Consider the following 54963-nt stretch of genomic DNA (forward strand, 5'->3'; position numbering starts at 1 on the left):
GAGACCTCGCGGTCCCCGATGCCGAGCACGATGTCCCCGACGTCCCGCGCGGGCTGACGCGAGGCGGCATACTCCCAGGTCTCGTCGACCGCAGGGCAGGAACGGAGCCAGCGACTCGCCAGGGGGCGCAGCTCGGGGTCGCCCTCGGCGGTCACCACGAGCACGTGCTGGGCGAGGTCGCCCGCCCCCACCTCCCAGGCGAGGTCCGGGTGGATCGTGCCGACCGCCTCGTTGAGCTGGTCCGCGACCCGGTCCGGCTCGCGCTCCTCGATGGCGGACGTCACCGCGTCGCGACCCGTCGACGCCCACCAGTCCCAGAATGCGGCGATGGCGGCAGCGGGCTCACCGGGGCGCGCGTCGCGTCGGAAGAGCCGCATGCGAGCCATCGTTGCCGAGGCAGAGACGCAGGAGGGCGGCTTTCCCGTAATCCGCTCCCGGGAAGCCGCCCTCGGCGGTGTGGGGCTGCTGCCAGCCCCGGCGTCAGCTGAGGCGCTCGTAGATGATCGCCATGCCCTGGCCGCCGCCGACGCACATGGTCTCGAGGCCGAACTGGCCGTCGCGGGCCTGCAGGCCGTTGAGCAGTGTCGTCGTGATGCGGGCTCCGGTGGAGCCGAAGGGGTGGCCGAGGGCGATGGCGCCGCCGTGCACGTTGAGCTTGTCGAAGTCCATCCCGAGGTCGTCGGCGCTGGGCAGCACCTGGGCCGCGAACGCCTCGTTGATCTCGTAGAGGTCCATGTCGCCGATCGACATCCCGGCGCGGGCCAGCGCCTGGCGCGAGGCTTCCACCGGGCCGAGGCCCATGATCTCGGGGGAGAGGGCGGAGACGCCGGTGGCCACGACGCGCGCGAGCGGGGTGATGCCGAGCTCCCTGGCCCTCGTGTCGCTCATGACCACCACGGCGGCACCGCCGTCGTTGAGGGGGCAGCAGTTGCCGGCCGTGATGGTGCCGTTCTCGCGGAACACCGGCTGCAGCTGCGAGACCGCCTCGAGGGTGACGCCAGCCCGGGGGCCGTCGTCCTTGGTCACCACAGTGCCGTCGCTGAGCGTCACCGGAGCGATCTCGCGCTCGAAGAAGCCGTCTGCGATGGCCTTCTCGGCGCGGTTCTGGCTGCTCACGCCCCACTCGTCCTGGCGCTCGCGGGAGACACCGCGCAGGGTGGCGACGTTCTCGGCGGTCTGGCCCATGGACAGGTAGACGTCGGGGACCAGGCCCTCCTCGCGGGGGTCGGTCCAGGTGGTGTTGTCCTTGGCGATCTGCTCGCTGCGCGCCTTGGCGTCGGCGAACTTCGGGTTCTGGTTCTCGCCCGTCGAGCCACCCGCACCGGCCCAGTTGCTGTACTGCGAGACGCACTCGACGCCGCCGGAGATGAAGATGTCGCCCTCGCCGGCCTTGATGGCGTGGTAGGCCATCCGGGTCGTCTGCACCGAGGAGGCGCAGAACCGGTTGACGGTCGCGCCGGGCAGGTGGTCGAAGCCGGCGAGCACCGAGATGACCCGGGCCATGTTGGAGCCGTGCTTGCCCGAGGGCTCGGCGCAGCCCCAGTAGAGGTCCTCGACCAGCGAGGGGTCGAGCTGCGGCACCTTGGCCAGCGCGGCCTCGATGACGGCGACCGAGAGGTCGTCGGGGCGCACGTCCTTGAGTGAACCCTTGAAGGCGCGCCCGATGGGCGTGCGGGCGGTCGAGACGATCACTGCTTCGGTCACTTGGTGTTCCTCTCGTCAAGCGGTGGGGGTGAGGGCCGCGGTAAGCGGCCGCTCAGTCACCGACGATCGTATGCCGTTCCGGCTCGCCCCCCGGTGTGGCCTTGGTCTCGCCCTCCGGCGCCTCGTCGCCGCCCCGCCGGGCGATCGGGATGCGCGGACGGCGCAGCAGCTTCGCCCAGCGGCCGCGCGGCCCGCGCGCCTGCCCGGCGATCTCCGTGGCGCTGACCTCGGTGCCGGCGTCGCGCACCGCCTGCTCTGCCGCGAGGGCCACGGGGCCGATGCCCTCGCCGCGCCTGCGGTCGGGCAGCCGCTCCTCCTCGGGCGCGCCCTCCCACACGCCGAGCGCGGCATACACGCTGGGCAGGAGCGCGGCGGCGCAGCGGGCGTAGCCGGCAGGGGAGGGGTGGAAGCGGTCCTGGCTGAACAGCTCGTGCGGTCTCTCCGCGAACTCCGGCCCGAGCAGGTCGCCCAGCGAGACGGTGCGCCCGCCGGCCTCGACGACGGCGACCGTCTGGGCTGCCGCGAGGTCGCGGCTCCAGCGGCGGCCGAGCATCCTCAGCGGCTGGGGGATCGGCCCGATGGTGCCTAGGTCGGGGCAGGTGGCGACCACGACCTCGGCGCCGACGTCGCGCAGCCGCTTCACCGCCGACTCGAGGTGGCGGACGGCGACGACGCGGTTGACGCGGTGGGTCACGTCGTTGGCGCCGACCATGATCACGGCGACGTGCGGCTCAGGCACCTGGTCGAGCGCGTTGGCGACCTGGAGCTCGAGGCCCGCGGACTCCGCACCGATCACGGCCGCGTTGGTCAGGTGGACCGGCCGGCCGGTGAGGGCGGAGACGCCGGTGGCGATGATCGCGCCCACGGTCTGGTAGCGGTTGTCGGCGCCCATGCCCGCGGCCGAGGAGTCGCCGAGCATGAGCAGCTTGACCGGCTCGCCCGCGCCGGCGCCGTAGACGCCGTCGTCGTCGGGTGCGCCCTCGAAGTGGATGCCCACGACGCGGCGGGCGATCCGGGCCTCCGCCTTGAGCAGGCCGTAGCCGAGGGCCCCGAGCGCGCCGATGCCGGCCGCGACCCCGCCACCGCCGTAGGCCGCGGTCGCCGCGATCCTGCGCGCGCGTCGTGCCCGCCCCATCCCTGCTCCTCTCAGCCCTCGGGTCACCACCGTAACGACCCTCGCAGACAGGTCGTGCCCCGAGGCCGGCCCACCGAGGTGGGGCGCGCGCGGACCCGCCGCACGGCATACGGAATGTCCAGTATCTGAGAGGATGGCCGGCGTGAAGTACGCAGAGCACATCGCCGACCTGGTCGGGAACACGCCCCTCGTCAAGCTGAACACCGTTACCAGGGACGCGGGCGTGGCCTGCACGGTCCTGGCCAAGGTGGAGTACATGAACCCGGGCGGGTCCGTGAAGGACCGCATCGCCCTGCGCATGGTCGAGGCCGCCGAGGCCTCCGGCGAGCTCAAGCCCGGCGGCACCGTCGTCGAGCCGACCTCCGGCAACACCGGTGTCGGGCTGGCGCTCGTGGCGCAGCGCAAGGGCTACAAGTGCGTGTTCGTCTGCCCCGACAAGGTCAGCCAGGACAAGCGCGACGTGCTCAAGGCCTACGGCGCCGAGGTCGTCGTCTGCCCGACCGCCGTCGCGCCCGACCACCCCGACTCCTACTACTCGGTCTCCGACCGGCTCGTGAAGGAGATCGAGGGCGCCTGGAAGCCCAACCAGTACGCCAACCCCGAGGGCCCCAACTCGCACTACGCCACGACCGGCCCCGAGATCTGGGAGGACACCGACGGCAAGGTCACGCACTTCGTGGCCGGCGTGGGCACCGGCGGCACCATCACCGGCACCGGCCGCTACCTGCGCGAGGTGTCCGCCGACCGCGAGGGCGGGCGCGTGCAGATCATCGGCGCCGACCCCGAGGGCTCGGTCTACTCCGGTGGCTCCGGTCGTCCCTACCTCGTCGAGGGCGTCGGTGAGGACTTCTGGCCGAGCGCCTACGACCCGAAGGTCGTCGACCAGGTGATCGCCGTCAGCGACGCCGACTCGTTCGCGATGACCCGCCGGCTCGCCCGCGAGGAGGGTCTGCTCGTCGGCGGCTCCTGCGGCATGGCCGTCGTGGCCGCCCTGCGCGCGGCCAAGGACCTGCCCGCCGACGCGGTCGTCGTCGTCCTGCTGCCCGACTCGGGTCGCGGCTACATGTCGAAGATCTTCAACGACGAGTGGATGAGCTCCTACGGCTTCATGAAGGCCGCAGGCGAGGCCACCGTCGGCGAGGTGCTGCACAAGAAGGCCGGCGACCTCCCGGCGCTGGTGCACACGCACCCCACCGAGACCGTGCGCGACGCCATCGAGATCCTCCACGAGTACGGCGTCTCGCAGATGCCGGTCGTCAAGGCCGAGCCGCCCGTCATGGCCGGCGAGGTGGCCGGTGCGGTCAGCGAGCGCTCGCTGCTGGAGAAGCTCTTCGCCGGCAAGGCGCACCTGACCGACTCGGTCGAGCAGCACATGGAGCCGTCGCTGCCGCTGGTCGGAGCCGGCCAGCCGATCGCCGACGCCCGCCACGAGCTCGAGACCGCCGACGCGATCATGGTGGTCGAGGACGGCAAGCCTGTGGGTGTGCTCACCCGGGCCGACCTGCTGGCGTCGCTCGTCGACTGATCGCGCTGCGCGACAACGCGTCTCAGTTTCAGCGGAGGCGCCGGGCCATCTCCGGGCTCGGCGCCTCCGCCGTTCCCGGGTGGAAGATCCCGGCGAGGGCCTCGACGCCGTCGACCAGCCGGGGCCCGGGGCGCGCGAACGACGCGTTCGCGTCCACGGCCCAGACCGGTATGCCGTGAGGCAGGTGTCCGTCGTCGATCGCCTTCTGCGCCAACGCTGTTGCGCCTTCGAGGTGGTAGCCGCAGGGGGCTGCGACGATGACGTCGGGGGCGCTCTGGTGCACAGCCGCCCAGGTGGTGCGCGCGGACTTCTCACCCGGCACACCCAAGGCGTTGACGCCGCCGGCAGCGGTCACCATCTCGGGCACCCAGTGGCCGGGGGCGAACGGCGGGTCGGTCCACTCGAGCACGAGCGCACGCGGCATACGTTGCCCGGCAACGTTTTTCGCGACACGACTGAGCCGCTGCCGCAGGTCGGCGACGATCTCGTCAGCCCGGTCGCGGGTGCCGGTGGCGTCGCCGAGCGTGGTGATCGAGGCCAGCACCTCCTCGAGGGTGTGCGGGTCGATCGTGAGCACCTCGGCGCGGCAGCCGAGGTAGTCGAGGGCGTCGTCGACCTTGCTCACGTCGACGGCGCAGACTGCGCAGAGGTCCTGGGTGACGACGAGGTCGGCGTCGAGCTCGGCGAGTGCCCCGGCGTCGAGGTGGTAGAGGTCCTCACCCGCGTGCAGGGCCTGGGTGACGAAGGCGTCGATCTCGTGCGGGCTCAGGCCCTGTGGGATGGCGGTCGTCGAGACGATGCGGCGGGTGCGCGCCTCGGCCGGGTGGTCGCACTCGAACGTCACCCCGACGACCTGGTCCCCGGCGCCGAGCGCGAACAGGATTTCCGTGGTCGAGGGCAGGAGGGACACTGTGCGCATGGAGCTGACCCTACGGGAGCTCGACGAGGGCGACGAGGGCGTGCTGCAGGCGCTGCTCGAGTCTGATCCCGGCTACAGCGAGCGGGTCACCGGCTACCCGCCAGGACCCTCGGACGCCCTCAGCCTGCTGATGATGCGCCCGGAGTCGGTGCCAGAGTCGCACAAGGTCGTGCTCGGCCTGTTCGAGCGCGACGAGCTGGTGGCGGTGGTCGACCTGCTGCGCGGGTACCCGACCCCCGAGTACGTGTTCGTCGGCCTGCTCCTGGTGGCGGGCACCCGGCAGGGGCAGGGTGTCGGTGCGGCGGCCATGGCCGCCGCCGAGAGGTATGCCGGGCAGTGGCCGGAGGTGCGCCGGTTCCGGCTCGCCGTGGTCGACACCAACGCCCCGGTGCTGGGGTTCTGGCTGCGGCTGGGGTTCGAGGCGACGGGGGAGACGAGGCCGTACCGGTACGACCACCTCGAGTCGACCACCCGGCTCTACGAGAGGGACCTGCGGGCCTGACCCGGCATCCGTCGGCGGCTTACGCTCGATCGCATGGACCCGTACGAGTCCCTGGTCGAGAGGCAGATCCGGGAGGCGCAGGAGCGCGGCGAGTTCGACAACCTGCCCGGAGCCGGGAAGCCGTTGAGGGGCCTGGACTCGGACGACCCGGACTGGTGGGTCAAGCAGCTGGTGCAGCGCGAGGGCCTCGACATGACAGACGCGATGCCGCCGGCCCTCGCGCTCCGTAAGGAAGCCGCAGGGTTCCCGCACTCGTTGCTCGACCTGAGCGCCGAGGAGTCGGTGCGGGCGGTGCTCGAGGACTTCAACCGCCGGGTCAGGCTCGACCGCCTGCGGCCGGTTGTCGGCCCGTTCCCGCCCGTGCTTGTCAAGACCGTCGACGTGGACGAGCTCGTGGCGCAGTGGCAGGTCCTGCGGGCGCAGCACAGACACCAGCAGGATGCGGAGGAGCAGTCCCCACGGTTGGCGCCGGGGACGAGGGCCCTTCCTGCCCATCCGTCCTTGGCCCGGTACGACTCCGAGCCGTGGTGGCGGCGGCTCATCGACCTGGTGCGTGGACGCTGACTCCTCGATCCACATTGGGCTGCCAGACCCCTCCTCTAGTGTTGGACACATGTTCGAACCGGTGTCTGGTGAGGGGTCGCTGACCACAGCGCCCCTGCCGAAGGCGCCGTCCCTCACCACCGCGGACCTGGCTGCGTTCCTCGAGAGGTTGCCCACGCTCGACACCGCCGTGTCGGACGCCGAGCGGGTCGACCAGCTCGGCCTGTTGGAGGCGGTCAAGCACGCCTGCGCCGGCGCCCAGGCCACCGTGGCGGTGGCCTTCGACGCCTCACAGCGCGAGGTGCAGGCCGCGGCCGGGGTCCCGGCCCGGGAACGCGGTCGAGGGGTGGCCGCCCAGGTGGCCCTGGCCCGGCGCGAGTCCCCGGCACGAGGCTCGCGACACCTCGGGCTCGCCAGGGCGCTGGCGGCCGAGCTGCCCCACACCGGGGAGCACCTGCGCCACGGGCGGGTCAGCGAGTGGCGGGCCACCATCGTGGCCCGCGAGACCGCCTGCCTGTCCGCCGGGGACCGCACCGCGGTGGATGCCGCGCTCGCGCCGGAGCTGCCCACCCTGTCCGACCGGCAGGTCGAGTCCCGGGCCAAGGCCCTGGCCGTGCGCTTCGACGCCGCCGCGGTGGTCCAGCGGGCCGCCAAGGCCCGCGCCGACCGGCGCGTGTCGCTGCGCCCGGCCCCGGACACCATGACCTACCTGACCGCGCTGCTGCCGGTCGAGCAGGGCGTGGCCGCCTACGCCGCCCTGCACGCCGCGGTCGGCGCCGCCCGCGCCACCGGTGACGGCGCCGCACCGGACCCGCGCGGAGCCGGGCAGGTCATGGCCGACACCCTCGTCGAACGCCTCACCGGCCAGGCCACCGCCGCCGCGGTGCCCCTCGAGGTCCAGCTCGTCCTGCCGGCCGAGACCCTGCTCGGCGGAGACGAACCGGCCACCCTGCCCGGCGAGCACCCGGTGCCGGCCGCGTTCGCCCGCCGCCTCCTGACCGACACCGCCGACTGCGCGGACTCCTGCAGCGACGCGGGGGCCGCGCTGACCCTGCGACGCCTGTTCACCACCCCCACCGGCGACCAGCTCGTCGCGATGGACTCCCGGCGCCGCGTCTTCGACGGCCAGCTGCGCCGGTTCCTCACCCTGCGCGACCAGAGCTGCCGCACCCCGTGGTGCGACGCCCCGATCCGGCACGCCGACCACGTGGTCCCCGACCGGGCCGGCGGCCCCACCAGCGCCCCCAACGGTCAGGGCCTGTGCGCGGCGTGCAACCACGCCAAGGAGGCCCCGGGCTGGTCCGCGGTCGCCACCGCCCCCGGTCCGACCGCCGCCGACCCGCACGCACCACCACACCGGGTCCGCACCACCACCCCCACCGGACACACCTACGACTCCACCGCCCCGCCCCTCCTGCCCGCACGGGGCGACCCCCGCCGGGCGCACCTCTGGCGAGACAACGTCATCACGATCACCTGGGCGGAGCGTCACCGGCTGCCCGACCTGCTCGACAGCGCCTGACCGCGAACCGCCCGCTCTAGCGAAGGGGCAGGAACATCAGGTGCAGGCCGACCTTGCCGTGCCGGCGCGACTCGAACGCTCCCGGCACGGTGGCCAGCACCTCGAACCCCAGGCTCTTCCAGAGCGCGACCGCCGCCGTGTTGGTCTCGACGACGGCGTTGAACTGGATGCCGTCGTAGCCCTGCTCGCGGTGCCAGGCGACGACGTGCTCGCCGAGGGCACGTCCGACGCCGCGCCCCTGGGTGTCGGGCGAGACCATGAAGCTGGCCGTGCCGATGTGGGCACCCTGACTCGGCCGGTTGGGGCCCATCTTGGCGGTGCCCAACACGCCGCCGTCGTCGTCGACTGCCACGACGGTCCGCCCCGGCGGGCGCTCGAACCACCATGCCCTGACGCCCTGGTCGTCGAGGTCCTCGGGGAAGGCATAGCTCTCCCCGTCCGCGACGATGTCGCGGAAGAACGGGGCGATGGAAGGCAGGTCAGCGTCAGTGGCCTCGCGGATCAGCACGCCGCGACGCTAGACAGTCCCAGCCGCAGCCGGCAACCGAGAAACCGGCCGGGGAGCCGGCCTCAGGCGACCACGTGGCGCAACGAGAAGCCGCGCGAGACCACCTGGTCCAGCCGTCGACCGAGCACCGTGCCGACAGAGAAGTGCTCCGCGATGCGGGTGACCACGCCCACGACCTCGTCGAGGAACTCGTCGACCTCTGCCTCGCTCATCCGCGAGTTGATCCAGCCCTGGCCGGTCAGGCCGGACCGGTACGCCTCCCGAACCTCGGTCTCAGAGAGGCCCACGTCTGCGACCACGGCAGTGGTCGTTGCTCGAGCGGAGTTGAGTCCGCTGAACCCGCGCCCACAACCGCAGCCGCCGTCGGGGTCGTTCCGGTCGGTCGCGCACACCAATCCCAGGTAGACCAGCTCACCCGGCACACCCGCCGTGTAGTCACCTGCGACGTCGCCGTTGGTGGCCGTCGTGGCCCGTAGAACTCTCATGACTTACCTCCTTCTCGGTCACGTTAGGAAGGAGGTCTGACAGGTCGGATTCACGACGAGCCGGAGCCGGCGCGGTCGTTCAGCCCCTGCGCACCTCGGCGATGATCTCGCCGTCGTCGACCTCGCCGGTCGGCACGAACCCGAGCGAGGCGTACAGCGCTGCGGCCGCAGCGTTGTCGGGGTGGTAGGTCAGCCGGGTCACCCAGTGGTCCGGCTGGTCGCGGAACCAGTCGACCAGGGTCTGCGTCACGGCCCGGCCGAGTCCGTGCCCCTGGTGGGAACGGTCGATGACCAGCCCGCCGATCCAGTGCGAACCGTCGTCGTCGAGGCCCCACATCACGTGGCCGACCACGTCCTCGTCGGCGTAGATGCCGAGCGAGGTCCACGGCCCGCCCCGCTCGGTCATGAGCATGTACCGCCCCGCCAGGGCGTAGACGAAGCCCCGTTGGTCGTCGGTTGGCGCCACGTCGGCCACCGCGCGCCAGTCGTCACCGATCGGGCGCAGGGTGACGACGCGTCCGAGCTTGTCGCTGAGTCCGGAGCTGATCACACCCGGACCCTACGGTGCGGGCCGCCGGGACTCAGGCGTGGGCGACTCAGGCGCTGGGCGGCAGGATGTCCTGCTGCGACGGCACCTCGTCCTGCTTGAGCAGGCCCACGGGGCAGGTCATCCCGTTGGGTCCGTGGTTGCAGTAGCCGCCGGGGTTCTTGTGCAGGTACTGCTGGTGGTAGTCCTCGGCCCAGTAGAACGTCCCGGCGTCCTTCGCCGACCTCAGCTCGGTGGTGATGGTGCCGAACCCGTTGTCGGTCAACACCTTTTGGAACGCGTCACGCGTGGCACGGGCGGCCCGCTCCTGCTCGTCCGTCGTCCAGTAGATCGCCGAGCGGTAGGCGGTGCCGATGTCGTTGCCCTGCCGGTTGCCCTGGGTGGGGTCGTGGTTCTCCCAGAACTCCTTGAGCAGCAGCTCGGGCGTCGTCTGCGTGGGGTCGTAGGCCACGAGCACCGTCTCGGCGTGCCCGGTCATGCCCGTGCAGGTCTCCTCGTAGGTCGGGTTCGGCGTGAACCCGCCCATGTAGCCGGCCGCCGTCGTCACGACGCCGGGCTGCCGCCAGAAGATCCGCTCGGCGCCCCAGAAGCACCCCATCGCGACGTACAGCACCTCGGTGCCCTCCGGCCACGGCCCCTCGAGCGGGGTGCCGAGCACCTCGTGCCGGGCGGGCACGGCATACGGCCTGCTGGAGCGGCCCTTCAGGGCCGTCTCGGCGGTGGGCATGGTGGTCTTCGCTCGCGATCCGAACAGCACCCATCCATTGGAACACGCGAGGCTACGGTGCGCCCATGCCCCTTGCCGCCCGTCGCCTCCCGCGGCGCGTGATCCAGCTGTATGCCGGCCTGCTCGTCTTCGCGTTCGGCGAGGCCCTCATCGTGCGCGCCTCCCTGGGGGTCATCCCCTGGGACGTGCTGCACCAGGGCCTGGTGCAGCAGTTCGGCCTCACCATCGGCCAGTGGTCGATCATCATCGGCGCCGTCGTGCTGCTGCTGTGGATTCCGCTGCGCGAGCGACCGGGGCTCGGCACCGTCAGCAACGTCATCGTCATCGGTGCCGCCCTCGACGTGTTCCTCGGACTGCTGGCGGCGCCGGGCTCGCTCTGGGTGCGCGCGCTGTTCCTCGTCACCGGCATCCTCATCAACGGCGTGGCCACCGCGGCCTACATCGGCGCCCGCCTCGGTCCCGGCCCGCGCGACGGCCTGATGACCGGTCTGGTGCGCACCCGCGGCTGGTCGGTGCGGGTGGTGCGCACCGGCATCGAGGTCGCGGTCGTCGTCATCGGCTGGCTGCTCGGGGGCAACCTCGGCGTCGGCACCGTGCTCTTCGCGCTCGCGATCGGGCCGGTGGTGCACGTGGCCCTCCCGCTGTTGACCGTGCCCGAGGCGCCGGTGCCCCCGGACGAGCCCTTGCCGGACTCGCCCCTGTAGTCAGGCAGGATTCGGCGCATGGTCACCCTCGTGCCGGTCAGCGGCCTCGACGACTCCCAGTGCGACCTCTTCACGAGGTGGGCCGAGGTGTATGCCGCGTCCGGTCGCGCCGTGCTCGGGGACGAGCACACCGCCTGGGGCGCTGACGAGCTCCGCGAGCTGGAGCGCAGCCCGCACCGCCGCATGACCGCCGCCGCCGCGGTGCAGCCGGACGGCGAGGTCGTCGGCGCGGTGCTCGTGGTGCTGCGCACCCGGGAGAACCCTCGCGTCGCCTTCCTGTCGCTGGCGGTGCACCCCGACCACCGCCGCCGCGGAGTGGGCAGCGAGCTGCTCGGCTGGGCTGAGGCTCGTGCCGTCGAGCAGGGGCGCAGCGTCTTCATCGCCGAGACCGAGTGGCCGGCTGGGGGCACGGACGCCTTCGGTGAGACCTTCGCGCCCGGGCGGGGCTACGCGCCGGCCCAGCACGTCCTGCGCAGCACCCTGCGGCTGCCCGTGGACGAGGTGACCCTCTCGGCCGTCGCGGCAGACGACGGCGACGCAAACACTCCTGACCACGCGCTCGAGACCAGCGTGGACGGCATACCGGACTCGTGGCTGGAGGACCGGGCGGAACTGCAGCGCCGGATGAGCACCGACGCGCCGCTCGGTGACCTGCAGCTCGAGGAGGAGGACTGGGACGCCGAGCGGATGCGGGGCGAGTACGACGTGCTCGCCTCCATGGGCCGTCGCGTCGTGGAGACCGTGGCCCGGCACCTCCCGTCCGGCCGGCTCGTCGGCTACACCCAGGTGCAGGTCTCGCCGGAGACGCCGACGCTGGGCTACCAGCAGGACACCCTCGTGGTGCGCGAGCACCGCGGCCACGTGCTGGGCCTGCGGCTCAAGGCGGCCAACACCCTCGCGGTGATGGAGCACCTGCCGGAGCTGACCGCCATCCGCACGTGGAACGCCGAGGACAACGCCCACATGCTCGCGGTCAACCAGCGGCTCGGCTACGCGGTCGACGCCCACAGACGCGAGTGGCAGAAGGTGCTGGGCTGAAGGGCGAGAGGCTGCCGTTAGCCTTGCCCGCATGAGCGAGCAGCAGAGCGGGCAGGGCGGTTTCTCGACCAGGGCGATCCACGCCGGGCAGGAGCCGGATGCCAGCACCGGCGCCGTGATCACGCCGATCTACCAGGTGTCGACCTACAAGCAGGACGGCATCGGCGGCTTCCGCGGCGGCTACGAGTACAGCCGCTCGGCCAACCCGACCCGCACCGCGCTCGAGGAGTGCTTCGCCGCGCTCGAGGGCGGCGCCCGCGGCTTCGCGTTCGCCTCCGGGCTCGCCGGGCAGGACACCCTGCTCCGCGCCCTGCTCCAGCCGGGGGAGCACGTCGTCGTGCCCTCCGACGCCTACGGCGGCACCTACCGCCTCTTCAACAAGGTGCTCGTGCCGTGGGGCGTCGAGCACACGATCGCTCCCATGGGTGACGTCGACGCCGTGCGCGCCGCGATCCGCCCGGGCCAGACCAAGATGCTGTGGGTCGAGACGCCGACCAACCCGCTGCTCGGCATCGCCGACATCGAGGCGCTCGCCGCCATCGCCCACGAGGCCGGCGCCCTGCTCGTCGTCGACAACACCTTCGCCTCCGCCTACCTCCAGCAGCCGCTCGCGCTCGGCGCCGACATCGTCTGCCACTCGACGACGAAGTACTCCGGCGGCCACAGCGACGTCGTCGGCGGCGCGGTCGTGGTCGGCCACGACATCTCCGTACCCGGCTTCGAGGACGCGGCGGATCGCGTTGCCTTCCACCAGAACTCGATGGGCGCCGTCGCCGGACCGTTCGACGCCTGGCTCGTGCTGCGCGGTCTGAAGACGCTGGCCGTGCGCATGGAGCGGCACTGCGACAACGCCGAGAAGGTCGTCGAGTTCCTGCAGGGCCACCCGGCCGTCAGTGCAGTGCACTACCCGGGCCTGCCGAGCCACCCCGGCCACGAGGTCGCCAAGAAGCAGATGAAGCGCTTCGGCGGCATGATCTCGTTCCAGCTCAAGGCAGGCGAGGACGTCGCGGTCAAGGTCTGCGCCGAGACCCAGGTGTGGACCCTGGGCGAGTCGCTCGGCGGCGTCGAGTCGCTCATCGAGCACCCCGCGCGCATGACCCACGCGTCGGTCCGCGGCACCGAGCTCGAGGTGCCCGCCGACCTCATCCGCCTCTCGGTCGGCATCGAGGACGTCGACGACCTCATCGCCGACCTCTCCCAGGCCCTCGACCGGCTGGCCTGAACCACGATGGCGCGCCTCCTCTGCGTCGACTTCGGCTCGACCTTCACCAAGGCCGCGCTCGTCGACGCCGCGCAGGGGCAGCTGCTCGCCACCCGCGAGGTGCCGACCACGATCGGCACGGACGTCCTCGATGGCTACCGGGCCATCCGGGAGTCCCTGGCGGCCGAGGCGCTGCCGGAGCCTGACGACGTGCTGGCCTGTTCCAGCGCCGGCGGCGGGCTGCGGCTGGCCGTGGTCGGCTACGAGCGGGAGGTCACGGCGCAGGCCGGCTACCGCGTGGGCCTGAGCGCCGGCGCCAAGGTCGTCCACGTCGCGTCCGGACGGCTGTCGGGACCCGACGTGCACGACCTGCGCGCGGCCCGGCCCGACATCGTGCTGCTCGTCGGCGGCACCGACGGCGGCAACGCCGACGTGCTGCTGCACAACGCCGAGCGCCTCGCCCACATGCGCGTCGCGGCCCCCATCGTGGTGGCCGGCAACGCCGACGCCGCCGACCAGGTGGCCGCCGTGCTGGCCTCCACCGGGCGGCGCTTCGAGGTGACCGACAACGTGCTGCCGCAGATCGGGGTCATCGCCCCGAAGGGCGCCCGTGCCGCGATCCGCGCCGCCTTCCTCCACCACGTCATCGGCGGCAAGCACCTGTCGAGGGGCACCGAGTTCGTCGACATGGTGCGGGCCGCCACGCCCGACGCCGTGCTCGCCGGGGTGCAGGTGCTCGCGGACTCGGTCGAGGGCGACGTGCTGGTCATCGACGTCGGCGGAGCCACCAGCGACGTCTACTCCGCGCTGCAGCCGCAGGGCGAGGACGCCGGCCTCGCCAAGGACGTCGTCGCCCCCCTGTGGCAGTCGCGCACCGTCGAGGCCGACCTCGGGATGCGGTGGAGCGCCGAGGGTGTGCTCGAGGCAGCCCAGCGCGAGGCGCTGCCGGTCTCCGACGGGCTGTTCGGGTATGCCGCGCGCGTGGCCCGCGAGACGGCCCACCTCCCAGCCGATGCGGCCGAGCGGGCCCTCGACCTCGAGCTCGCCCGGCTCGCCGCGGTGGTCGCCGTCCGGCGCCACGCCCGGCCGGCCTCCCCGGGGGCCAGCCCCCGCCCCCTGGCCGACGTCGCCCACGTCATCGGCTCGGGCGGTGTGCTGCGGCACGCCGAGGACGACGAGCAGCGCGCGGTGCTGCGCGCCGTGACCGGCGACCATGCGGGCGGGTGGCGGGTGCCCCGGGAGGCGCGGGTGGCGACCGACACGGCATACCTGCTCTTCGCCGTCGGGCTGCTGGCCGAGGAGCACCCGGACGCGGCTCGCTCGCTGGCCGAGCGCGTTGTCGGCGCGGAGTCCTAGGTTGGGCCCATGAGTGACTCTCACATTGCGCTGGGCATGCCTCGTCTCGACCTCATCGTCCTCGACTGCCCCGACCCCCGGGCGCTGGGCGAGTTCTACGCCAAGATCCTCGGCTGGGGGATCGAGTCGGCGGAGGACGACTGGGTGACGCTCGAGCCGCCGGGGGGCGGCATCAGCGCCGAGCACCCCCGCGGGCACGTCAGCCTGGCCTTCCAGAAGGTGGAGAGCTACCAGGCCCCGACCTGGCCGGAGGGCCCGCGGCCGCAGCAGTTCCACCTCGACTTCGACGTCGCCGACATCGAGGCGGCCGAGCCGCGGGTGCTGGCCGCCGGCGCCACGGTGGCCGAGCACCAGCCGTCGGAGAGTGGCAGCTTCAAGGTCTACCTCGACCCCGCCGGGCACCCCTTCTGCCTGTGCAGGAGCTGAACGACTCCGCAGATCCGCCGAATTAATCGGTTGGGGTTGTCAGACCCCCCGCCTAGGCTCGAAGGCATGTCAAACGGCATGGCCATCGAGGCCGACAACCTGGTCAAGCACTTCGGCGAGACCGTCGCCGTCGAAGGCGTCAGCTTCTCCGTCCCGAGGGGGTCGGTCCTCGGCCTCCTCGGGCCCAACGGGGCGGGCAAGACGACCACCGTGCGGATGATGACGACCCTGACGACGCCGACGAGCGGCACGGCCCGGGTCAACGGCCACGACGTGCTGCGCGAGCCCGACGCGGTACGCCGCAGCATGGGGCTCACCGGCCAGGCGGCGACCGTCGACGAGCTGCTCACCGGCAGGGAGAACATCCGCCTCATCGGGGCGCTCTACGGCCTGAGCTCGTCCTACGTCCGCACCGCCGCCGACGACCTGCTCGAGCGCTTCTCGCTGACCGACGCCGGCGACCGCATCGTCAAGACGTACTCCGGCGGCATGCGCCGCAGGCTCGACCTCGCGGTCAGCCTCGTCGCGACCCCGCCGGTGCTCTTCCTCGACGAGCCGACAACCGGGCTCGACCCCCGCAGCAGGGTCGAGCTGTGGGAGGTGCTGCGGGGGCTCGTCCGCGACGGCACCACGCTGCTGCTGACGACCCAGTACCTCGAGGAGGCCGACCACCTCGCCGACCGCATCATCGTCATCGACCACGGCAAGGTCATCGCCGAGGGCACGGCACTCGAGCTGAAGGACCAGAGCGGGCAGGCCGCCATCGTCCTGACCGTCTCCAGGGCCGCCGACCTGCCCCTCGCCGAGCAGATGCTCCGCCAGCACGTGCCCACGGTGCACGTCGACGAGGCGGCGCGTCAGCTCACCGCCCCGGCCGACGGCCTGCGCGACATGACCCGCATCGCGGCGGTCTTCGAGCACAGCGAGATCGAGCTCGACGACCTCGGGCTGAAGCGTCCGAGCCTCGACGACGTGTTCCTGCACCTGACCGGCCACCGCGCCGAGGACGCTCCCGAGCAGACCCTGGAGGAGAAGGCGTCATGACGACCGAGACGACCACCGCCGCCGAGACCCGGGAGACCGACCGGCCCGAGCTGCGCCAGACCGGGCTGCTGCACCAGTCGTGGACCATCGTGCGCCGCAACCTGCGCCACATCAGGCGCCAGCCGGAGGCGCTGACCGACGTCACGATCCAGCCGATCATGTTCGTCGTGCTCTTCGCCTTCGTCTTCGGCGGCTCGATCCAGACCGAGGGCAGCGAGTACCGCGAGTGGCTGCTGCCGGGAATCATGGCGCAGACGATGGCCTTCGCCTCCTTCGTCGTCGCCATCGGCCTGAACACCGACATCGACAAGGGCATCGTCGACCGGTTCCGGTCGCTACCCATCGCCCGGTCCTCGGTGCTCATCGGCCGCAGCATCTCCAGCCTCATCCACTCGAGCATCGGCATCGTCGTCATGTCCTTGACGGGTCTGGCGATCGGCTGGCGCATCCACAACGGGGTGGCCGAGGGCCTGCTCGCCTACGGCCTGCTGTTGCTCTTCGGGTTCGCGATGATCTGGATCGGCATCCTCGTCGGCTCCGCCATGCGCTCCATCGAGGCGGTCAACGGCCTGATGTTCACGACGATCTTCCCGATCACCTTCTTGGCCAACACCTTCGCGCCCTCCGAGAACATGACGCCCTGGCTGCGCACCATCGCCGAGTGGAACCCCATCTCCTCGCTGGTCCAGGCCATGCGAGAGCTGTGGGGCAACACCCCGCCGGCGCCCCCGGACGCCGCGCTGCCGCTGCGCCACCCCGAGCTGTTCGCGGCCGGCTGGTCGATCCTCATCGCCGTTCTGGTGGCGCCGCTCGCGGTGCGGGCCTTCAACCGGCGCACCAACGACTAGCAGGTGCGCCGGTGCCATGGGCGGCAGATACCCTGCCGCCCATGGCATCTCCGTTGTCCGTCACCCTGGATGACGTCCGCGCTGCGCAGGACCTGCTCAGCGGCGTCGTCCGCCCCACCCCGCTGGAGTACAGCCGCGCCCTCGCCGACCGGGTCGGGGCCGAGGTGTTCCTGAAGTGCGAGAACCTCCAGCGGGCCGGCTCCTTCAAGATCCGCGGCGCGTACACCCGCATGTCCCGGCTCTCGGACGAGGAGAAGGCCAGGGGAGTGGTGGCGGCCAGCGCCGGCAACCACGCCCAGGGCGTGGCCCTCGCGGCGCAGATGCTCGGCATCAGGGCCAAGGTCTACATGCCGCACGGGGCCCCGATGCCCAAGCTCGTCGCGACCCGCGCCTACGGGGCCGAGATCGAGCAGGTGGGCACGACCATCGACGAGTGCCTGGTCAAGGCCCGCGAGTGGGAGGCGGAGACCGGGGCGGTGCTGATCCACCCGTTCGACCACCCCGACATCGTGGCCGGGCAGGGCACCTGCGGGCTAGAGATCCTCCAGGAGTGCCCCGACGTGCGGACCATCGTGGTGAGCGCCGGTGGCGGCGGGCTCCTCGCGGGCATCTCCACGGCGGTCAAGGCGCTCAAGCCCGACGTGCGGATCATCGGCGTGCAGGCCGAGCAGGCCGCCGCCTACCCGCTGTCGCTCGCCGCCGGGAAGCCGGTCGCGTTCGAGAACATGCAGACCATGGCCGACGGCATCGCCGTGGGTATGCCGGGCGACGTGCCCTACGCGCTGGTCCGCGAGCTCGTCGACGGCATGGAGACGGTGAGCGAGGAGGCGCTCTCGCGAGCCCTGCTCTTCCTGCTCGAGCGCGCCAAGCTCGTCGTCGAGCCGGCCGGAGCGGCTGCCGTGGCGCACCTGCTCGGCACGGCCGGCCGCCACGTCGACGGCCCGGTCGTCGCGGTGCTCTCGGGCGGCAACATCGACCCCCTGCTGCTCCTGCGCATCATCCGGCACGGCATGGCCTCGGCCGGGCGCTACCTGCAGTTCCGGGTGCGGGTGCCGGACAAGCCGGGCTCCCTCGCCGGGCTGCTGGCCGACCTCGCCGCTGCCGACGCCAACGTCCTCGAGGTCGAGCACGTGCGCACAGGCACCACGATCCGGGTCGACGAGGTGGAGATCGGCCTCCAGCTCGAGACCCGCGGCCACGAGCACTGCGAGCAGGTCCTGCGGGCGCTGCGGACCAAGGGCTACGAGCTGAAGTTCGGCTGATGGCGGAGGGGGCAGACAGGCTGGTCACGCGGCTCGTCAGCCTGGCCGACGCGCCGGTGCTGGCCGAGCTCGCGCGCACCAACCGTGAGTTCATGGCGCCCTACGAGCCGTTCCGGAGCGAGGAGTACTACACGGTCGACGGCCAGCGTGCCCTCGTGCGCGGGCTGCTGACGCTGCACGCGCAGGACCGTTCGCTGCCGCACGTCATCCTCGACGAGAACGGCACGGTGGTCGGGCGGATCACCCTCAACGAGATCGTCCGGGGCCCGCTCCAGTCGTGCAGCCTGGGCTACTGGTTGGCGCAGGAGGCGGGTGGGCGCGGGCTGGCGACCGCCGCCGTGCGGCACATCGTCGAGGTGGCCTTCGGCCACCTGGGCCTGCACCGCATCCAGGCGGGCACCCTCGTCGACAACCACCGCTCGCAGCGGGTGCTGGTGAAGTGCGGCTTCGCGCAGTTCGGACTCGCGCGGCGGTACCTGAAGATCGCGGGCGACTGGCGCGACCACGTCCTCTTCGAGCTGCTCAACCCGGTGGAGGACTGAGCAGCAGCCCGCAGGTACGACGACGGGCCGCCCCCCAAGGGGAGCGGCCCGTCGCCAGGATGTGGTGTGTGGTGCTCAGCCGGCGTACGGCTTGGCGTCCTTGATGGTGACCTCGATGGTCTTGCCGTTGGGGGCCTCGTAGGAGACCGTGTCGCCGACCTTCTTGCCGTTGATGGCGACGCCCATGGCGGACTTCTCGCTGTAGACCTCGAGGTCGGCGTCGGCGATCTCGCGCGAGCCCATGAGGAAGGTCATGTCGTCGCCGAACATGTCGACGGTGACCACCATGCCGGGCTCGACGACGCCGTCGTCGGCGGGGGCCTCGCCCACCTTGGCGCTCTCGAGGAGCTGGGTGAGCTGGCGGATGCGGGCCTCCATCTTGCCCTGCTCCTCCTTGGCGGCGTGGTAGCCGCCGTTCTCCTTCAGGTCGCCTTCCTCGCGGGCCGCCTCGATCTTCTTCGCGATCTCGGTACGGCCCTCACCGGAGAGCTGGTCGAGCTCAGCCTTGAGGCGGTCGAAGGCCTCCTGGGTGAGGTAGCTCTGTGCGGGGGTCGCGATGTCGCTCACGTGAAAAACTCCTTGATCGATCCTCGGCCGGCAGCAGACGCGACCGGGGGGCGTTACGCAAGACGGCCCGGACCTCGAGCCTCTTCGGGCCCTCGGTCCAGACCGCTTCGTGAAAGTACAAGGGTAACAACGTCCGCCCGACGTGGTCCATTCCATGGGTGGGAACGAGACCGACCGCGGAGCCGGCCGGGCCCGATCGGCCTACCCGGCGCTGCAGCTGCGGACCGCCCCCGTCACCGCCCTGGTCGTGGTGCGGATCGTGACCCGGCGCTCCACGGTGCGCTCGGAGGAGGCCGGGATGGCCACCTCGACCGCGCCGACCACCCCGAAGCCCTGGTCTAGGGCCCGCACGAGGCAGGTCACGGCCTTCCCGTCGGGGCGGTGGACGGCGAAGTCCACCACGACCGTGCGGTCGTCGACGACGCGGTAGCCGGTGTCGGTCCAGGTCACCTTGCCGACGGTGTTGACCAGGGCCAGCCAGGTGGCCAGGGCCACGCCCAGGGCGCACCCGAGCACGCCGATGGCCCACCACTTGCCGGTGCCCGGGGCAGGACGGGGGAGGGGCATGCGGTGGGGGCCTTTCCGGTGGTCGGGGTCTTCGGCGGCCGGCGCCGCGCCGGTGGCCGCGGGAGGCGGGCCCCGACGCAGGTGAGAGGATGACCGGTGGCCCCATTGTCGACGATGGACCGAGAGAGGTTTGCAGGTGGCTGACCGGTTGCGTCTGATGGCGGTGCACGCGCACCCCGACGACGAGTCCAGCAAGGGTGCGGCGACGATGGCGAGGTACGTCGACGAGGGCCATGAGGTGCTCGTGGTGTCGTGCACCGGGGGCGAGCGGGGCGACATCCTCAACCCCAAGCTGGCGAACGACATCCACATCCAGCGCGACCTGCCGCGGGTGCGCCGCGAGGAGATGGCGCGGGCCCAGGAGATCCTCGGCGTCCAGCACACCTGGCTCGGGTTCGTCGACAGCGGGCTCCCGGAGGGCGACCCGCTGCCGCCCCTGCCGGCCGGCTGCTTCGCCCTCGAGCCCATCGAGGTCACCACGGAGGCCCTCGTCCGCGAGGTCCGTCGCTTCCGCCCGCACGTCATGACGACCTACGACGAGAACGGCGGCTACCCGCACCCCGACCACATCATGTGCCACACCGTCTCGATGGCGGCCTTCTCGGCGGCCGGCGACGCCACGGCATACCCGCACGCCGGCGAGGCCTGGCAGCCGCTGAAGATCTACTACAACCAGACCTTCAGCCGTGAGCGCATCGTCGCCTTCCACGAGGCGCTGCTGGCCCTCGAGGAGGAGAGCCCCTACGAGGAGTGGCTCGAGAACTGGCAGGACCGCAAGCCGCGCACGGTGACGACGAAGATCGAGTGCGCCGACTGGTTCGACCGGCGTGACCGGGCGCTGCTCGCCCACGCCACCCAGATCGACCCCGACGGCAGCTTCTTCCGGGTGCCGCGGGAGGTGCAGCAGCGCGTCTGGCCCACCGAGGAGTACGAGGCCGCGCTGTCGTACGTGCCCGTCGAGCCGATCGAGGACGACCTGTTCGCGGGCCTTCGGGGGCTCGACGCCGACGCCCTGGCGGTCGCGGGTGGGCTCCAGATCGCGTACGACGGACGGAAGGACCCCGCATGAACACCCCGAGCACCGTCGTCTCGCCGGGCATCGGCGCCTTCTTCGCGTTCTTCGCGCTCGCGGTCGCGCTGTGGCTGCTCATGCGGAACATGAACGCCCGCATGCGGCGGATGTCCTACCGCGCCGAGGAGGCCCAGCGGCAGGCGCAGGCCGAGGGCGAGCGCCGGCCGACCCGGGAGGCCGACGGGGTCGAGGGTGCCGACGGGGCCGACGGGGCCGACGCGGAGGGCCCGGGCGGGACCGGCGGTGCAGGCACGGCCGACGGCGTCACCCCGCAGGCTGATGACGAGGGCCCGACCGAGGGACAGACTGGCCGGACACGCCCCTAGCCAGGAGGTCGCCATGAGCGGTCGCGTCGTCCACTTCGAGCTCCCCTTCGACGACGGGGCCCGGGCCCGGTCGTTCTATGCCGACCTGTTCGGCTGGCAGCTGCAGGACGTGCCGGGGATGGACTACTCGCTGGTGATGACCGGGCCGGTGGACGAGCGCGGGTCGACCGAGCCGGGGTACATCAACGGCGGCATGACCCAGCGCGGCGGGCCGGTGGAGCGGCCCGTGGTGACCATCGACGTCGACGACATCGACGCCACGCTGGCGGCCGTGGCCGAGCGCGGTGGCTCGACCCTGGTGGAGCGTCAGCCGGTCGGCGACATGGGCTGGACGGCCTACTTCCGTGACCCCGAGGGCAACGTCATGGGTCTGTGGCAGACCGCTGCCCGGCAGGACGAGGCGCCGCAGGGTGCCCGGTCGGGCGCCGACTACGAGGTGTAGGTCAGGCCCCGGCGCTGTAGACGCTCATCGACGCCGCGACGTAGTGGGCGATGAAGGCGGCCACGGTGAGGCTGTGGAAGATCTCGTGGAACCCGAACCAGCGCGGTGACGGGTTCGGCCGCTTGATGCCGTAGACCAGCGCCCCGACGGTGTAGAGCAGCCCGCCGGTGGCGATGAGGGCCACGATGGTGGGTCCGCCGTGCTGCAGGAGCGGGCCGAGGTAGAACACGGCCACCCACCCGAGGGCGACGTAGATCGGCGTGTAGAGCCAGCGCGGCGCGTGCACCCACAGCACGCGGAACAACACGCCCGCGATGGCGCCCGTCCACACGATCGTGAGCATGGTGCGGGCCTGGTCGCCCGGCAGCAGCAGCGCGAACGGGGTGTAGCTGCCGGCGATGATGAGGAAGATGTTGGAGTGGTCCAGCCGCTTGAGGACCCCGGCCACCCTGGGGGACCAGTTGCCGCGGTGGTAGACCGCGGAGGTGCCGAAGAGGAGCCAGGCCGTCACCGAGAACACCGCGGCGGCGATGCGGGCCGGCGTGTTCGGGGCGAGGGCGATGAGCACGATGCCGGCGGCCACGGTCAGGGGGACCATCGCGGCGTGGAGCCAGCCGCGCAGCTTGGGCTTGACGGCGTCGACGACGGTCTCGAGGGGACCGCGCTCGTGGCGGTCGGATGTCGTGGCCATGCGCCGAGGATAACTTACGTGGGCGTAACCTACGCATCCGTAGGTTGACGCCAGGTCGCGCAGCGCCGGAGACGGCCGCCGGGCCTGCGGCGGGGTACCGTGTGCGGCAGCGGCCCGGTGAACGGGCCGGTGCACACACTGTCCGTCCTCCCAGGAGGCCCCGTGGGTCTGCGTGACCTGCTGTATGCCGCGTACGAGCGGCGGCTGCGCCGCAGCCTCGCGCACGCGCCACTGCCCCGGCACGTGGGCGTCATGCTGGACGGCAACCGCCGCTGGGCCCGCGAGCGGGGAGCGGCCACCAAGGAAGGACACCAGGCCGGCGCCGACAACATCGCGAACTTCCTCGGCTGGTGCGAGGAGGCAGGCGTCGAGGTCGTGACGTTGTGGCTGCTGTCGACGGACAACCTCAACCGGCCGCCGGCCGAGCTCGCGCCCCTGCTCACCATCATCGAGACCGCGGTGGCCGACCTCGCCGAGACCCGGCGCTGGCGGATCAACCCGGTCGGCGCGCCCGACCTGCTCCCGGCCGAGACCGCCCGGCGCCTGAAGGAGAGCGCGGACGCCACCGAGGACGTCCGGGGCATGGTCGTCAACGTGGCCGTCGGCTACGGCGGCCGGCAGGAGATCACCGACGCGGTGCGCTCGATGCTCATGTCGCACGCGGCCAACGGCACGAGCATCGAGGAGCTCGCCGAGAGCCTCGAGGTCGAGCACATCGCCGAGCACCTCTACACCAAGGGCCAGCCCGACCCCGACCTGGTCATCCGCACGTCCGGCGAGCAGCGGCTCTCGGGCTTCCTGCTCTGGCAGAGCGCGCACAGCGAGTTCTACTTCTGCGAGGCCTACTGGCCCGACTTCCGGCACGTCGACTTCCTGCGGGCGCTGCGGGCCTACTCCGAGCGCCACCGCCGCTTCGGCAGTTGACCCCCGTGTCCTGACCCCCATGTCCTGACCCCGTGTCCGCCGGGTGAACTGTCGGCGACACGCCCTGCAGTTACCGACCTGCGGCCCCGGCCAGCCCTACCGTCAGCTGTGACGCGGAGCACCCGCACCGCGTTCGGGAGGGCCATCACATGGAGCGTAAGCAGCTCCGGGCGGAGGGCCGGACCCGGCACCACCGCACTGCGATGGCCCGGTCCCGGCACCTCGTTCGCGAGTAGGCGCACCGCGCCGGGGAGCGCGCTGTGCCGGATGGAGTGAGATGGCCTCGACATCGAGTGGCAAGACCACCAGCGTGCGCACCACCACGAGCGCCGCAGCCCGACCCCGCAGAGGGGCGCCCCCGGCATACCGGACCTTCGTCCTCGACACCTCGGTGCTGCTGTCCGACCCGAGGGCCATGCTGCGGTTCGCCGAGCACGAGGTCGTCCTGCCGGTCGTGGTCGTGACCGAGCTGGAGGCCAAGCGGCACCACCCGGAGCTCGGCTACTTCGCCCGCACCGCCCTGCGGATGCTGGACGACCTGCGCATCAAGGAGGGCCGGCTCGACGCACCGGTCGCCGTCGGGGAGGACGGCGGCACGCTGCGGGTCGAGCTGAACCACACCGACCCGAGCTCGCTGCCGGCCGGCTTCCGGCTCGGCGACAACGACACCCGGATCCTCTCGGTGGCCAAGAACCTCGCCAACGAGGGCCACGACGTCACCGTGGTGAGCAAGGACCTGCCCATGCGGGTCAAGGCCTCCGCGGTGGGCCTGGCGGCCGAGGAGTACCGCGCCGAGCTCGCCGTCGACAGCGGCTGGACCGGCATGGCCGAGCTCGACGTCACCACCGAGGAGATGGACGCCCTCTACGAGCACGGCCGCGTCGAGCACGCCGGCGCCGCCGAGCTGCCCTGCCACACCGGCCTGGTCCTGCTCTCGCCGCGGGGAAGCGGTCTGGGGCGGGTCGGGGCCGACAAGCAGGTCCGGCTGGTGCGTGGCGACCGTGACGCCTTCGGGCTGCACGGCCGCAGCGCCGAGCAGCGCATCGCCCTCGACCTGCTGCTCGACCCCGACGTGGGCATCGTCAGCCTCGGTGGCCGGGCGGGCACCGGCAAGAGCGCCCTGGCCCTGTGTGCCGGCCTCGAGGCCGTCATGGAGCGCCGCCAGCAGCGCCGGGTCGTCGTCTTCCGTCCCCTGTATGCCGTGGGCGGCCAGGAGCTCGGGTACCTGCCGGGCAGCGAGGCCGAGAAGATGGGTCCCTGGGCCCAGGCGGTGTTCGACACGCTGGGGGCGCTCGTCTCGCGCGAGGTCGTCGAGGAGGTCATGGACCGCGGCATGCTCGAGGTGCTGCCCCTGACCCACATCCGTGGACGGTCGCTGCACGACGCCTTCGTCATCGTCGACGAGGCGCAGTCCCTCGAGCGCAACGTGCTGCTCACGGTGCTCTCGCGCATCGGCCAGAACTCGAAGGTCGTGCTCACCCACGACGTCGCCCAGCGCGACAACCTCAGGGTCGGCCGGCACGACGGCGTCGCGGCGGTCATCGAGGCGCTCAAGGGCCACCCGCTGTTCGCGCACGTCACGCTCACCCGCAGCGAGCGCAGCCCGATCGCGGCCCTGGTGACCGACCTCCTCGAGGGCCTCGAGGTCTAGCGGTGGTGACTAGTCCGGACTAGTCACCGGTGAGCACGGCCGGGTGTGACCGCGCCCACCCGGCCGTGCTCATCTGCTGCTGTGCCCCTTTTCGCCCGCTTTGAATGCGCTAACATCTCAGTTTCGTAACGCGCCGCCCTGGTCACTTCGGGCCATACGGGCGGTGTTCGCACGGCAACTGCACGGCAACTGAGGCCACCTGCCCAAGGTGGCCTCTGCGTTGGAGGAACTGGATGAGCAAGCCCTACGAGGGTCGGCACCGCGGTGCCCAGACCCACGCACGACCCGCTGGTGGATCGAACCGCCCCCGCAGCGTCGTCGTCGCCAGGGCCGTCGGGCGACCCGCCCTGACCGCCGGTTTCGTGCTGGCCGTGGTGGCGACCACCGCCGCCGGCTACCAGGCCAAGGGCGACGGCACCGGGCAGGCGGGGTTCACCGTCTCCGCCGAGGCCGTCGAGCAGGCCAACGAGCTGGCCGACACCCAGATCGAGAACGACGCCCGCCTCGCCAGCGCCCGCAGCGACGCGAACCTCAGCCTCGCGGCGGCGCAGGAGAAGAGCCGGCGCGACCAGGTGGCGGCCGAGGCGGCCGCCGCGAAGGCTCGCAAGGAGGCCGCCGAGCGCGCCGCCCGCGCCAAGGAGCGCGCCGCCCTCGAGAAGAAGCGCCAGGCGGTGCTGGACCGGGCCAAGGCCGACCCCCGCGCCGTCGCCCGCCTGCTCATGGCCGACTACGGCTGGGGCGAGGGCGAGTTCTCCTGCCTGGACAACCTCTGGGTCGGCGAGAGCAACTGGGACTACAAGGCGACCAACCCCTCGTCGGGCGCCTACGGCATCCCGCAGTCGCTGCCCGCCTCGAAGATGGCCAGCGCCGGTCCCGACTGGCGCGACAACCCCGCCACCCAGATCAAGTGGGGGCTGGAGTACATCAAGAGCTCCTACGGCAGCCCCTGCAACGCCTGGTCGTCCTGGCAGAGCCGGTCGCCGCACTGGTACTGAGCCAGAGGCTCAGCCCTCCGGCCGGGTCATCCCCAGCACGTCGAGGGCCTCGTCGAGCTGTTGCTCGGTGAGCTCCCCTGAGGCGAGGTGCCCCCGCTCGATGACGACGTCGCGGACCGAGCGGCGCTCCTTGACCGACTGCTTGGCCACCGCGGCGGCGGCCTCGTAGCCGATGTAGCGGTTCAGCGGGGTGACGATCGAGGGCGATCCCTCCGCCAGCTCGCGGCAGCGTTCCACGTCGGCCTCGATCCCGTCGATGCACCGGTCCGCGAGCAGGCGGCTCGTCGCGCTGAGCAGCCGCGTCGACTCGAGCACGTTCTTGGCCATCACCGGCAGCATGACGTTGAGCTCGAAGTTGCCGGCCGCGCCCGCCGTCGTGATGGTCACGTCGTTGCCGATGACCTGGGCGCAGGCCATGAGGGTCGCCTCGCACACGACCGGGTTGACCTTGCCGGGCATGATGCTCGACCCCGGCTGGAGGTCGGGCAGGCGGATCTCGCCCAGCCCGGCCCGCGGACCCGAGGACATCCAGCGCAGGTCGTTGCAGATCTTGGTGAGGCTGACGGCCACCACCTTCAGCGCCCCGCTCAGCTCCACCACGGCGTCCTGGGCGGACTGCGCCTCGAAGTGGTTCTCCGCCTCGCGGAACTCCACCCCGGTGCGCTCGCTGACCCGGGCGATGACCCGCGCGGCGAAGCCGGGGGCCGCGTTGATGCCGGTGCCTGCCGCCGTGCCGCCCAGCGGCAGCTCCGCGGTGGCCTGCGCCGCCACCATGACCCGCTGCAGGCCGAGCTCGACCTGCCGCCGGTAGCCGCCGAACTCCTGGCCGAGCGTGACCGGCACGGCGTCCATGAGGTGGGTGCGGCCCGACTTCACCACGTCGGCGAACTCGCGCTCCTTGGCCGCCAGCGACTCGGCCAGGCGGCCGAGGGCAGGAGCGAGCTGCTGGCGCACCGCCAGGGTGGCGGCGATGCGCAGGGCGCTGGGGAAGGTGTCGTTGCTCGACTGGCCGTAGTTGACGTGGTCGTTGGGGTGCACCGCCAGCCCGGTCGCGAGGTGGGCGAGCCGGCCGATGACCTCGTTGGCGTTCATGTTGGTCGAGGTGCCCGAGCCGGTCTGGAACACGTCGACCGGGAACTGCTCGTCGTGCCGGCCCTCAGCCACCTCGCGCGCCGCGGCCGCGATGGCGTCGGCGCGCTCGCGGTCGAGCACCCCCAGCTCGGCGTTCACCTCGGCCGCCGCACCCTTGAGCAGGGCCAGCGCGTGCACGACGCCCGAGGGCACCGGCTGGAAGGAGATCGGGAAGTTGTCGACCGCCCGCGCCGTCTGAGCCCCCCAGAGCGCGTCGGCGGGCACCTGCACCTCGCCCATGGAGTCGTGCTCGGTGCGCGTGGCGGGGGCGGTGGTGCTCGTCTGCTCCGGCTGGCTCATGCCCCCATGATGCTCGGGGCCTACAGCTTGCGCAGCCGCACGCGGCGCACGCTGTGGTCCTCGCCCTTGCCCAGCACCAGCGAGGCCCGCCCACGGGTGGGGAGGACGTTCTCGCGCAGGTTCGGCTCGTTGATCCGCTCCCAGATGCCCGTCGCGGTGGCCCGCGCCTCGTCGTCGGACAACGCGGCATACCGGTGGAAGTAGGAGTGCGGGTCCGCGAAGGCGGTCTCCCGCAGCCGCAGGAAGCGCTCGACGTACCAGCCCCGGATGTCCGAGGTGCGCGCGTCGACGTAGACCGAGAAGTCGAAGAAGTCGCTGACGGCGAGCCCGACCCGGCCGTCGGGCTGCACCCGCGGGGCCTGGAGCACGTTGAGGCCCTCGACGATGAGCACGTCGGGCTGGCGGATCACGGTGCGCTCGCCGGGGACGATGTCGTAGGTGAGGTGCGAGTACACGGGGGCGGAGACCTCGGCCCGGCCCGCCTTGACCTCGGCCACGAAACGCAGCAGCGCCCGGCGGTTGTAGGACTCCGGGAACCCCTTGCGCTGCAGGATTCCGCGGCGCTCGAGCTCGCTGTTGGGGTAGAGGAACCCGTCGGTGGTGATCAGCTCCACGCGCGGGGTGCCCGACCAGCGGCGGAGCAGCTCGCGCAGGATGCGGGCGGTCGTGGACTTGCCGACGGCGACCGAACCGGCCACGCCGATGATGAACGGGGTCTTGGCGGGGCTCTCGCCGAGGAAGTCGCTGGTGATGCGGTGCAGGCCCGCGGTGGCCCCGACGTAGAAGTTGAGCAGCCGCGACAGCGGGAGGTAGACCTCCTCGACCTCGCTGAGGTCGAGCCGGTCGCCGAGGCCCTGGAGGCGGGCCACGTCGTCGGCGGACAGGCTCAGGGGGTGGTTCTGGCGCAGCCTGGCCCACGCCGCACGGTCGAGCTCGACGTAGGGCGAGGGGATGGTCGCGGTGCCGGCGGGGTGCGTCACGCGCGCCATTCTTGCCCACCGCCCGTCGGGGCGCAGACGAGGTCGACCGTGCCGTTAGGCTTGCGGCCATGTGTGGAATCGTTGGCTACGTCGGCCCGAGCGTCGACGGCAAGGCCCTGGACGTCGTCATGGAGGGCCTGGCCCGCCTCGAGTACCGCGGGTACGACTCGGCGGGTGTCGCGCTCGTCACCACGGACGGCGTGGCCTCCGAGAAGCGCGCCGGCAAGCTCGCGAACCTCCGGGAGGCACTCGAGGCCGACCAGCTGCCGCCGGCGACCACCGGTATCGGCCACACGCGCTGGGCGACCCACGGCGGCCCCACCGACGCCAACGCCCACCCGCACCGCGGCGGCGACGACGACCGGCTGGCGCTGATCCACAACGGCATCATCGAGAACTTCCACGCGCTCAAGAAGGACCTCGTCGCCCAGGGCGTGGCCTTCCGCTCGGAGACCGACACCGAGGTCGTGGCCCACCTCGTGGCCGGCGCCTACCGGGAGTGCGGCGACCTGACCGAGGCGATGCGGGTCGTGGTGAACCGCCTCGAGGGTGCCTTCACCCTGCTCGCCGTGCACGAGGACGCCCCCGGCGTCGTCGTCGGCGCCCGCCGCAACAGCCCGCTGGTCGTGGGCCTCGGCGAGGGCGAGAACTTCCTCGGCTCCGACGTCGCCGCCTTCATCGGGCACACCCGCAACGCGCTCGAGCTCGGCCAGGACCAGATCGTCACGATCACCCCGGAGAGCGCCACCGTCATCAACTTCGACGGCAGCCCCGCCGAGGGCAAGCACTACGAGGTCACCTGGGACGCGGCCGCCGCCGAGAAGGGCGGCTACGCCACCTTCATGGAGAAGGAGATCAACGAGCAGCCCCACGCCGTGGGAGACACCCTGCTCGGCCGCACCGACGAGGACGGCCGCCTGGTCCTCGACCAGATGGAGATCTCCGAGGACGACCTGCGCACGATCGACAAGATCGTCATCATCGCGTGTGGCACGGCGGCCTACGCGGGCATGGTGGCCAAGTACGCCATCGAGCACTGGACCCGGATCCCCGTCGAGGTCGAGCTCGCCCACGAGTTCCGCTACCGCGACCCGGTGGTCAACGACCACACCCTCGTCGTGTCCATCTCGCAGTCGGGCGAGACGATGGACACCCTGATGGCCGTGCGCCACGCCCGCGAGCTCGGCGCGCGCACCCTGTCGATCTGCAACACGCACGGCTCGACCATCCCGCGCGAGTCCGACGCGGTGCTCTACACCCACGCCGGCCCGGAGATCGCGGTCGCCTCGACCAAGGCGTTCCTGGCCCAGATCACCGCCAGCTACGTGCTCGGCCTCTACCTCGCCCAGCTGCGCGGCGGCACCTACGCCGACGAGGCGCAGGCCGTCATGAAGGAGCTCCAGGGCATCCCGGCCAAGATCGAGGACCTGCTCGGCCGGATGGGCCGGGTCAAGGAGATCGCCCGGTTCATGGCGGACACCCGCTCGGTGCTCTTCCTGGGCCGCCACGTCGGCTACCCCGTCGCCATGGAGGGCGCGCTCAAGCTCAAGGAGCTCGCCTACATCCACGCCGAGGGCTTCGCCGCCGGCGAGCTCAAGCACGGGCCCATCGCCCTGATCGACGCCGGGCAGCCGGTCTTCATCGTGGTGCCGAGCCCCGACACCCCGCACGGGCTGCACGGCAAGGTGGTCTCCAACATCCAGGAGATCCGCGCCCGGGGCGCCCGCACCCTGGTCATCGCCGAGGACGGCGACGAGGACGTGGTGCCGTTCGCCGACGAGGTCATCCGCATCCCGCAGTCCTCGCCGCTGCTCGCGCCGCTGCTGAGCGTGGTGCCGCTGCAGGTCTTCGCGCTGCACCTGTCGACGGCCAAGGGCCTCGACGTCGACCAGCCGCGCAACCTCGCCAAGAGCGTCACGGTCGAGTAGGCGAGCGGGGAGCGCGGTGATCATCGGGGTGGGGATCGACGTCGTCGACGTCGAGCGCTTCGGGCAGACGCTGGAGCGCACCCCCACCCTGCGGGAGCGCCTGTTCACCGAGGCCGAGCGCGAGCTGGCGCTGAACTCGCTCGCGGCCCGGTTCGCGGCGAAGGAGGCCCTGGCCAAGGCGCTCGGCGCCCCCGTCGGACTGCAGTGGCACGACTGCACCGTCCACCGCGGTGACGACGGCCGGCCGCACCTGCAGGTGTCGGGCACCGTGGCCGCGCGCGCCGAGGCCCTGGGCGTGCACGCCCTGCACGTCTCGCTGTCGCACGACGCCGGGATCGCCTCGGCCGTCGTCGTGGCCGAGGGCTGAGGAGGAGCACGCCGTGATCGAGGCCTGGGGTGCCGACGAGGTGAGGGCCGCCGAGGCGGCCCTGATGGAGACGCTGCCGGAGGGCGAGCTCATGGCCCGTGTTTCCGCCGGGCTGGCCGAGGTCGCCGCCGCCCGCCTCGAGGAGCGCGGCGGCAGCCGCGTGGTCGCCCTCGTGGGCCCCGGCAACAACGGCGGCGACGCGCTGTATGCCGCGGCGCACCTCGCCGACCGCGGGTTCGCCGTCGCCGCGCTGCGGGCCGCGTGGCCCGTCCACGAGGGCGCCCTGGCGGCCGCGGAGGCGGCCGGTGTGCTGGTGCTCGGCCCGGGCGACGACTGGCAGGCGCTGCTGGCCGAGGCCGACCTGGTGCTCGACGGGGTCCTCGGGATCGGGGGCCGCCCGGGGCTTCCCGAGGAGGCCCAGCCCTGGGTCGACGCGGTGCCCGACGACGCCTACGTGCTGGCCGTCGACCTGCCCTCGGGCCAGGACCCGGCCGGGCAGCAGGCCGTGCCGGACGCGGTCTACGCCGACGAGACCGTCACCTTCGGGGTGGTCAAGCCCGTGCACCTGCTGCCCGCCACCGAGCCGGCGGTGGGGCGGCTCACCGTGGTGGACATCGGCCTCGAGGTCGACGCCGCGCCGGCCGTGCAGCGCGTCACCAGGGACGACGTGCCGGGTCTGTGGCCGGTGCCGACCGCCACCGATGACAAGTACTCCCGCGGCGTGCTCGGGGTCGTCGCTGGGGGAGAGCAGTACACCGGCGCCGCCGTCCTGTGCTGCACGGCAGCCGTCGCCAGCGGGGTGGGCATGGTCCGCTACGTCGGGCCGCCGACGCCGACGGGGCTGGTGCGTGCGGCCGTGCCCGAGGCCGTGGTGGGCGAGGGGCAGGTGCAGGCCTGGGTGATCGGACCCGGTCTGGACTCCGCGGCCACCGGGGACGGAGCCGAGCGCCAGCTGGAGGTGGCCGGACGCGCCCTCGCCTCCGACCTCCCGGTGCTGCTCGACGCGGGAGGGATCGACCTGCTCTGGGGCAGGCGGCTGGCGCCGACCCTGCTGACGCCCCACGCGGGCGAGCTGGCGCGGCTGCTGACGCGGCTGGGCGAGCGCGAGGTGACCCGCGAGGAGGTGCAGGCGGCTCCGCTCGACCACGCGCGCCAGGCGGCGGACACCACCGGGGCCACCGTGCTGCTCAAGGGCTCCACGACCCTGGTCGTGCCCCCGGCGGACACCGGGCTGCCGGTGCGCTCGCAGAACGACGCCCCTGCCTGGCTGGCCACCGCCGGCGCCGGGGACGTGCTCGCCGGGCTGGCCGGCACGCTGCTCGCGGCCGGCCTGGAGCCGTGGGACGCGGCGAGCCTCGCCGCCCTCGTGCACGGGGTCGCGGCGGACGCCGCCAACCCCGGCGGGCCGGTGCGCGCGGTGGCCGTGGCCCACGGCATACCGGGCACGGTCGCGGCACTGCTCGCGCGCTGAGACGACCCACCTCCGGGCGAAGCACCGTGATGTCGGTCTGACAGACTGGACGCGATGAGCGCCGATGCACTGACCAGCACGTTTGCCCCGGCACCACCGGGCCTCCCTGCCTGCGCGCAGGTCGACCTCGACGCCATCGCGGACAACGTCGCGACACTGAAGCAGCTGGCCGGGCGGGCCGAGGTGATGGCCGTGGTGAAGGCCGACGCCTACGGCCACGGGCTGCTGCCGGCCGCCCGCGCCGCGCTCCGCGGGGGCGCCACGTGGCTCGGGGTCGCCCAGCTGCCCGAGGCGGTCGAGCTCCGACAGGCAGGCATCGACGTGCCCCTGCTCAGCTGGCTGCACGTGCCGGGGCAGGACTTCACCGAGGCGGTGCGGCTCGGCATCGACCTGTCGGTCTCCACGCAGTGGGCGCTGGACGCCATCGCCACCACGGCGCGAGGGGAGGGCGCGACGGCCCGCGTCCACCTCAAGGTCGACACCGGGCTGGGGCGCAACGGCGCCTGGGGCGACGAGCTCGACACGCTGGTGGCCTCCCTCGGCCGGCTCCAGGCCGAGGGGGTGCTCACGCTGGTGGGTGTCTTCTCGCACTTCGCCTACGCGGACGCCCCGCAGCACCCCACGGTGCGGGCGCAGCAGGAGCGCTTCGACGAGGTGCTGGCCGAGCTCGAGCGCGCCGGGCTCAGCCCCCAGGTGCGCCACCTCGCCAACTCCGCCGCGACCCTCACCAACCCGTCCGCGCACTACGACCTCGTGCGGCCCGGCCTGGCGGTCTACGGCCTCTCGCCGGTGCCGGACCTCGGCGCCCCCGAGCACTACGGACTGCGGGAGGCCATGCGCCTGACCGCCCACCTGGCGTCGGTCAAGCCGTGCCCGGCCGGCCAGGGCGTCTCCTACGGCCACACCTACACCACCGCGACCCACACCCAGCTCGGCCTGGTGCCGATGGGGTACGCCGACGGCATACCCAGGAACGCCAGCAGCGTGGGCCCGGCCCTCGTGGGCGGCCGGCGCCTGGCCATCGCCGGGCGGGTCTGCATGGACCAGTTCGTGCTCGACCTCGGCCCCGACTACCCAGGGGCAGCGGGCGACGAGGTGGTGCTGTTCGGCCGGGGCGCCGCGGGCGAGCCGACGGCGCAGGACTGGGCCGTCGCCACGGGCACCATCAACTACGAGATCGTCACGCGGGTGGGGGCCCGGGTGCCCCGCGTCTACCTGGGAGAGGGTTCCGCATGAGCCCTCGCACCGGCAACAGCGCGCTCGGCCTGGGCCTCGGCCTGGCCGCTGCGGGCGCCGCCACCGCCGCGGGCATCGCTGCCGAGCGGGTGACCAAGAGCCGCCGCAAGGCGCTGCTGACCCTGACGCCCGAGGGGCTCTACGAGCACACGCCCGACAAGGAGCTGGTGGTCATCGCCAGCGACGGCGTGCCGCTGCACGTGGAGGTCGACGAGCCCGAGCCGGCGGCGGCCCACCCGGACCACCCGACCATCGTCTTCAGCCACGGCTACACGCTCAGCCTCAAGGCCTGGGTGCTCCAGCGCCGCGCCCTGGTGCAGGCCGGGTACCGCGTCGTGCTGTGGGACCAGCGCAGCCACGGCCAGTCGGAGAAGAGCTCGCGCGAGGCCTGCACGATCGACCAGCTCGGCCAGGACCTGCACAGCGTCGTGAGCGAGGTCGTGCCCGAGGGCCGGCTCGTGCTCGTCGGGCACTCCATGGGCGGCATGACGGTCATGGCGATGGCCGAGCAGTTCCCCGACCTGGTTCGCGAGCGGGTCATCGCCGCCGCCTTCGTGGCGACCAGCGCGGGCGGACGCAACATGGTCTCGCTCGGCTTCGGGCAGTTCCTCGGCCGCGTCCTCGGACGGGTCGGCCCCAGGCTCCTCGACCGCCTCGGCACCCGGCAGGACTGGCTCAACAACGTGCGGCACGTCGGGCGCGACCTCGAGGACTTCGTCGTCGAGAGGTACAGCTTCGCCTCGCCGGTCTCCCCGGCCGCGGTGCGCTACACCGGCGACATGATCTTCAGCACGCCGTTCACCGTGATGTCGGACTTCCTGCCCTCGATCGACATCCACGACAAGCGCGAGGCCCTCGCCCGCTTCCACGGCATCGAGACGCTTGTGGTCAACGGCAGCCAGGACCTGCTGACCCCGCCCGACCACAGCGAGGAGATCGTCCGGCTCATCCCCGGCGCCGAGCACGTCGTCATCAACGAGGCCGGCCACATCATCATGCTCGAGCACCCCGAGGTCATCACGGGGCTGCTGCTCTCGCTGGTCGAGCGCGGCCTCAGGGCCGCCGAGACCGGTCTGCACGTCGAGGACAAGCCGCGGGTGCGCCGCACCCTCACCGACGTGGCCAAGCGCCGCAAGGTCGCGCGTGCCCGGGGACGGGGGCGGCATGAGGCGCACTGAGGTCGTGCTGCGCACGGCCGAGGAGACGCGTGCGTGGGGCGAGCGGCTGGGCCGGGTGCTGCGCGCGGGCGACCTCGTGGTGCTCACCGGCGACCTCGGTGCCGGCAAGACGACGCTGACCCAGGGCATCGCCGAGGGCCTGGGCGTGCGCGGCCCCATCACCTCGCCGACGTTCGTCATCGCCCGCGTCCACCCCTCGCTCGTTGGAGGCCCGGCCCTCGTCCACGTCGACGCCTACCGGCTCGGCGGCCTCGCCGAGCTCGACGACCTCGACCTCGACGCCTCCATCGAGGACTCGGTCACGATCGTCGAGTGGGGCCACGGGCTGGCCGAGGGGCTCGCCGAGGACCGGCTGGAGGTCACCCTGGCCGGCGACGACGAGCGCCGGGCCACCATCACCGCCTCCGGCCCCCGCTGGGCCGACGAGCAGGCCCGTGCCCTGCTCGGCGAGCTGGTCGACGTACCCTGAACGCCGTGCTGCTGCTCGCCATCGACACCTCCACCTCCGCGATCGCCGTCGCCCTCCACGACGGCGGGCGCGTCGTCGCCGAACGCTCCACCCTCGACGTGCGCCGCCACACCGAGCACGTCGCGCCCAGCATCGCCGCGGTGCTCGAGGAGGCCGGCCGCAGCGCCGGCGACGTGACCGCGGTGGCGGTCGGCGTGGGACCGGGTCCGTTCACCGGCCTGCGGGTCGGGATGGTGACCGCGACGGTGTTCGCGCACGCCCGCGGCATACCGGTGCACGGCGTCTGCAGCCTCGACGCGCTGGCCCACGAGGCTGCGGTCACCGGCGCGGTGCGGGGCGAGCTCGTGGTGGCCACGGATGCGCGGCGCAAGGAGGTCTACTGGGCCCGGTATGCCGTGGAGCCCACCGACGGGGGCGCGCGGGCCATCCGCCTGACGGACCCTGCCGTGGACTACCCGGCGACCGTGGCCGACCTGCTCGGCGGCGCGCCGGTCGTCGGCCGGGGTGCGCTGCTCTACCCCGACCTGCTGGCGCCACAGGCCGGACCGCTCGACGTCAGCGCCGGCCACCTCGCGGCCGTGGCGGTCACGGCGATGGAGGAGGGCCGCACGCTGCCCGTCGAGCCCCTATACCTGCGCCGGCCGGACGCCGCGCCGTCGCACCCGCGCAAGCCGGTGACGCAGGCCGTGCCCCACGGGAGGTCCTGAGATGGTCCTTCGCGAGCTGCGCTGGACCGACATCGGCGAGCTGGCCGCCCTCGAGCGCGAGCTCTTCCCGCATGACGCGTGGTCCGAGCCGACCTGGTGGTCCGAGCTCGCCGGGCGGCCCCGGCGCGACTACGTGGTCGAGGAGGACGCCGGGGGCATCGCGGGCTACGCCGGCCTCGACGTGGGCAGCGAGGTGGCCGACGTGATGACCATCGCGGTCGCGCCGCGCGCCCAGGGACGGGGACTCGGGCGCACCCTGCTCGAGGAGCTCGTCGACCGGGCCCGGCGTCGGGGTGCGGAGTACCTCATGCTCGAGGTGCGCGACGACAACCTCCCGGCCCGACGGCTGTACGAGCGGGCGGGCTTCGAGCTGCTGACCACGCGGCGGCGCTACTACCAGCCGGGGGACGTGGACGCGCACATCCTGCGGCTGACCCTGGGCGAGACGACCTCCGAGGAGGAGACAGCGTGAGTGCCGACCAGCCCCTGGTGCTGGGCATCGAGACCTCGTGCGACGAGACCGGCGTCGGCATCGTGCGCGGCGAGGAGCTGCTCGTCGACGCGATCGCCAGCAGCGTCGACGAGCACGCCCGCTTCGGCGGCGTGGTGCCCGAGGTGGCCAGCCGGGCCCACCTCGAGGCGATGGTGCCGACCATCGAGCGGGCCTGCACGCAGGCCGGGGTGCGGCTGTCCGACCTCGACGCCATCTCCGTGACCTCGGGCCCGGGCCTCGCCGGCGCGCTCATGGTCGGCGTCGCGGCGGCGAAGTCGCTGTCCGTGGCCCTCGGCGTCCCCCTCTACGGCGTCAACCACCTGGCCTCTCACGTGGCGGTCGACATCGTCGAGCACGGTCCGCTGCCGGAGCCGACGCTGGCGCTGCTCGTCTCCGGCGGCCACTCCTCGCTGCTCCTGGTGCCCGACGTCACCCACGACGTCCGGTCGCTCGGCGCCTCGATCGACGACGCGGCGGGGGAGGCGTTCGACAAGGTCGCCCGAGTGCTCGGGCTGCCCTTCCCCGGCGGCCCGCACATCGACCGCGCTGCCCGCGAGGGCGACGCCGTCTCGATCGACTTCCCCCGCGGGCTGACGTCGGGGCGTGACATGGAGCGCCACCGCTTCGACTTCTCCTTCTCCGGGCTGAAGACCGCGGTGGCCCGCTGGGTCGAGGCGCGCGAGCGCTCGGGCGAGCCCGTCCCGGTGGCCGACGTCGCTGCCAGCTTCCAGGAGGCGGTCGTCGACGTGCTGACCCGCAAGGCGGTGCTGGCCTGCCGGGAGAACGGCGTGGAGAACCTCCAGATCGGTGGCGGCGTGGCTGCGAACTCGCGGCTGCGGGCGATGGCACAGGAGCGCTGCGACGCGGCCGGCATCACGCTTCGGGTGCCCCGGCCCGGCCTCTGCACGGACAACGGCGCCATGGTGGCCGCGCTCGGGGCCCAGATGGTGCTCAAGGGCCGCACGCCCTCGGAGCTGTCCCTGCCGGCCGACTCGTCGATGCCGGTGACGGCCGTGCAGGCCTGAGCCGCGCCTGCTGGCGCGGTCAGCCTCCGCAGGAGGCCAGGCCGAGCCGGACCTTCAGCTCGAGGACGCGCTCCACGGCGGCGTCCACCTGCCTCGCGAACGACGGGCTCGCCTTCATCCTCTTGGTGATCCCGGCCCGCATGGCGGGGGCCTGCGCTGCGTTCGCGGTGAGGACGACGTCGCCACCGGCCGCGACGAACCGGGTCGCCCGCTCGGCGACGGGCACCGAGGCGACCGCTGCCGCGGCGCCGACGTCGTCGGTGATGACGACGCCGTCGAAGCCGAGCCGTTTGCGCAGCAGGTCGGTGACGATGGCCGGGGAGAACATGGCCCGGTTCTCCGGGTCGAGCCCGGGGTAGCGGGCGGAGGAGACCATCACGATCGGGGTGCCGGCCTCGATCCCCTCCCGGAACGGCGCGAGGTAGGGGTCCTTCACCGAGGCCGTGCGGTCGGTGGTGCCCGAGGCGGTCAGGTCGGTGTTGCCGGTGACGCGGCCGAGGCCGGGGAAGTGCTTGACCGTCGGCGCCACGTCGGCGGCGAGCGAGCCGCGGACGAACGCCGCGGCATACCGGCCGTTGGCCTCGGGGTCCCCGGGGACGAAGTCGCGCCGGTGGCGGCCGATCGGGTCGTTGGCCGCCCCCAACGAGGTGGGCACGGTGTCGGCCACCGGGGCGAGGTTGACGTTGACGCCCACCGCGGCGAGCTCGAGCGACCAGCCGCGCACCTCCGCCTGGAGGTTCTTGGCGCCGAGGGTCGCCAGGGTGCGCGCCGACGGGATGGGGGAGAAGCCGGCGCCCTCGAGCTGCTGGACCGCCCCGCCCTCCTGGTCGGCTGCGACGAGGAGGCCGACGCCACCGGTGGCCGCCTTGCTGTTCCGGGTTGCCTGCTGGAGCCGCTTCGACGCGAGGCGCACCGTCGACGCCCCCTCCCACCCGCCGAGGTAGATCACCCCGCCGAGGTGGTCGCGGGCGACCTGGGCCGCCAGCGCCCGCGAGCTGCCAGTCGGCTGGAGCCCCACCATGAGCAGCTGCCCCACCCGCTGGGCCGGTGTCAGCGTGGCGGCGATCCGCCCGGCGCACGAGGGGGCGGCCGTCGTGGTCGTCGCGCTGGTGGTGGTCGGGATGCGGGTCGTCGACGACGACGCCGAGCGGGGCGGGCTCGAGGCCGTCGACGTGCTGGCCGTGGGGCTGCTGGCGGCGCGCCCAGCGTCCTCGCCCCCCGCGCAGGCCGCGGCACCGAGCAGCGTGAGGGCCAGGGCCGAGGCGCCCAGGACGCGGCTGGTGGGGCGCGGGCGAGCGGGTCGGGGGCTGGTCGTCGCAGGCATCCGGTCGAACCTATCCCGGCCCGCTGCCCAGCACCCAAACCCGTAGGCTCCGCTGCCATGGGAACGCGACCGGTCATCCTCGACGTCGACACGGGCGTCGACGACGCCTGCGCCGTGCTGTTGGCGGCCTGTCACCCTGCGCTGGACCTGCGCGCCGTCACCTGCGTCGGTGGCAACGCGCCGGTCGACGCCGTCGTCACCAACACCCTCACCGTGCTGGAGGCTGCCGGCCGCCTCGACGTCCCCGTGGCCCGGGGCGCCGCGCGTCCGCTGCTGGAGCACCCGGTGGGCGCCGCCCACGTGCACGGGGCCGACGGCATGGGCGACCTCGACTGGCCGAAGTCGCAGGCGTCGCCCGATCCGCGCCACGCGGTGGAGCTGCTGCGCGACCTGCTCCTCGAGGCCGCCGCGACCGGCGACCCCGACGACCTGGTCACCCTGGTCCCGCTGGCGCCGCTGACCAACGTGGCGCTCCTGCTGCGCACCCACCCCGAGGCGGCCGCGGGCCTGCGCGAGATCGTCTTCATGGGCGGCGCGGCCCACGTCGGCAACGCCACGGCCTCCGCCGAGTTCAACGTCTTCCACGACCCCGAGGCCGCCGCCGTCGTACTCGACGCCGCCGGCTCGCTGGGCGTCAACGTGACGATGTACGGCCTCGACGTGTTCTACGACCCCCGGGTGTCGCGCGAGCAGGCGCAGGCGCTGGTGGCGCGCGGCGGTGGGGGAGCAGCCGAGCTGGGGGGCCGGCTGATCGGCTTCCAGTGCGAGCGCTTCGACAGCACGGCGGCGACCATCGGCGACGCCGGCGCGGTCTGCGCGGTCATCGACCCCGCCGGAGTGCGCACGGAGCGGCTTCCCGTGCGCGTGGAGCTCGCCGGCACCTGGTCCCGCGGCCGCACCATCGTCGACCGGCGCGACTGGTCGGGCGACATGGCGCACGACCCGCACGGCGCGGCGCCGTCGCTGGTCGACGTGTGCCTCGACGTCGACGCCGACCGCTTCGCCGGGATCTGGGTCGAGACGCTGACGGGCGGGGAGGGCTGATGGGCCGCGTCGTCGTGCTCGGCTCCCTCAACGTCGACCTCGTCGCCGAGGTCGAGCGCCACCCCCGCCCGGGTGAGACCGTGCTGGCCACCGGGCCGCTCACGCGGTGTGCAGGGGGCAAGGGCGCCAACCAGGCCCTGGCCGCGGCGTCGGCCGGGGCGAGGGTGGTGATGGTCGGCTGCCTGGGCGACGACGCCGACGGCCGCCGCTACCTCGAACGGCTGCAGGGGCGCGGGGTCGACACCTCGGCCCTGCGGCTGGTGCCGGGCGTCTCCACGGGCCAGGCCTGGATCACGGTCGACGCCGACAGCGAGAACGCCATCGTCGTCATCCCCGGCGCCAACGCGCAGGTGGGCGCCGACGACCTCGCCCCGCTCGACGACCTCTCTTCCGGCGACGTGCTGCTCGCCCAGCTCGAGGTGCCGGTCCCGGTGGTGGCCCTGGCCGCTCGCCGCGCCCGGGCGCGCGGCGCCCGCGTCGTCATCAACGCCGCGCCGTATGCCGCCCTGCCGCACGACGTGGCCGCCGTGGCCGACCCGCTCGTGGTCAACGAGCACGAGGCCCTGATGCTGGCCGACTCCGACGCCGTGCCCACCTCGGTGCTGGTCACCTTCGGGGGCGAGGGCTGCTCCTGGGACGGTGAGCGCTTCGAGGGCGTGGAGGTGCCGCTGGAGGAGGTCGTCGACACCACCGGTGCGGGCGACGCGTTCTGCGGCGCGCTGGCCGCCGCCCTGGCCGGCGGCGCCGACCGGGCTGCCGCGGTGGCGGCCGCGAGCCGGGCGGGGGCCGAGGCGGTGCGGCGCCAGGGAGCGCAGGCCGACCCGCTGCTCTGACCGCCGCTCAGGTCAGGGCCGGCCGGTCAGCTCACGGGACGGTCAGTTCACCGAGACGTGGACGTGGTCCATGTGGTTCTGGGTGGGGTCGCCACGGTCCTCCATGGGCTCCCAGCCCCCGCCGCCGGGGTACCAGATCCGCTGCTCCCAGATGATGTACTTGATGTTCAGCGTGCCCGCCATGCCCTGCAGGTGCTCGGCGAGCGCGTCGCCGTCGGAGGAGCCGCACATCACGTCGACGGCGTTGCCGGAGCCGTGGTCGCCGGGGTCACCCGCCCGGTAGCCGCCGATGTCGTTGAGGTGGGGGAAGGCCCGCTCGACCTCGTTGACGACGGCCACGGCGTTGTCGGACATGCCGCTCATCGCGAGGCCGGCCCGCGAGTAGTCCGCCGACCGCGAGGCGCGCTGCTCGACCCGCTGCTCGGTGGGGGTCGCTGTCGGCGTCGGGGCGGGCTTCGGCTTGGGCTTGGGCTTCGCGGTGGCGCTGAACCCGATCAGGCCGAAGGAGTCCGCTCGGGCGGGGGCCTCGACGGCCGGGGCGGAGACGGCCACGGCCGGTGACTCCGCGGAGGCCGGGGCGTAGGCCAGGCCCGGGGCGGAGGGGAGGACGAGGGCGGTGACGACCCCGCTGGCGGTCGTGCCGACGGCCAGCGACTTGAGCAAGTTGCGGCCCGCGCCGGCTGAGGGGCGCAGGTTGCGCAGGCGGGCGGGGCGGGGCTGGCGGTGGCGTCCTGCCCTGGTGGGGTGAGCGTCGGTCACGGCGTGGATCCTCGGGACGTTCTGCGGTGCTGTCGGGGTGCTTCTGTCGGGTTTGGGGTGCGGCGGGGTCCGAGCCGCGATCGCCCACCGTAGGGGATGGCCCGCGATTCGTCACATTCCGGTAACGGCGTGGCGCCGTTCCGCCCCGGCTGCCCCGCTGGCGCGTCAGGCAGGCTGGACGACCAGGACCACCTGCTGGCTGCGCACCCGCGTGATGACCACGACGGCCTCGGTGCGCCCCCGCGCCGGCAGCCGCAGCTGGTGACGCAGCTGGTCGGCGTCGAGGGTGACGCCGCGCTTCTTCACCGTCAGGCGGTCGATGCCGTGGTCGCGAAGCCAGGCCCGCAGCGCCTTGACGTTGAACGGCATGGCCTCCAGCACGGCATACCGGCGGGCGAACGGCAGGTCGTGCGGGCCGGTCGCACAGACGTAGCCGACGCCGGCGTCGAGCTCGGCGCCGCCCGTGGCCGCCGTCACCGCCCCCACGAGGCCGGCGCGCAGCAGGGCACGGTCGGGCTCGTAGAGCCACGGGCCGAGCTCGGCCAGGCTCGACAGGGGCTCGGGGTCGGGGTCCGCCTGCTGCTCCGTCACGACAGCCTGGGCGCCACTGCGTCCCAGCACCGCGGCGGTGCGCCCCGTCTGGCGGACCAGCGGGCCCCACCACACCACGCACTCGAGCACCTCGCCGTCCCAGGAGGTCCACTGGGCCTCGCCGCCGGCGGGCAGGGCGGCGTGGGGGAACGCGGGGCTCAGCTTGGCGCCGGTGGCGGGCAGCGCCCGGGCCACCTCCTGGACCTGCTCCCAGGACGGGGAGATGGCGTCGAGCCGGAACACCCGCCTGGTGCGGCCGCTGACGTCCGCCACGCCCGGCGTGCGGCGTGCGGGGTCGAGCCAGGCGCCGACCCCCCGGGCGCCCTCGCCGGCGGGCGGGGTGAACTCCTCGGCCAGGCCCTGGGCGGCCGTGGAGTCGGGCCAGTGCCGCAGGTTCACCGCGGCGACGGCCGCGGTCACCTCGTCGGCGTCGATGGCGCGCACCCGCAGGTCGAGGCCGGCCATGGCCATCGCGTCGGCCCCGATGCCGCAGCCGAGGTCGTGGACGGTGTGGATGCCGGCGGCGCGGAAGCGCTCGGCGTGCCGGGCCGCCACCTCCAGGCGGGTGGCCTGCTCGAGGCCGTCGCTGGTGAACACCATGCCCTGGGCGAACGAGCCGAACTTGGCCACAGCCTTCGCGCGCAGCCGGGTCTGGTTGACGGCTGCGGCCACCAGGTCCGGCTCGAAGCCGGCGTCGCGCAGGCGCTGCTGCAGGCTCAGCTCGGACCCCGGCTCGTACGGAGGAAGCGCCTGCAGCAGGCCCCACCCCTCACCGGTCGTCAGGCGGCGCAGGAGGTCGAGGTCCATGGCGGGCATTCTGGCCCATCGAGCGGGCGTGATCAGCCGTGGGCGAACGTCTGGCACTCGAGTTGACCGAGTGCTAACCGCGGTCCTAGATTTGCCATTGGCACTCCGGCTTGCCGAGTGCTAACGCAGTCGGCGCTCATCGACCCCCGCGACGGCGACGGGCACGACCGCACCAAGCAGTAGCCCATTGTCCACTTCGACATTCCCAAAGGGGAGGTCAACATCGTGTCGGTTTCCATCAAGCCGCTCGAAGACCGCATCGTCGTCAAGTCCGTCGAGGCCGAGCAGACGACCGCGTCCGGTCTTGTCATCCCGGACACCGCGAAGGAGAAGCCCCAGGAGGGCGAGGTCCTCGCGGTCGGCCCCGGTCGCTGGAACGAGGACGGCGACGAGCGCATCCCGCTCGACGTCAAGGTCGGCGACCGCGTGCTCTACAGCAAGTACGGCGGCACCGAGATCAAGCACGGCGGCGAGGAGTACCTCATCCTCTCGGCGCGCGACGTGCTCGCCATCGTCGGCTGACGCACCGCTCTTGAAGCCCACGCCCCGGCGCGGCCCGCACCGGGTCCGCGCCGGGGCGTGCGCACATCCCCTGCATGCCGTCCAACCAGTCGGCGTGCCCACGAACATCAAGTAGGTGAAGGACTTTCATGGCTAAGACGCTGGAGTTCAACGACGACGCTCGCAAGTCACTCGAGCGCGGCGTCGACGCGCTCGCGAACGCCGTCAAGGTGACCCTCGGCCCCAAGGGTCGCAACGTGGTCATCGACAAGAAGTGGGGCGCTCCCACGATCACCAACGATGGCGTGACCATCGCCCGCGAGGTCGAGCTCGAGGACTCCTACGAGAACCTCGGCGCCCAGCTCGCCAAGGAGGTCGCGACCAAGACCAACGATGTCGCGGGTGACGGCACCACCACCGCCACTGTGCTCGCCCAGGCCATGGTCAAGGAGGGCCTGCGCAACGTCGCCGCGGGCGCCGCCCCGGCCGGCCTCAAGCGCGGCATCGACCAGGCCGTGGAGGCCGTGCAGGCCCGCCTGCTCGACAACGCCCGCGAGATCGAGGGCAAGGACGAGATCGCCCAGGTCGCATCGCTGTCCGCCCAGGACGAGACCATCGGCACCACCATCGCCGACGCGTTCGACAAGGTGGGCAAGGACGGCGTCATCACGGTCGAGGAGTCCTCGACCGCGACCACCGAGCTCGAGTTCACCGAGGGCATGCAGTTCGACAAGGGCTACATCTCCCCGTACTTCATCTCGGACCCCGAGCGCATGGAAGCCGTGATCGAGGACGCCTACATCCTCATCAACCAGGGCAAGATCTCGGCCATCGCCGAGGTGCTCCCGGTGCTCGAGAAGGTCGTCAAGGCGGGCAAGCCCCTGCTGGTCATCGCCGAGGACGTCGACGGCGAGGCCCTCTCGACCCTCGTGGTCAACAAGATCCGCGGCACCTTCAACGTCGTCGCGGTCAAGGCCCCCGGCTTCGGTGACCGCCGCAAGGCGATGCTGCAGGACATGGCCGTCCTCACCGGTGGCCAGGTCATCTCCGAGGAGGTCGGCCTCAAGCTCGACCAGGCCGACCTCGACGTGCTGGGCCAGGCCCGCCGCATCGTCGTCACCAAGGACAACACCACGATCATCGACGGCGCCGGCAAGCCCGACGAGGTCGAGGGCCGGGTCAACCAGATCAAGGCCGAGATCGAGCGCACCGACTCCGACTGGGACCGCGAGAAGCTGCAGGAGCGGCTGGCCAAGCTGGCCGGCGGTGTCTGCGTCATCCGCGTCGGCGCCCACACCGAGGTCGAGCTCAAGGAGAAGAAGCACCGCATCGAGGACGCCATCTCGGCGACCCGCGCGGCCATCGAGGAGGGCATCGTCGCCGGTGGCGGCTCCGCCCTCATCCACGCCTCCACGGCCATCGACGCCCTCGGGCTCGAGGGTGACGAGGCCACCGGCGCCAACATCGTGCGCAAGGCCGCGGCCGAGCCGCTGCGCTGGATCGCCGAGAACGCCGGCATGGAGGGCTACGTCGCCGTCTCCAAGGTCGCCGAGCTCGAGCCGGGCAACGGCCTCAACGCCGCCACCGGCCAGTACGTCGACCTGGTCAAGGCCGGCGTCATCGACCCGGTGAAGGTCACCCGCTCCGCCCTGCGCAACGCCGCGTCGATCGCGTCGATGGTCCTCACCACCGACACGCTCGTCGTGGAGAAGAAGGAAGAGGAGCCGGAGGCCGCTGGCGGTCACGGCCACGGTCACGGTCACTGAGCCGACCGGCATACTGCTCGAAGGCCCGTCCCCACTGCGGGGGCGGGCCTTCGCGCGTCCCCATCCGTATGCCGTGGCGTGCCGGCCGGAGGTCAGGTGCGCCGCAGGTCCATCACCATCGCCTCGTAGGCCCCGACCGGGGGTGTGCTGGTGTCGGCGCTCTCCGGGACGACGTTGAGCATCCGGACGGCGAGGCCGTGGTCTGCGGGGGACACCTGCACCCGCCAGCGCCAGCCGCCGCCGTAGTCGTACTCGAAGGCCAGCGACTCGCCGTCGGCCGAGCCGTCGACGGCCCGCGCCGCCTGCTGGTGCCACGAGTCGGCCCAGAACGCAGTGGCACGAGCCGGCTCGGTCGCCTCGTCGCCGTGCCCGATGACCAGCAGTCCCTGCTGCTCCCCGTCCTCGGGGTGTCGCCAGGTGTAGCCCAGCGTCAGCAGGTGCCCGCCGGCAGCAACGGCGACGGTTGCCGTGGCCGGCGCGGTGAAGAGGTCGTCGGTCGGCATCAGCCGGAACCCGTTGGTCCCCTGCCACGTGCCGGTGGCGCGGGCGAGGACGTCGGTGACTGTCATGTCGGCAGGCTCCCACAGAGCCCGGTGGGTGCGGGGTGCTTGACCGTAACTATTCACCTAGTGAATAGTTACCCCCATGTCGACGGGGCACGTGCTGCTGGGGCTGCTGAGCAGGGGGCAGCGGCACGGCTATGACCTGAAGCGGGACCACGACGCGCGGTTCCCGCACGCCAAGCCGCTGGCATTCGGCCAGGTCTACGCGTCGCTCGACCGGCTGCACCGCCGCGGGCATGTCCGCCCGTCGGCGGTGCAGCGGGTCGACGGGCCCGACCGCACCGTCTACGAGATCACCGACGCCGGGCGCGACGAGCTGAACAGCTGGCTCGCCGCGCCGGAGGAGCCGGCTGCGCACGTCGCGAACCCGTTCGCGCTCAAGGTCGCCATCGCCCTGCTGCTCGACGACGAGCCGGGGGCCGCGGCATACCTGCGCGCGCAGCGGGCGGCCCACCTCCGGCGGATGCGCGAGCTGACCGCGGTCAAGACCCGGGAGGCGGCCACGCTCGAGCAGGTGCTCGCCGCCGACTACGCGCTGGCGCACCTCGACGCCGACCTGCGGTGGATGGACGCGGCACGGGACCGCATGGGAACACTCAAGAAGGAGCTGGGCGCATGAGCGGAGTGCTGGGCGCGACGGGACTGGTGCTCGACTACGGGCGCCGGCCGGCCGGGGGAGGTGCTCGCCGTGACGGGGCGGTCGGGATCGGGCAAGTCCTCGCTGCTGCTCTGCCTCGCCGGGGTGCTCGTGCCGGACGCCGGGGAGGTGCGCTGGGGCGACCGCGCGTCGTCAGCACGCTGCCTGAGAAGGAGCGCTCGGCGCTGCGGCGCTCTGAGTTCGGGGGCTGTTCCAGTACGGCCAGCTCGTCTCGGAGCTGACCGCCCTCGACAACGCCGCGCTCCCGCTGCTGCTCGGCGGGGCGCCGCGGCCGTCCGCCGAGGAGGTGGCGCGCTCGTGGTTGGACCGGTTCGGGGTGGCCGCTCTGGCAGGGGCGCGGCCGCGCGAGATGTCCGGCGGGCAGGCGCAGCTCGTCGCCGTGGCGCGGGCACTCGTCACCGAGCCGGCCGTCCTGTTCGCCGACGAGCCGACCGGAGCCCTGGACTCGCGGGCCGGGGAGGACGTGATGGCGGCGCTCATCGAGACTGCCCGCGACCAGGGCACGAGCGTCGTGCTCGTCACCCACGACGCGCGGGTGGCGGCGTACGGCGACCGCGAGGTCGAGGTTCGCGACGGTGTCGTCCTCGCCGACGACGGCCTGCCCACCGGGGGTGCCGTCCACGCGATGGGGGAGGGCTCGTGAGGGCGGCCGAGCGGCTCCGGCTGGCGGCAGTCGGCGGTCGCGCGGGGACGCGCTGCGGATCGGTTTCACCGCGGTGGGCGCGGCGGCGGCCGCCCTGCTGCTGCTCACCCTCCCCGTCCTGGTGTTCACCGGCCTGAGCTCGCGGCTGGGGTCCCCGGCCCGCGACCGCCGGCTCGCGGCGCTGCGGCTCGCCGGTGCGACCCCCGCCGACGTCCGCTGGGTCGTGGCGCTCGAGACCGGTCTTGCGGCGACGGTCGGCTCCCTGCTGGGCGGCGCGGCCTTCCTCCTGCTGCGTGGGCTGCTCGACACCCCGGTCCGGGCGTCGTTGCCGACGGGGGTGGAGGGGGCCTTCGAGGCGGAGTACGTCCGCGCGTGGCCGACCGACGTCTGGCCGCACCCAGTGGCAGCCGTGCTGGCGCTCGCGCTGGTCCCGGTCGGGGCGACGCTCTTCGGCGTGGTGGCCCTGCGCGGGGTGGTGATGACGCCGTTCGGCGTGGCGACCGGAGACCACCCGCGGCGCGCCCCGGCCCTGCTCCCGGCGCTGGCGGTGCTCGTCGTAGCCGTGGGCGTGGCCGTCGTCCAGCCGTTGCTGGCCCGGGTCGGCATCCTCGACCACCGGGTCCACGCCCTCGCGCTGTGGGTGTTCGTGGGGACCGCCCTGGTCGGCCTGTTGTTCGGGTCGGCGTCGGTGGCGCTGCTCGCCGGGCGCCTGCTGTCGGCGCACGCCGACAGCGTCGCCGGGATCGTCGCGGGGCGGAGGTTGGTCGCGAACCCGTTCGAGGCCACCAAGGTGACCGCCTCGATCATCCTCGGGGTCGTCGCAGGTGCCGCGGCGACCGTCCTGCGCGCGGACACCCTCGGCAACCCGCAGCTTCACTCGGCGACCTTCTTCCGCCAGTCCTACGACGTGGTGTACCTCACGGTCGCGGTTCGGGCTGGTGCTCGCCTGTGCCGGGCTCTTCGTGCTCCAGGCAGAGGCGCCGGTGTCACGACGCCGGTCGCTGGCCGCGCTGGTGGCGGCGGGCACCCCGCGCGGCGTGCTGGTGCGCGCGACCCTGCTGGCGCCGCTGGCGCCGCGGGTGCCGATGGTGGTCGTGGCCGCGGCCGTGGCAGCCGGCGTGGCCGCGGGATTCGCCACCGCCGCCGGCATGGACGAGGGGTCCCGGGTGGCTGCCGTGCCGTGGCTGGACCTGTCCGTGCTCGTGCTCGGGTCGGTGGCGCTGGTGGTGGTGACCACCCTGCTGTCGCTGGTCACCCTGCGCGCGGCGACCCGTCCGGAGGAGCTGCGGGTCGCGGCCTAGGTGGGCGGGCCGCTGCTCAGGCGCCGCTGACCACGCGCACGGTCTCGCCGGCATACGACACGAGCATGCCCGGGCGCACCTGCTGGCCGCGGCGCGACCAGACCGCGCCGTCGACCGTCACCTCGCCGGCCTCGATGACGGCACGGGCCATCGCGCCGTCCTCGACCAGGCCGGCCAGCTTCAGGAGCTGGCCGAGCCGGATGGAGTCATCGCGGATGGGGACCTCTGCGGGGCTGCTCACGCCCCGAGTCTAGGACTCAGCTGGCTTCGGAGACGGTGCGGTGGCCGGCGTACCAGGCCTCTCGCTCGTCCTCGGTCATGGCGCCCCAGACGCCGTAGGGCTCCCGGACCCGCAGGGCGTGCTCGCGGCACTGCACGAGCACCGGGCAGCCGAGGCAGACCTCCTTGGCCGCCGAGTCCCGGGCACGGCGGGCCGAGCCCCGCTCACCCTCGGGGTGGAAGAACACGTCTGGGTTGACCTGGCGGCAGGAGCCCTCCAGCTGCCAGTCCCAGAGGTCGGCAACAGGTCCGGGCAGTCTCGACAGCTCAGCCATTTCGTCCCCACCTCCCCGCGGCACCGTGCCGCATGAAAGGCAAGTTACCCCCGCCTGACCTGCGTAAACAGCCTCACGATGGTCAAAACTTGTTCAAGTGTGAACACTTTTGACCCGGCTTTCCCACGACTCTCACCCTGCCCCGCCGGACCCTCTGGTGACGGGTGCGGCGAGGGGCCGCGATGGCCAGAGGCACTGCGGGGCTGCCTTACGATTGGGCAATGAGCAACGGATCGTCCTCAGTCCCGGCTCCGTTCGCCGAGATCGGCCTGACCTACGACGACGTCCTCCTGCTGCCGGGCCTGAGCGACGTGATCCCCAGCGAGGTCGACACGACCTCGCGCCTCACCCGTGAGATCAGCCTGCGGGTGCCGCTCGTCTCGGCCGCGATGGACACGGTCACCGAGGCGCGGATGGCCATCGCGATGGCCCGCGAGGGCGGCCTCGGCGTGCTCCACCGCAACCTCTCGATCGAGGACCAGGCCTACCAGGTCGACCTCGTGAAGCGGACGCAGACCGGGCGCATCCCCAACCCGGTGACCATCGGCCCGGACGCCACCCTCGAGCAGCTCGACCAGGTGTGCGGCCAGTACCGCGTCTCCGGGCTCCCGGTGGTCGACCACGACCAGATGCTGCTCGGCATCATCACCAACCGCGACCTGCGCTTCGTGCCGGTCTCGGAGTGGGGCACCACCCGCGTGCGCGACGTGATGACCGCGATGCCGCTCGTCACCGGACCGGCCGACATCGACCGCGAGACCGCCACGACGCTGCTGCGCCAGCACAAGCGCGAGCGCCTGCCGCTGGTCGACGACGACGGCCGTCTCGCCGGGCTCATCACCGTCAAGGACTTCGTCCGCTCCGAGCAGTTCCCCAACGCCAGCAAGGACGCCCAGGGCCGACTCCTCGTCGGCGCCGCGGTCGGCTACTTCGGCGACGCCTGGAAGCGCGCGACCACCCTCATCGAGGCCGGCGTCGACGTGCTCGTGGTCGACACCGCCCACGGCCACGCCAGCCTGCTGCTCGAGATGGTCAGGCGCCTGAAGGCCGACAGCGCCACCGCGCACGTGCAGGTCGTCGGCGGCAACGTCGCCACCCGCGAGGGCGCCCAGGCGCTCGTCGACGCCGGCGTCGACGCCGTGAAGGTGGGCGTCGGCCCGGGCTCGATCTGCACCACCCGGGTCGTGGCCGGCGTCGGCGTCCCGCAGGTCACCGCGATCCACGAGGCCGCGCAGGCGTGCAAGCCGGCGGGCGTGCCGGTCATCGGCGACGGCGGCCTGCAGTACTCCGGCGACATCGCCAAGGCGCTCGTCGCGGGGGCCGACACCGTGATGGTCGGGTCGCTGCTGGCCGGCTGCGAGGAGAGCCCGGGCGACCTCGTGCTCGTCAACGGCAAGCAGTACAAGTCCTACCGCGGGATGGGCTCGCTCGGCGCCATGTCGTCGCGCGGGAAGAAGTCCTACTCCAAGGACCGCTACTTCCAGGCCGACGTCACCAGCGACGACCAGCTCGTCCCCGAGGGCATCGAGGGCCGGGTGGCCTACAAGGGCCAGGTCTCGGCCGTCGCCCGCCAGCTCATCGGTGGCCTGCACCAGTCGATGTTCTACGTCGGCGCCGCGACGGTGCCCGAGCTGCAGGCCAAGGGCCGCTTCGTGCGGATCACCCCGGCAGGTCTGAAGGAGAGCCACCCCCACGACATCCAGATGGTGGTGGAGGCCCCCAACTACTCCGGTCGCTGACGGAGGCGCCGCGCGCCCACGGACCGGATCTGCGTAGGCGGGCCCCTTCCACAGTTACGCCTTCTGCCCGATGGACTCGGCGCCGTGCCGTCCTACCGTGGGGACATGCCCGCAAGGGCAGCCAGCCGGGAGGGGGACTTTCGCGAGACCTCGCCGCCGCGGGCAGCTGACCGCCCGGCGAACACACTGGCGCTCCGCCGCTGGCCGCCCCCTCACCCGGCGGCGGGGCGTCAGTTTGCCTGTCTGCCCGCCCCTCGCAGGTGTGCGGGCTGCCCACCGCCCGTGTGCCGGTGGGCAGCCGTGTCGGCGCGGATGAGCCGACCGATACGATCGGCCGGTGACTGAGATCGAGATCGGCCGAGGCAAACGGGGCCGTCGGGCCTACTCCTTCGACGACATCGCCGTGGTGCCCTCGCGCCGCACCCGCGACCCGGAGGAGGTCTCGGTCTCCTGGCAGATCGACGCCTACCACTTCGACATCCCCGTCATCGCGGCACCGATGGACTCGGTCATGTCGCCCGACACGGCGATCGCGCTCGGCCGGCTCGGTGGGCTGCCCGTCCTCGACCTCGAGGGCCTGTGGACCCGCTACGAGGACCCGACGGCCCTGCTCGAGGAGATCTCCGGCCTCGACCCCGACCTGGCGACCTCGCGGATGCAGGAGATCTACTCGGCCGAGATCCAGCCCGAGCTCATCACCGAGCGGCTGCGCCAGGTGCGCGACGCCGGCGTCACGGTCGCCGGCGCGCTGAGCCCGCAGCGCACGCAGCAGCTCTGGAAGAGCGTGGTCGACGCCGGTGTCGACCTGTTCGTGATCCGGGGCACGACCGTCTCGGCCGAGCACGTCTCGGGTCGCGCCGAGCCGCTGAACCTCAAGCGCTTCATCTACGAGCTCGACGTCCCGGTGATCGTCGGTGGCGCCGCCTCGTACACCGCCGCGCTGCACCTGATGCGCACAGGCGCCGCCGGCGTCCTCGTCGGCTTCGGCGGGGGAGCGGCGCACACCACCCGCCGGACCCTCGGCATCCACGCCCCGATGGCCTCGGCGATCGCCGACGTGGCCGCGGCCCGCCGCGACTACCTCGACGAGTCCGGCGGTCGCTACGTGCACGTCATCGCCGACGGTGGCGTCGGCAGCAGCGGCGACATCGTCAAGGCCGTGGCCTGCGGGGCCGACGCCGTCATGCTCGGGGCCGCGCTGGCGCGCGCCACCGACGCCCCCGGACGCGGCTACCACTGGGGCCCGGAGGCCCACCACCCGCAGCTGCCGCGCGGCGAGCGGGTCGGCGTCGGCGGGGTCGCGCCGCTGGAGGAGATCCTCTTCGGGCCGGGCCGCCTGGCCGACGGCACGACGAACATCGTCGGTGCCCTCAAGCGCGCCATGGCGACCACCGGCTACTCCGACCTCAAGGAGTTCCAGCGCGTCGAGGTCGTGGTGGCGCCCTACCAGCGCAGCTGACCGGACCACGCAGCTGAGCGGACAAGGCAGCTGACCGGACAGGACGAGGGGCCCTGCGGTGCAGGGCCCCTCGCCCGTCAGCCGGTCAGTGCCGCGGGGCCGTCAGTCCAGCGACACCCGCACCACCTGTCCCTTGCCCACGCAGACCGAGCAGGTGGTCACGTAGGCGTCGTCACCGTCGATCGCGACGCCGTAGGGCGCCGTCAGCCCGCCCACCACGGTGTGGTGCGAGCTGCTGCCGCGCTTGACCTTGACCAGGCTTCCGACGGGCCCCTTGAGCAGGCCCTCGGAGGCGATCTGCACGGCATACAGGTGCCCGTCCTCGTCGAAGGCGAGGTCGGTGACGTTGGTCAGCCCCGTCGCCCACTTCTTGGGGTGGCCACCGGGCTCGACCCGCCAGATGCTCGAGGTCCCCTTCTGGAACGGGAAGCCGGTGAGCTGGCTGATGTAGAGGGCGCCGTCGGGGCCGCGGACGACCGAGGTGGGCACCGCGTCCTGGGGGAAGCCGGCCGGAATGGTCTCCGGGCCCAGCGTGATGGCCGCGGTCGTCGGCACCGGTCGGAGCACCGCCACCTTGCTGACGTCGCCCTTGCGGGTCGTGCGGACCACGGCGTTGCCGCCGGCGTCGGCCACGTCGTAGCCGCCGCCGCGGCGGGAGATGCCCGCCGGGTTGCTGTCGAGGTCGGTGCGGTCGGGGTTGGCCTCGGCCTCGTAGGCGGCGATGTCCGCGAGCAGGGAGTGCTCGCTGTCACTGAGCTTGCCGGTCAGCAGGGTCCCGAGGTGGGCACCGTCAGACCCGAACTTCTTGCGGAAGTCCGGGTGGGCGCCCAGCCCGATGCTGACGACGTACCGGTCACCACGGACGTCGACGTCCATGGGGCCGATGGAGTCCTCGGCACCGCCGAGGGACGGCAGGCCGGTCACGACCCGGCGGTCCGGTCCGTGGGGGTTCACCCGGGTGATGGCGCCGCTCTCGCCGAAGCAGAACTTGCCGAGCTCCGGGTGGGTGGCGCACGGCCCGGAGCCGCCCTTCCCGGACTCGGCGACGTAGAGGTCGCCGTTCGGGGCGAAGCTGAGCAGGCGGGGGCTGTCGAGGCCTGAGGCCACGACGGTGGTGCGGCTGGTTTCGGCCTGGGCCGGCGCGACAGCGATGCCTACGCCCGCGCCGCCGGCCGCCAGCAGCGCGAGCACTCGTGTGCGGATGCTGGCCATTGGGGCCCTCCTTCGGAGGTGGGGGATGCCTCCCAGCGTCCAGCAGAAGCAGGGGGCGGCGGACCGCCCGATGTCCTAGTCAGCGCGCGGACGCGGCGGTCACGGGCGATCCCGGAGGCCGTCCGCGCAGGTCGTGGCACCATGAGCGCTATGGACGGCGGGCGGCTGAAGAAGTCGGTCTACGAGGCCGAGCTGTTCCGGCTGCAGGCCGAGCTCGTGAAGGTGCAGGAGTGGGTGCGCCGCGAGGGCGAACGGGTCGTGGTGGTGTTCGAGGGCCGCGACGCAGCGGGCAAGGGCTCGACCATCAAGCGCGTGGCGCAGTACCTCAACCCTCGCGTGGCCCGCATCGTCGCCCTGCCCACCCCGACCGAGCGGCAGCGCACCCAGTGGTACTTCCAGCGCTACGTCGAGCACCTCCCCGCGGCCGGCGAGATCGTGCTCTTCGACCGCAGCTGGTACAACCGCGCCGGCGTCGAGCGCGTCCTGGGCTACTGCACGCCCGATGAGCACCAGCGCTTCCTGCGCCAGTGCCCGATCTTCGAGCGGATGCTGGTCGAGGACGGCATCCGGCTGCACAAGTACTGGTTCTCGGTCAGCGACGTCGAGCAGCAGCGCCGCTTCGAGTCGCGGCTGACCGATCCCATGCGCAGGTGGAAGCTGTCGACCACCGACCTCGAGTCGATCACCCGCTGGGAGGACTACTCGCGCGCCAAGGACGAGATGCTCGTGCACACCGACATCCCCGAGGCGCGGTGGAACGTCGTCGAGAGCGACGACAAGCGGCGCTCGCGGATCAACATGATCGCCCACCTGCTCTCGCGGATCCCCTACGAGGACGTCGAGGCGCCCCTCCTCGAGCTGCCCGCGCGGCCGCCGTCACGGGGCTACGTGCGGCCCGATCGGTCCCTCCTGCACGAGGTCCCGGACCACGCGGCGAGCCTCGGCCACTAGCCGGCCGCGGCCGGCTGTGGCAGGTGTCTCACCAGTAACTTACCGCTAGTAAATTGACGGGCGCCGACCTACCCTTCCGCTATGGCCCCGGACATCCTGGCTGACCCGGAAACCGACCCCACCGCGACGTATGCCGTGGACCCGGCGCTCGCGCGCCGGCTCACCGCGCGCGTGGTGTGCTCCCCGCGGCCCGAGCACCGCCTGACCCGCTCGCCCATGGGTGCAGCGCCGCTGGCCTCGCTGCCGCTGTCGACCCCCCGGGACGTGCAGGCCGCCGTCGACCAGGCGCGCAACGCCCAGCGGGCCTGGGCCCGCACGCCGATGCACGTGCGGGAGCGGGTGCTCCTGCGCTACCACGACCTCGTGCTCGACCGGCAGGCGGAGCTGCTCGACCTCGTGCAGCTCGAGTCGGGCAAGACCCGGCGCCAAGCCTTCGAGGAGGTCGCCGATGTCGCCCTGGTCTCGCGCTACTACGCCAGGACGGGCAAGGACCACCTGCGCGCCCGACGCCGGCCCGGCCTCTTCCCGGTGCTGACCCAGGCCTGGGAGCTGCACCACCCCAAGGGTGTGGTGGGCATCGTCTCGCCGTGGAACTACCCGCTGACACTGGCCGTCTCCGACGCCATCCCTGCCCTCATGGCGGGCAACGCCGTGGTGCTGAGGCCCGACCTGCAGGCGTCGCTCACGGCGCTCCAGGCGGTGGCGATGCTGACCGAGGCGGGGCTGCCCGAGTCGGTGCTGCAGGTCGTGCTCGGGGACGGCCCCACCGTGGGGCAGGCGGTCGTCGACCTCACCGACTACGTGAGCTTCACCGGTTCCACCGCCGTCGGACGCCACGTCGCAGCGTCGGCCGGGGCGCGGCTCGTCGGGGCCAGCCTCGAGCTCGGCGGCAAGAACAGCATGTACATCGCCGAGGACGCCGACCTCGGGCGCGCGGTCGAGGGCGCGGTTCGCGGCTGCTTCGCCTCGGCGGGCCAGCTGTGCATCTCCAAGGAGCGCATCCTCGTCCACCGGGCGGTCGCAGCGGAGTTCACCGAGCGCTTCGTCGAGGCCGTGAAGGGCATGCGCCTCGGCGCCGACCTGTCCTTCGGTGCCGACATGGGCTCCCTGGTCTCGGCCGAGCAGCTGGCCCGGGTGCAGGCGCACGTCGAGGACGCCCGCTCCAAGGGTGCCACTGTGCTGACCGGCGGCAGGGCGCGC

59 protein-coding genes and 1 pseudogene (2 of these 60 running past the window's edge) are annotated in these 54963 nt (G+C 72.8%); 40 read left to right on the forward strand and 20 right to left on the reverse strand.

Features of this window, described 5'->3' with window-relative positions:
* The 3 genes from P0Y31_RS15540 to P0Y31_RS15550 all read right to left on the reverse strand — a co-directional run.
* Positions 1-377, reverse strand: the start of a protein-coding gene (locus P0Y31_RS15540; RefSeq protein WP_275870989.1) for a DUF695 domain-containing protein. It extends 664 nt beyond the left edge of the window; the window shows 377 of its 1041 coding nt (coding positions 1-377); its start codon is at positions 375-377; the stop codon falls past the left edge of the window.
* Positions 378-480: 103 nt separating this feature from the next.
* Positions 481-1704: an acetyl-CoA C-acetyltransferase gene (locus P0Y31_RS15545; RefSeq protein WP_275870991.1), complete on the reverse strand. Its 1224-nt coding sequence runs from the start codon at positions 1702-1704 to the stop codon at positions 481-483.
* Between the two features lie 52 nt (positions 1705-1756).
* On the reverse strand, positions 1757-2839 hold the full coding sequence (locus P0Y31_RS15550; RefSeq protein ID WP_275870993.1) for an SGNH/GDSL hydrolase family protein: 1083 nt from the start codon (positions 2837-2839) through the stop codon (positions 1757-1759).
* 142 nt (positions 2840-2981) lie between these two features.
* Here P0Y31_RS15550 and P0Y31_RS15555 point away from each other — a divergent pair, with 142 nt between their 5' ends.
* Positions 2982-4364: a cystathionine beta-synthase gene (locus P0Y31_RS15555; protein WP_275870995.1), complete on the forward strand. Its 1383-nt coding sequence runs from the start codon at positions 2982-2984 to the stop codon at positions 4362-4364.
* 28 nt (positions 4365-4392) lie between these two features.
* On the opposite strand, the gene P0Y31_RS15560 is transcribed toward P0Y31_RS15555, so the two are convergent.
* Positions 4393-5283 (reverse strand): cobalamin-binding protein, encoded by an 891-nt coding sequence (locus P0Y31_RS15560; RefSeq protein ID WP_275870997.1) that lies wholly within the window; start codon positions 5281-5283, stop codon positions 4393-4395.
* Here P0Y31_RS15560 and P0Y31_RS15565 point away from each other — a divergent pair.
* From P0Y31_RS15565 to P0Y31_RS15575, 3 genes are read left to right on the forward strand one after another with little or no spacing between them, the layout of a single operon-like run.
* Complete coding sequence (locus P0Y31_RS15565) at positions 5282-5785, forward strand: GNAT family N-acetyltransferase (protein WP_275870999.1); 504 nt, start codon at positions 5282-5284, stop codon at positions 5783-5785. The two genes, P0Y31_RS15560 and P0Y31_RS15565, sit on opposite strands and share 2 nt — an antisense overlap.
* Positions 5786-5818: 33 nt before the next feature.
* Positions 5819-6349, forward strand: coding sequence for a DUF1992 domain-containing protein (locus tag P0Y31_RS15570; RefSeq protein ID WP_275871001.1), 531 nt, complete (start codon positions 5819-5821; stop codon positions 6347-6349).
* A gap of 49 nt (positions 6350-6398) precedes the next feature.
* Positions 6399-7850 (forward strand): HNH endonuclease signature motif containing protein, encoded by a 1452-nt coding sequence (locus P0Y31_RS15575; RefSeq protein ID WP_275871003.1) that lies wholly within the window; start codon positions 6399-6401, stop codon positions 7848-7850.
* Positions 7851-7866: 16 nt separating this feature from the next.
* On the opposite strand, the gene P0Y31_RS15580 is transcribed toward P0Y31_RS15575, so the two are convergent.
* From P0Y31_RS15580 to msrA, 4 genes are all read right to left on the reverse strand, one after another.
* Positions 7867-8358, reverse strand: a complete 492-nt coding sequence (locus tag P0Y31_RS15580; RefSeq protein WP_275871005.1) for a GNAT family N-acetyltransferase — start codon at positions 8356-8358, stop codon at positions 7867-7869.
* Positions 8359-8420: 62 nt separating this feature from the next.
* A complete protein-coding gene (locus tag P0Y31_RS15585; RefSeq protein ID WP_275871007.1) occupies positions 8421-8843 on the reverse strand; it encodes a hypothetical protein in 423 nt (140 codons plus the stop codon).
* Positions 8844-8922: 79 nt separating this feature from the next.
* On the reverse strand, positions 8923-9393 hold the full coding sequence (locus P0Y31_RS15590; RefSeq protein WP_275871009.1) for a GNAT family N-acetyltransferase: 471 nt from the start codon (positions 9391-9393) through the stop codon (positions 8923-8925).
* A gap of 46 nt (positions 9394-9439) precedes the next feature.
* Positions 9440-10117, reverse strand: a complete 678-nt coding sequence (gene msrA, locus P0Y31_RS15595) for a peptide-methionine (S)-S-oxide reductase MsrA (RefSeq protein ID WP_275871010.1) — start codon at positions 10115-10117, stop codon at positions 9440-9442.
* Between the two features lie 65 nt (positions 10118-10182).
* Between msrA and P0Y31_RS15600 the strand changes: the two genes are divergently transcribed.
* From P0Y31_RS15600 to P0Y31_RS15640, 9 genes are all read left to right on the forward strand, one after another.
* The gene (locus P0Y31_RS15600; protein WP_275871012.1) at positions 10183-10821 is read left to right on the forward strand and encodes a hypothetical protein; all 639 of its coding nucleotides are present in this window, start codon (positions 10183-10185) and stop codon (positions 10819-10821) included.
* Positions 10822-10839: 18 nt separating this feature from the next.
* Positions 10840-11859: a GNAT family N-acetyltransferase gene (locus tag P0Y31_RS15605; RefSeq protein ID WP_275871014.1), complete on the forward strand. Its 1020-nt coding sequence runs from the start codon at positions 10840-10842 to the stop codon at positions 11857-11859.
* A gap of 31 nt (positions 11860-11890) precedes the next feature.
* Positions 11891-13081, forward strand: a complete 1191-nt coding sequence (locus P0Y31_RS15610; RefSeq protein WP_275871016.1) for a cystathionine gamma-synthase — start codon at positions 11891-11893, stop codon at positions 13079-13081.
* 6 nt (positions 13082-13087) lie between these two features.
* Entirely contained in the window at positions 13088-14416 is a 1329-nt protein-coding gene (locus P0Y31_RS15615) for a glutamate mutase L (RefSeq protein WP_275871019.1), read from the forward strand.
* A 9-nt stretch (positions 14417-14425) separates the two neighbouring features.
* Positions 14426-14842 (forward strand): VOC family protein, encoded by a 417-nt coding sequence (locus P0Y31_RS15620; RefSeq protein WP_275871021.1) that lies wholly within the window; start codon positions 14426-14428, stop codon positions 14840-14842.
* A 66-nt stretch (positions 14843-14908) separates the two neighbouring features.
* Positions 14909-15886: an ATP-binding cassette domain-containing protein gene (locus tag P0Y31_RS15625; RefSeq protein WP_275871023.1), complete on the forward strand. Its 978-nt coding sequence runs from the start codon at positions 14909-14911 to the stop codon at positions 15884-15886.
* Positions 15883-16734 (forward strand): ABC transporter permease, encoded by an 852-nt coding sequence (locus tag P0Y31_RS15630; protein ID WP_275871025.1) that lies wholly within the window; start codon positions 15883-15885, stop codon positions 16732-16734. The genes P0Y31_RS15625 and P0Y31_RS15630 overlap by 4 nt, the downstream gene beginning before the upstream one ends.
* A 41-nt stretch (positions 16735-16775) precedes the next feature.
* Positions 16776-17996 carry a threonine ammonia-lyase gene (gene ilvA, locus P0Y31_RS15635; RefSeq protein WP_275810581.1) on the forward strand — a complete coding sequence of 407 codons (1221 nt, stop codon included), beginning with the start codon at positions 16776-16778 and terminating at the stop codon, positions 17994-17996.
* Positions 17996-18538, forward strand: coding sequence for a GNAT family N-acetyltransferase (locus P0Y31_RS15640; RefSeq protein WP_275871027.1), 543 nt, complete (start codon positions 17996-17998; stop codon positions 18536-18538). Before ilvA ends, P0Y31_RS15640 begins: the two co-directional genes overlap by 1 nt.
* 75 nt (positions 18539-18613) lie before the next feature.
* Here the strand turns inward: P0Y31_RS15640 and greA are convergent, their stop codons facing one another.
* The gene (gene greA, locus P0Y31_RS15645) at positions 18614-19105 is read right to left on the reverse strand and encodes a transcription elongation factor GreA (RefSeq protein WP_275871029.1); all 492 of its coding nucleotides are present in this window, start codon (positions 19103-19105) and stop codon (positions 18614-18616) included.
* A gap of 201 nt (positions 19106-19306) precedes the next feature.
* Positions 19307-19672, reverse strand: a complete 366-nt coding sequence (locus P0Y31_RS15650; RefSeq protein WP_275871031.1) for a DUF4307 domain-containing protein — start codon at positions 19670-19672, stop codon at positions 19307-19309.
* A gap of 136 nt (positions 19673-19808) precedes the next feature.
* On the opposite strand from P0Y31_RS15650, the gene mca reads away from it, so the two are divergent.
* From mca to P0Y31_RS15665, 3 genes are read left to right on the forward strand one after another with little or no spacing between them, the layout of a single operon-like run.
* A complete protein-coding gene (mca, locus tag P0Y31_RS15655; RefSeq protein ID WP_275871033.1) occupies positions 19809-20741 on the forward strand; it encodes a mycothiol conjugate amidase Mca in 933 nt (310 codons plus the stop codon).
* The gene (locus P0Y31_RS15660; protein ID WP_275871035.1) at positions 20738-21070 is read left to right on the forward strand and encodes a hypothetical protein; all 333 of its coding nucleotides are present in this window, start codon (positions 20738-20740) and stop codon (positions 21068-21070) included. Before mca ends, P0Y31_RS15660 begins: the two co-directional genes overlap by 4 nt.
* A gap of 13 nt (positions 21071-21083) precedes the next feature.
* The gene (locus P0Y31_RS15665; protein ID WP_275871037.1) at positions 21084-21512 is read left to right on the forward strand and encodes a VOC family protein; all 429 of its coding nucleotides are present in this window, start codon (positions 21084-21086) and stop codon (positions 21510-21512) included.
* A gap of 1 nt (position 21513) precedes the next feature.
* Here P0Y31_RS15665 and P0Y31_RS15670 read toward each other — a convergent pair whose 3' ends face one another.
* Positions 21514-22203 (reverse strand): hemolysin III family protein, encoded by a 690-nt coding sequence (locus tag P0Y31_RS15670; protein WP_275810559.1) that lies wholly within the window; start codon positions 22201-22203, stop codon positions 21514-21516.
* 162 nt (positions 22204-22365) lie between these two features.
* Here P0Y31_RS15670 and P0Y31_RS15675 point away from each other — a divergent pair, with 162 nt between their 5' ends.
* The 3 genes from P0Y31_RS15675 to P0Y31_RS15685 all read left to right on the forward strand — a co-directional run bounded on the left by P0Y31_RS15675 (position 22366) and on the right by P0Y31_RS15685 (position 25773).
* Complete coding sequence (locus tag P0Y31_RS15675; protein ID WP_275871039.1) at positions 22366-23127, forward strand: isoprenyl transferase; 762 nt, start codon at positions 22366-22368, stop codon at positions 23125-23127.
* 277 nt (positions 23128-23404) lie between these two features.
* On the forward strand, positions 23405-24778 hold the full coding sequence (locus P0Y31_RS15680) for a PhoH family protein (protein WP_275871041.1): 1374 nt from the start codon (positions 23405-23407) through the stop codon (positions 24776-24778).
* A gap of 233 nt (positions 24779-25011) precedes the next feature.
* Positions 25012-25773 carry a hypothetical protein gene (locus tag P0Y31_RS15685; RefSeq protein ID WP_275871043.1) on the forward strand — a complete coding sequence of 254 codons (762 nt, stop codon included), beginning with the start codon at positions 25012-25014 and terminating at the stop codon, positions 25771-25773.
* A gap of 9 nt (positions 25774-25782) precedes the next feature.
* Here P0Y31_RS15685 and P0Y31_RS15690 read toward each other — a convergent pair whose 3' ends face one another.
* Both P0Y31_RS15690 and coaA read right to left on the reverse strand, forming a co-directional pair.
* On the reverse strand, positions 25783-27204 hold the full coding sequence (locus P0Y31_RS15690) for a class II fumarate hydratase (protein ID WP_275871045.1): 1422 nt from the start codon (positions 27202-27204) through the stop codon (positions 25783-25785).
* A 20-nt stretch (positions 27205-27224) separates the two neighbouring features.
* Positions 27225-28184, reverse strand: a complete 960-nt coding sequence (coaA, locus tag P0Y31_RS15695) for a type I pantothenate kinase (RefSeq protein WP_275871047.1) — start codon at positions 28182-28184, stop codon at positions 27225-27227.
* A gap of 68 nt (positions 28185-28252) precedes the next feature.
* On the opposite strand from coaA, the gene glmS reads away from it, so the two are divergent.
* From glmS to tsaD, 9 genes are read left to right on the forward strand one after another with little or no spacing between them, the layout of a single operon-like run.
* A complete protein-coding gene (gene glmS, locus P0Y31_RS15700) occupies positions 28253-30112 on the forward strand; it encodes a glutamine--fructose-6-phosphate transaminase (isomerizing) (RefSeq protein WP_275871049.1) in 1860 nt (619 codons plus the stop codon).
* 16 nt (positions 30113-30128) lie between these two features.
* Positions 30129-30479 (forward strand): holo-ACP synthase, encoded by a 351-nt coding sequence (locus P0Y31_RS15705; protein WP_275871051.1) that lies wholly within the window; start codon positions 30129-30131, stop codon positions 30477-30479.
* Positions 30480-30492: 13 nt separating this feature from the next.
* Entirely contained in the window at positions 30493-31950 is a 1458-nt protein-coding gene (locus P0Y31_RS15710; RefSeq protein ID WP_275871053.1) for a bifunctional ADP-dependent NAD(P)H-hydrate dehydratase/NAD(P)H-hydrate epimerase, read from the forward strand.
* Positions 31951-32004: 54 nt separating this feature from the next.
* Positions 32005-33186: an alanine racemase gene (gene alr / locus P0Y31_RS15715; RefSeq protein ID WP_275871055.1), complete on the forward strand. Its 1182-nt coding sequence runs from the start codon at positions 32005-32007 to the stop codon at positions 33184-33186.
* A complete protein-coding gene (locus P0Y31_RS15720) occupies positions 33183-34364 on the forward strand; it encodes an alpha/beta hydrolase (protein ID WP_275871057.1) in 1182 nt (393 codons plus the stop codon). The genes alr and P0Y31_RS15720 overlap by 4 nt, the downstream gene beginning before the upstream one ends.
* Positions 34351-34833, forward strand: a complete 483-nt coding sequence (tsaE, locus tag P0Y31_RS15725; protein WP_275871059.1) for a tRNA (adenosine(37)-N6)-threonylcarbamoyltransferase complex ATPase subunit type 1 TsaE — start codon at positions 34351-34353, stop codon at positions 34831-34833. The genes P0Y31_RS15720 and tsaE overlap by 14 nt, the downstream gene beginning before the upstream one ends.
* A 5-nt stretch (positions 34834-34838) precedes the next feature.
* Entirely contained in the window at positions 34839-35540 is a 702-nt protein-coding gene (tsaB, locus tag P0Y31_RS15730; RefSeq protein WP_275871061.1) for a tRNA (adenosine(37)-N6)-threonylcarbamoyltransferase complex dimerization subunit type 1 TsaB, read from the forward strand.
* 1 nt (position 35541) lies between these two features.
* On the forward strand, positions 35542-36012 hold the full coding sequence (gene rimI, locus P0Y31_RS15735; RefSeq protein ID WP_275871063.1) for a ribosomal protein S18-alanine N-acetyltransferase: 471 nt from the start codon (positions 35542-35544) through the stop codon (positions 36010-36012).
* The gene (tsaD, locus tag P0Y31_RS15740; protein WP_275871065.1) at positions 36009-37058 is read left to right on the forward strand and encodes a tRNA (adenosine(37)-N6)-threonylcarbamoyltransferase complex transferase subunit TsaD; all 1050 of its coding nucleotides are present in this window, start codon (positions 36009-36011) and stop codon (positions 37056-37058) included. The genes rimI and tsaD overlap by 4 nt, the downstream gene beginning before the upstream one ends.
* A gap of 19 nt (positions 37059-37077) precedes the next feature.
* Here tsaD and P0Y31_RS15745 read toward each other — a convergent pair whose 3' ends face one another.
* Positions 37078-38382: a glycoside hydrolase family 3 N-terminal domain-containing protein gene (locus tag P0Y31_RS15745; RefSeq protein WP_275871067.1), complete on the reverse strand. Its 1305-nt coding sequence runs from the start codon at positions 38380-38382 to the stop codon at positions 37078-37080.
* A 57-nt stretch (positions 38383-38439) separates the two neighbouring features.
* Between P0Y31_RS15745 and P0Y31_RS15750 the strand changes: the two genes are divergently transcribed.
* Both P0Y31_RS15750 and P0Y31_RS15755 read left to right on the forward strand, forming a co-directional pair.
* A complete protein-coding gene (locus tag P0Y31_RS15750; protein WP_275871069.1) occupies positions 38440-39426 on the forward strand; it encodes a nucleoside hydrolase in 987 nt (328 codons plus the stop codon).
* Positions 39426-40259: a PfkB family carbohydrate kinase gene (locus P0Y31_RS15755; RefSeq protein ID WP_275871071.1), complete on the forward strand. Its 834-nt coding sequence runs from the start codon at positions 39426-39428 to the stop codon at positions 40257-40259. Before P0Y31_RS15750 ends, P0Y31_RS15755 begins: the two co-directional genes overlap by 1 nt.
* Before the next feature lie 42 nt (positions 40260-40301).
* Here the strand turns inward: P0Y31_RS15755 and P0Y31_RS15760 are convergent, their stop codons facing one another.
* Complete coding sequence (locus P0Y31_RS15760) at positions 40302-41018, reverse strand: hypothetical protein (protein ID WP_275871073.1); 717 nt, start codon at positions 41016-41018, stop codon at positions 40302-40304.
* 165 nt (positions 41019-41183) lie between these two features.
* The gene (locus P0Y31_RS15765; RefSeq protein WP_275871076.1) at positions 41184-42416 is read right to left on the reverse strand and encodes a class I SAM-dependent methyltransferase; all 1233 of its coding nucleotides are present in this window, start codon (positions 42414-42416) and stop codon (positions 41184-41186) included.
* A 225-nt stretch (positions 42417-42641) separates the two neighbouring features.
* Between P0Y31_RS15765 and groES the strand changes: the two genes are divergently transcribed.
* The gene (gene groES / locus P0Y31_RS15770) at positions 42642-42938 is read left to right on the forward strand and encodes a co-chaperone GroES (protein ID WP_275810514.1); all 297 of its coding nucleotides are present in this window, start codon (positions 42642-42644) and stop codon (positions 42936-42938) included.
* Positions 42939-43066: 128 nt separating this feature from the next.
* Positions 43067-44683, forward strand: coding sequence for a chaperonin GroEL (gene groL, locus P0Y31_RS15775; RefSeq protein ID WP_275871078.1), 1617 nt, complete (start codon positions 43067-43069; stop codon positions 44681-44683).
* A 92-nt stretch (positions 44684-44775) separates the two neighbouring features.
* Here the strand turns inward: groL and P0Y31_RS15780 are convergent, their stop codons facing one another.
* Positions 44776-45252 carry a hypothetical protein gene (locus tag P0Y31_RS15780; RefSeq protein ID WP_275871080.1) on the reverse strand — a complete coding sequence of 159 codons (477 nt, stop codon included), beginning with the start codon at positions 45250-45252 and terminating at the stop codon, positions 44776-44778.
* Positions 45253-45328: 76 nt separating this feature from the next.
* Between P0Y31_RS15780 and P0Y31_RS15785 the strand changes: the two genes are divergently transcribed.
* The 4 genes and pseudogenes from P0Y31_RS15785 (at position 45329) to P0Y31_RS15800 (ending at position 47848) form a co-directional block, all read left to right on the forward strand.
* Positions 45329-45865, forward strand: a complete 537-nt coding sequence (locus P0Y31_RS15785; protein WP_275871082.1) for a PadR family transcriptional regulator — start codon at positions 45329-45331, stop codon at positions 45863-45865.
* A gap of 69 nt (positions 45866-45934) precedes the next feature.
* Positions 45935-46018, forward strand: a pseudogene (locus tag P0Y31_RS15790) (ATP-binding cassette domain-containing protein); the annotation flags it as partial.
* A gap of 133 nt (positions 46019-46151) precedes the next feature.
* Positions 46152-46547 (forward strand): ATP-binding cassette domain-containing protein, encoded by a 396-nt coding sequence (locus P0Y31_RS15795; protein WP_275871298.1) that lies wholly within the window; start codon positions 46152-46154, stop codon positions 46545-46547.
* A 938-nt stretch (positions 46548-47485) separates the two neighbouring features.
* The gene (locus P0Y31_RS15800; protein ID WP_275871084.1) at positions 47486-47848 is read left to right on the forward strand and encodes a hypothetical protein; all 363 of its coding nucleotides are present in this window, start codon (positions 47486-47488) and stop codon (positions 47846-47848) included.
* 16 nt (positions 47849-47864) lie between these two features.
* Here P0Y31_RS15800 and P0Y31_RS15805 read toward each other — a convergent pair whose 3' ends face one another.
* A complete protein-coding gene (locus P0Y31_RS15805; protein WP_275871086.1) occupies positions 47865-48089 on the reverse strand; it encodes an RNA-binding S4 domain-containing protein in 225 nt (74 codons plus the stop codon).
* A 16-nt stretch (positions 48090-48105) separates the two neighbouring features.
* Entirely contained in the window at positions 48106-48402 is a 297-nt protein-coding gene (locus P0Y31_RS15810) for a WhiB family transcriptional regulator (protein ID WP_275871088.1), read from the reverse strand.
* 221 nt (positions 48403-48623) lie between these two features.
* On the opposite strand from P0Y31_RS15810, the gene guaB reads away from it, so the two are divergent.
* Both guaB and P0Y31_RS15820 read left to right on the forward strand, forming a co-directional pair.
* Complete coding sequence (guaB, locus tag P0Y31_RS15815; RefSeq protein WP_275810481.1) at positions 48624-50141, forward strand: IMP dehydrogenase; 1518 nt, start codon at positions 48624-48626, stop codon at positions 50139-50141.
* Between the two features lie 337 nt (positions 50142-50478).
* Positions 50479-51600, forward strand: coding sequence for a GuaB3 family IMP dehydrogenase-related protein (locus P0Y31_RS15820; protein ID WP_275871090.1), 1122 nt, complete (start codon positions 50479-50481; stop codon positions 51598-51600).
* A gap of 102 nt (positions 51601-51702) precedes the next feature.
* Here the strand turns inward: P0Y31_RS15820 and P0Y31_RS15825 are convergent, their stop codons facing one another.
* Complete coding sequence (locus P0Y31_RS15825; protein ID WP_275871092.1) at positions 51703-52812, reverse strand: ScyD/ScyE family protein; 1110 nt, start codon at positions 52810-52812, stop codon at positions 51703-51705.
* Positions 52813-52953: 141 nt separating this feature from the next.
* On the opposite strand from P0Y31_RS15825, the gene ppk2 reads away from it, so the two are divergent.
* Together ppk2 and P0Y31_RS15835 are read left to right on the forward strand one after the other, a co-directional pair.
* Positions 52954-53763 carry a polyphosphate kinase 2 gene (gene ppk2, locus P0Y31_RS15830; RefSeq protein WP_275871093.1) on the forward strand — a complete coding sequence of 270 codons (810 nt, stop codon included), beginning with the start codon at positions 52954-52956 and terminating at the stop codon, positions 53761-53763.
* Between the two features lie 81 nt (positions 53764-53844).
* Positions 53845-54963: the 5' portion of a succinic semialdehyde dehydrogenase gene (locus tag P0Y31_RS15835; RefSeq protein ID WP_275871095.1), read on the forward strand. It continues 474 nt past the right edge of the window; 1119 of the gene's 1593 nt are visible here — the first part of the coding sequence; the start codon lies at positions 53845-53847; its stop codon lies off the right edge, out of view.

This window comes from Knoellia sp. 3-2P3 (assembly GCF_029223115.1).
Lineage (GTDB): Bacteria > Actinomycetota > Actinomycetes > Actinomycetales > Dermatophilaceae > Pedococcus_A.

Bases quoted from the DNA above. Each gene is read 5' to 3' on its own strand.
- tsaE (WP_275871059.1), top strand. From the start codon at position 34,351: ATGAGGCGCACTGAGGTCGTGCTGCGCACGGCCGAGGAGACGCGTGCG.
- msrA (WP_275871010.1), bottom strand. From the start codon at position 10,117: ATGCCCACCGCCGAGACGGCCCTGAAGGGCCGCTCCAGCAGGCCGTAT.
- guaB (WP_275810481.1), top strand. From the start codon at position 48,624: ATGAGCAACGGATCGTCCTCAGTCCCGGCTCCGTTCGCCGAGATCGGC.
- rimI (WP_275871063.1), top strand. From the start codon at position 35,542: ATGGTCCTTCGCGAGCTGCGCTGGACCGACATCGGCGAGCTGGCCGCC.
- P0Y31_RS15745 (WP_275871067.1), bottom strand. From the start codon at position 38,382: ATGCCTGCGACGACCAGCCCCCGACCCGCTCGCCCGCGCCCCACCAGC.
- P0Y31_RS15575 (WP_275871003.1), top strand. From the start codon at position 6,399: ATGTTCGAACCGGTGTCTGGTGAGGGGTCGCTGACCACAGCGCCCCTG.
- P0Y31_RS15615 (WP_275871019.1), top strand. From the start codon at position 13,088: ATGGCGCGCCTCCTCTGCGTCGACTTCGGCTCGACCTTCACCAAGGCC.
- P0Y31_RS15810 (WP_275871088.1), bottom strand. From the start codon at position 48,402: ATGGCTGAGCTGTCGAGACTGCCCGGACCTGTTGCCGACCTCTGGGAC.
- P0Y31_RS15640 (WP_275871027.1), top strand. From the start codon at position 17,996: ATGGCGGAGGGGGCAGACAGGCTGGTCACGCGGCTCGTCAGCCTGGCC.
- P0Y31_RS15630 (WP_275871025.1), top strand. From the start codon at position 15,883: ATGACGACCGAGACGACCACCGCCGCCGAGACCCGGGAGACCGACCGG.
- P0Y31_RS15610 (WP_275871016.1), top strand. From the start codon at position 11,891: ATGAGCGAGCAGCAGAGCGGGCAGGGCGGTTTCTCGACCAGGGCGATC.
- P0Y31_RS15780 (WP_275871080.1), bottom strand. From the start codon at position 45,252: ATGACAGTCACCGACGTCCTCGCCCGCGCCACCGGCACGTGGCAGGGG.
- P0Y31_RS15605 (WP_275871014.1), top strand. From the start codon at position 10,840: ATGGTCACCCTCGTGCCGGTCAGCGGCCTCGACGACTCCCAGTGCGAC.
- P0Y31_RS15625 (WP_275871023.1), top strand. From the start codon at position 14,909: ATGTCAAACGGCATGGCCATCGAGGCCGACAACCTGGTCAAGCACTTC.
- P0Y31_RS15685 (WP_275871043.1), top strand. From the start codon at position 25,012: ATGAGCAAGCCCTACGAGGGTCGGCACCGCGGTGCCCAGACCCACGCA.
- P0Y31_RS15585 (WP_275871007.1), bottom strand. From the start codon at position 8,843: ATGAGAGTTCTACGGGCCACGACGGCCACCAACGGCGACGTCGCAGGT.
- P0Y31_RS15565 (WP_275870999.1), top strand. From the start codon at position 5,282: ATGGAGCTGACCCTACGGGAGCTCGACGAGGGCGACGAGGGCGTGCTG.
- ppk2 (WP_275871093.1), top strand. From the start codon at position 52,954: ATGAGCGCTATGGACGGCGGGCGGCTGAAGAAGTCGGTCTACGAGGCC.
- P0Y31_RS15680 (WP_275871041.1), top strand. From the start codon at position 23,405: ATGGCCTCGACATCGAGTGGCAAGACCACCAGCGTGCGCACCACCACG.
- ilvA (WP_275810581.1), top strand. From the start codon at position 16,776: ATGGCATCTCCGTTGTCCGTCACCCTGGATGACGTCCGCGCTGCGCAG.
- glmS (WP_275871049.1), top strand. From the start codon at position 28,253: ATGTGTGGAATCGTTGGCTACGTCGGCCCGAGCGTCGACGGCAAGGCC.
- P0Y31_RS15720 (WP_275871057.1), top strand. From the start codon at position 33,183: ATGAGCCCTCGCACCGGCAACAGCGCGCTCGGCCTGGGCCTCGGCCTG.
- P0Y31_RS15665 (WP_275871037.1), top strand. From the start codon at position 21,084: ATGAGCGGTCGCGTCGTCCACTTCGAGCTCCCCTTCGACGACGGGGCC.
- P0Y31_RS15620 (WP_275871021.1), top strand. From the start codon at position 14,426: ATGAGTGACTCTCACATTGCGCTGGGCATGCCTCGTCTCGACCTCATC.
- P0Y31_RS15750 (WP_275871069.1), top strand. From the start codon at position 38,440: ATGGGAACGCGACCGGTCATCCTCGACGTCGACACGGGCGTCGACGAC.
- P0Y31_RS15765 (WP_275871076.1), bottom strand. From the start codon at position 42,416: ATGGACCTCGACCTCCTGCGCCGCCTGACGACCGGTGAGGGGTGGGGC.
- P0Y31_RS15660 (WP_275871035.1), top strand. From the start codon at position 20,738: ATGAACACCCCGAGCACCGTCGTCTCGCCGGGCATCGGCGCCTTCTTC.
- P0Y31_RS15825 (WP_275871092.1), bottom strand. From the start codon at position 52,812: ATGGCCAGCATCCGCACACGAGTGCTCGCGCTGCTGGCGGCCGGCGGC.
- P0Y31_RS15650 (WP_275871031.1), bottom strand. From the start codon at position 19,672: ATGCCCCTCCCCCGTCCTGCCCCGGGCACCGGCAAGTGGTGGGCCATC.
- P0Y31_RS15600 (WP_275871012.1), top strand. From the start codon at position 10,183: ATGCCCCTTGCCGCCCGTCGCCTCCCGCGGCGCGTGATCCAGCTGTAT.
- groL (WP_275871078.1), top strand. From the start codon at position 43,067: ATGGCTAAGACGCTGGAGTTCAACGACGACGCTCGCAAGTCACTCGAG.
- P0Y31_RS15755 (WP_275871071.1), top strand. From the start codon at position 39,426: ATGGGCCGCGTCGTCGTGCTCGGCTCCCTCAACGTCGACCTCGTCGCC.
- P0Y31_RS15570 (WP_275871001.1), top strand. From the start codon at position 5,819: ATGGACCCGTACGAGTCCCTGGTCGAGAGGCAGATCCGGGAGGCGCAG.
- P0Y31_RS15670 (WP_275810559.1), bottom strand. From the start codon at position 22,203: ATGGCCACGACATCCGACCGCCACGAGCGCGGTCCCCTCGAGACCGTC.
- P0Y31_RS15560 (WP_275870997.1), bottom strand. From the start codon at position 5,283: ATGCGCACAGTGTCCCTCCTGCCCTCGACCACGGAAATCCTGTTCGCG.
- alr (WP_275871055.1), top strand. From the start codon at position 32,005: ATGAGCGCCGATGCACTGACCAGCACGTTTGCCCCGGCACCACCGGGC.
- P0Y31_RS15785 (WP_275871082.1), top strand. From the start codon at position 45,329: ATGTCGACGGGGCACGTGCTGCTGGGGCTGCTGAGCAGGGGGCAGCGG.
- P0Y31_RS15550 (WP_275870993.1), bottom strand. From the start codon at position 2,839: ATGGGGCGGGCACGACGCGCGCGCAGGATCGCGGCGACCGCGGCCTAC.
- P0Y31_RS15690 (WP_275871045.1), bottom strand. From the start codon at position 27,204: ATGAGCCAGCCGGAGCAGACGAGCACCACCGCCCCCGCCACGCGCACC.